This is a genomic window from Marinobacter sp. BW6 (genome assembly GCF_008107725.1).
Taxonomy (GTDB): Bacteria; Pseudomonadota; Gammaproteobacteria; order Pseudomonadales; family Oleiphilaceae; genus Marinobacter.
Map to the genome: position 1 here is coordinate 397,213 of NZ_VIRN01000037.1, position 56,515 is coordinate 453,727.

A 56,515-nucleotide genomic window follows, 5' to 3' on the forward strand; every position below is an offset into this window, starting at 1 on the left:
TTGAACAGGCTGTCGCGGTATGCAAACCGACACTCCGCATTCTCGAGAATAACCAGCTCACCAGTCTTGCGGTCCAGCGCCGTAACCGATTCCAGACAATCACAGAGTTCGACCCCGTAGGCACCGATATTCTGAACCGGAGCGGCACCAGCGGTTCCAGGAATCAGTGCCAGATTCTCGATGCCGCGATAACCGGCCCGGGCTGCATACAGAACCGCCTCATGCCAGTTCTCACCAGCTCCAAGCACCAGGGTGGCCCTGTGGTCTTCGATGTGCTCCCAGCGGCGTCCGCGAATGGCCAGGCGGACCACAAGGCCCATAAAGTCGCCGGCCAGCACCAGGTTACTGCCACCACCGAGAATCAGCACCTCCTGGTCTTCGGACGCAGCCCAGTCCAGAGACCGAACCAGATCGTCAGCACTGTGAGCCTCCGCATAATAGCGGGCTCTGGCCGGCACGTGCAGTGTGTTCAGTGCCTCCAGCTCAATGTTCTCACGGATCTCCAGCCGCTGACTCAAGCCAGGCGCCCCCGGATATCCGCCAGTAGCCCCTCGCCAGCGTCGTGAATCAGATCAAGCACCATCTCGAAACCTTCATCGCCACCGTAATAGGGATCTGGCACCTCCTGATGCGATGATTGACCGTACTCCAGAAACAAGGCCGGCCGGGTGCCGCCGTTCTGATGCCAGACATCCTTGATGTCGGCCAGGTTCTGGCGATCCATCACCAGCACGTAGTCGAAGGTATCAAGATCCTCTGGACTGAACTGGCGTGCGCGCAATCCGCTGATATCAATGCCCCGGCGCCGGGCAGCCTCCTGGGCGCGCGTGTCAGGGTTCTTGCCAATGTGCCAGTGACCGGTGCCACAGGAATCGATTTGGACCTGATCTGCCAGACCAGCCTGCTCCACCTGGGAACGAAACACACCTTCGGCACTGGGCGAGCGACAGATGTTACCCAGACAGACGAAAAGTACTTTTACTGGTTCAGCCATTGCCGATGTCCCTCCTTTCAAGCCAGTCTCGGACCCTTTGCAGATCAGCTTCGGTATCAATACCGCCTGGCGGATTCACGGCGGCGACATCCACGTGGATCCGGGCGCCATTGTAGAGCGCACGCAACTGCTCCAGGGATTCGGTGACCTCTGTGGGCGCGGGTGCCCAACTGACAAACTCACCCAGGACCGACGCGCGGTAACCGTAGATACCAATATGTCGGAAATACCCGATGTTGTCTGGCAGGGAGCTATCCACACCCGTTAGAGGCGTGCCCTCCTGCCAATGGTCCCGGGCCCATGGAATTGGCGCCCGGCTAAAATAATGCGCCATCCCCTGGTGATCAAAGACCACCTTGACCACGTTTGGGTTGAAGACCTGCTCCGGGTCATGAATGCGTTCGCACAGGGTGGCAATGGCGGCTTCCGGATACAGCTCGAGGTTGTCGGCAACCTGATTGATCAGTTCCGGCGGAATCAGAGGTTCGTCACCCTGCACGTTGACCACCCGGTGGTCGGCCTCAAAACCAAGCGCCCGGGCGACTTCTTCGAGTCGGTCAGTGCCACTGGCGTGGTTCTGAGATGTCATTACCACCTCGGCACCAAAGCTCTCGCAAGCGGCGCGTATTCGGTTGTCGTCGGTGGCCACAACCACCCGGTCTGCCCGGCTTTCCGCAGCACGTTCGCAGACATGCTGGATCATGGGCTTTCCGGCAATTTCCGCCAGCGGCTTGCCCGGAAGGCGACTGGAGGCATAGCGGGCCGGAATCACAACGGTAAAAGACATGACGTAACTACCCTGATGGACTTGGGTTTAGCGCTTGTGCAGACGCTCATCGGTGGACAGGGTCCGGGCCTCTGTGGCCAACATAACCGGAATTCCCTCGCGGATCGGGAAGGCCATGGCGTCCTGATAACAGACCAGCTCTGTTCTGTCCTCATTGAGCTTCAGATCACCTTTGCATACCGGACAGGCCAGCATCGCCAACAGTTTTTTATCCATGTTGCTTACTCACTTGATATCAAGAAGTTATAGGCTCGGAACACTGGCGAACGCGCGCCAGAAACGCATCCCGGAACTGGTCCGGCAATCTTGCCTCAACCACCAGGCTCCATGCATTCTCGGGCGCAAATTCGCGGCATTTCACTGCGTCCTTTGCCGTCATGACGATCAACTCATCAGTGTCGGTCTTCAGATCCTCCGGGCGGAACCGATGGTGATCCGGAAAAGCCGTCTCGGCAACCGAAGCACCCAGGGTCCTGAGCGTATCGAAAAATCGGGCCGGATTGCCGATTCCCGCCACTGCCTTTACCGCCCTGCCCTTGAGATCCTCGACAGTTCTGGACGCCCCCGTTTTCAGGTGAATCAGGGTTGCCGGCTGAAGCACCATGGAATAGATGGCCGGGTGGTCTATGCCGGCAAAACTCTCCAGAGCCTGCTGCGAGAGTTCCTTGTCATTTACGATAACAAAATCGACGGAAGCGAGGCGCGAAACCGGCTCTCGAAGGGGGCCAACCGGAATCAGGGCGCCGTTGCCAATGCCCCGTTGCCCATCAAATACTGAGAGCTCCAGGTCCCTGGGCAATTTATAGTGCTGGAGACCATCGTCGCAGATCAGCACATCCCCGAGATTCTTCTCAAGCGCATAGTCGGCGGCCCGACGGCGCTGGGGATCAACAACCACCGGACACCCGGTGCTGAGCGCGAGCATGACCGGCTCGTCACCGGCTTCGGCGGGGCTGGTGTCTGCCGCGACTTCCAGAGGGTATTGGCCGGCATCACCGCCATACCCCCTGCTGAGAATGACCGGCCGCCAGCCAGCAGATGCCAGTTCGGAGACTAGCCAGGCGGTCAGCGGTGACTTGCCGGTTCCACCGGCAGTGATATTGCCAACCACAATCACCGGCACGGGCAGCGAAGCATCCCGCGAATCCCAGGCAGCACGACGGCGAGCTTCTGAAATACTTCGGTACAACCAGGACAGCGGTGCCAGAAAGCCTAAGGGCCGTTTACTGCCATACCAGAGACGTTCAACCAGAGAACTCATGGCGGATTGCACCGCACTCATGGCTGGTCGCTGAACTGCATCTGGTGCAGCTGAGCGTAAGCGCCGCCAGCAGCAAGGAGTTCTTCATGGCCACCGGACTCTGCGATTCGCCCGTTTTCCATCACCAGAATCCTGTCGGCTTTCTCGATGGTGGACAGGCGGTGCGCGATGACCAGTGTGGTACGCCCCTGCATGACCGTCTCCAGCGCTTCCTGAATGTGGCGTTCCGATTCCGTATCCAGCGCCGATGTTGCTTCATCAAGAATCAGAATCGGCGCGTTCTTGAGCAGTGCCCGGGCGATGGCGAGCCTCTGCCGCTGCCCACCCGAGAGCATGACACCGTTATCGCCGATCATGGTATCCAGGCCTTCAGGCATGCGGTCGATAAACTCGAGAGCATGAGCCTTGGCGGCCGCCTCCCGGATTTCCTCAGGCGAGCAGTCTCTCAAGGCGCCGTAGGCAATATTGGCAGCGATGGTGTCGTTGAACAGGACAACATTCTGCGTTACCAACGCGATCTGTTTACGCAGGGCTTTCAGAGAAAAATCACGCAGGGAATGCCCGTCGATCCGGATATCGCCACCGGTGTACTCGTAGAACCTCGGCAACAGGCTCACCAGGGTAGATTTTCCGCTACCGGAGCGCCCGACCAATGCCACGCTTTGGCCTGCGGGAATGCTGAGTGAGATGCCTTCAAGAACATTATCCAACTGGTCACGGTACCGGAACGCCACCTCATCAAACTCGATGTCGCCCTCAACGCGATCCGGAGCAAAAGTACCGGGATCCTGCTCCGGGGATTCGTCAATGGTTTCGAAGACATCATAGGCCGCAGCGACGCCCTTCTGGATTTTGGCATGAACCGAAGTCACCTGGCGGATCGGTTTTGCCATGGTGGTGGCGGCAGTAATAAAAGCCACCAGCTGCCCCGTGGTCATTTCGCCACGGATTTCCGGCGCCAGCATCATCCAGACCAGTCCGGCAATGGCGATGGCCACCAGCACCTGAATCACCGGAACACTGATGGCCTGAGTGGACGCCATCTTCAGACTTTGCTTTAAGTTTTTATTATTAACTTCTTGAAACCGCTGGCGCTCGTAATCCTCACCACCGAAGGTGCGAACAACGCGGTAACCGGTAATCGATTCTGAGGCGACATGGGTTATGTCGCCCATCGAGCCCTGGATGCGCTTACTGATCTTGCGGAAGCGTTTGCTCGCGTAGCTGACGACCGCAGCAATCAGCGGCCCCACCGCCAGGAAAATCAATGTGAGCTTCCAGTTGGTGTAAAACATGTAGCCCAGCAGACCAACGATGGTCAGGCCTTCGCGCAGCGTAATGGTCACTGCGTTGGTAGTAGCCTCCGCCACCTGCTCCACGTTAAAGGTGAGCTTGGAGACCAGGCGTCCGGCCGCGTTGTCATCAAAGTAACGGGAGGGCAATGTCATCAGTCGATCGAACACATCATTGCGTAACGCATTGATGACCTGGCGACCCACATAACTGATGAAATACTGGCTCAGGAACGTGCCCAACCCCCGGAATGCGAACACCCCAACGATGACCAGGGTGAGCATCAGGCGGTTCTGCTCGGTGGGATTCTCGATGGCGGCGATAACGTATTCCATGGCGGCCGCCATACCCGTCGATGCGGCGGCATAGATGATGTTGCCAAGAACGGCCAGGGAGAAGGCCAGCATGAAGGGCTTCACATAAGCGAGCAGGCGTTTGTAGGTTTCCCAGCTGCCCGCCGGTAGCCCGGCCGGAGTATCAGGTAAAGGCTCGGTTACCTTCACGGGTTCTCAGCCTCCCGCTCAGTGGTAATGCTGAGCTTGGCGAATCCCAGGCGTCCGGCAACGTCCATGGCACGAACCACAAACTCGTGGGGGGTACGGGCATCGGCGGTAATGATAAACGGGAGCGAGTTATTGCCTTCAGCCAGCTCACGAACACCCCGCTCAAGCGTCTCACGCCGGTTATTGACCAAAGTCCGGTCGTTCAGAATGTACTGACCCTCGGCATTGATCACCACGTCAATCTGCTGCACTTCTGATGCCGGCGCGGGCTCGCCACTGGCTTCGGGAAGCTCAACCTGAAGATGGCTTTCTCGGGTAAAGGTTGTGGAAACCATAAAGAAAATCAGCAGCAGGAACACCACGTCGATCAGTGGTGTCAGGTCTACCCCGACTTCCTGGCTTCTCTGGCGCTTGAACTTCACGGCGTTCAGGCTCCTTCCACGTCGATTTCGCGGTCTCCGTGTACTACCTCAACCAGCTTGATGGCTTCCTGCTCCATACCAACGACCAGCTCATCCACCCGGCGGATGAAGTAGCGGTGGCAGATCAGCGCCGGGATGGCCACGCTCAGACCAGCTGCGGTGGTAATCAGTGCTTCGGAGATACCGCCAGCCAGGTTGCCCGCATTGCCAACCCCTGCCAACTGGATCTCCGCAAACACCTTGATCATGCCAATAACCGTGCCTAGCAGGCCCAGCAGAGGGGTGATGGTTGCAACGGTGCCCAGAGGATTCAGGAAGCGCTCCAGATCGTGAATGACCTGGCTTGCCTCGTGCTCAATGCTCTCTTTCATGATTTCGCGGCCATGCTTGGCGTTAAGCAGGCCACCGGCCAGAATTCGGCCCAGGGGCGAGGAACCCTGAAGAGCCTTCAGCTTCCGGCCATTGAGTTCTTTTTTCTTGATCCAGCGCCATAACTCGTTAATGGTCTGGGGAGGCGCTACCCTGGAGGCGCGAAGGGTCCAGAAACGCTCCAGAATGATGGCCAGCGCCAGAATGGAGCAGGCAACAATTGGCACCATCAGAATGCCACCGGCTTTCAACAGCTCGAACACGCTTGGTCTCCCTGATTGTTTGCAAGCCGCGCTACTTTAGCATAGCTGCCGGTGGAGGCCACACCTGCAATGTCACGGTATTTTACATTGATCACGGGCAAGCCCCGGGCCGCCAATCCAGAATGGCGACCGATGGCGCATTTCCTTTAACGCCAACCGGTTATCGACAATGGTCATCACGATGCTGCCGGAACAGGCTGTATTCAGCGAAACTGCTCCGATCCCGGCATAGCGGGCGGTTACCGTCGGGTGAGGATGGCCATACCGGTGTCGATAGCCGGCGGTATAGATAACCAGGTCCGGCCTCAACGCCCTGACCCAGGCTTCGGAGGATGACGTTTTGCTACCGTGGTGGGGTGCGACAAGCACTCTGGTCACCGGCGCCTGTAAATCCGCTCGAGCAGCGAGATAATCCAGATATTGGGCTTCCATTTGATCGGTAATATCCCCGGGCAGGATCCACTCGGTGCCTGACTCAGGGTGATAGATTCGAAGCACACAGGACGCGTCGTTGCCTTCTGTCGCACCCTCCCCTTGCCAATATTCCAAAATCAGACTCTCGAGTCTTTGGACAGACCGATTGCAGCCCGACACCGGCAGAACGGTAATCTGGCTTCTGAGCGGAATCGGCTCGCCAGCGATGACCCGCCCGATTTCAATCTCACGGGTCAATTCCGATACGCCCCCGGCGTGATCACTGTCTGCGTGACTGATCACCAGGGTATCAATCCGCCTGATGCCCTCGGTCTCCAGATTCGGCAGGAGGGTCGATTCAACAGCCGAGAATACACCCGGAACGGCAGGGCCTGTGTCGTAAACCAGTACCTCCCGCCCGTGACGAACCAGAACAGAAAGGCCTTGACCAACATCCCAGACCCGTATTTCCGGCGCTGTCAGATACGGGTTCTTTACCGGCGCTGGCTCCGGGTAAGTCAGCCACAACACTGCCAACAGGGCAGCGACAAGGCGGAACGTGGCAAAGGGCATGAATACGAGCGTGACGGTCAGTAACGCCCAGCCAACAAGCTCCGGAACACTGGCGGCAATGTCTGGCGCCTGCCACTCCGCAAACCATGTCAGCAAGAACCAGAGCATGCCCAGTATCAGATCAAATAACGGGACAAATAGCTGGGCGGCGCCGGGAACAATGGCCGTCATCAACCCACCGGTCACCAGAATTGGCATAACCACAAGAGATACCCAGGGAATCGCTAACAGATTGGCCAGCAGCCCCACCATGGGCTGACCCTGCCCCAGAATCTCCAGAATTGGCCATAAACCGCCAAATACCGCAACCTGGGCCAGGACGAGCCCCGTCAAGGATCCGGTTCCAGCAAGCCGCGCAGAGAACACCGCAATCAGGACGGCGACAGCGGTAAACGAAAGCCAGAACCCCTGATCCAGAGGCGCGAACGGATCCAGCAGAAGAACAGCCGTCAGTGCGGCCAGGAAGGCCTGCCATACGGGGGCCTGACGACTCATAAGAATCAGCCATCCGCCTGCAACCACCATGATCAGGGCGCGACGGGTCGGCACGGTAAAGCCGGCCGCCAGAGCATAAACCAGGCAACAGCTCAGTACCGACGTGAAGACAATCCAGCGGCTGGCCTCATCACTGACCCTTCGCGCCGGCAGCGCCAGCAACAGTCGCCTGCACAAAAAGCCGGCACCCAGCGCAACCAGCCCCAGATGCAGACCCGAGATCGCTACCAGGTGAATGGTGCCTGTCGCTTTGAGTACACCCCAGTGCTCCTGCTCCATGTGGCCGCGATGGCCGATTAGCAGCGAGGACACCAGCGGAAAATACTTGGCATCGCCAAACTGCTCGGAGGTCCAGTTATGAAGTGAAAGATGCAGGCGGCGGTACTGGCAGTGCAGGAAACACCCCACCGTCGGATCGCCCTGAACACTACGGACGCTTCCTGTGGCCCGATACCCCTTCCGAAAGAGCCAGTCCTCGTAGCGGAAGCCTGCAGGGTTGAGGGTGCCATGGGGGCGTTTGAGAACCACTTCCAGCCGCAGGCGGGCGCCGGGGAGTTGTTCATTCCCGTGACCATACCAGGACAATCTGAGCAGGCCCGGCATCCTTGCTTCCTGCCCGGTTTCGATGGGAAGGTTGTGCCACTGGGTGATACAGAAACTGAAACGTAAACTGTTGAAGCTTCCGGTTGAGGGAATGTCGCACAGGTATCCCGAGACCGAGAGGCGCTCCCGTTCAAGACTGCCCGGAAGGGTGGTCGAAAGCCGGTCACCGGCATGCCAGGAAGCCCAGAGCAGCCCTGAAGCAAGGCCAAGGGCGAATACAGTTAACCGGGAGGCAACGGGCGATAAAGAACAGGACAGAACAATAACAAGCAGCAATATCGCGGCGATCAACCACTCGGGAGGTGGCAGTATCGACAACCAATACAGTAAGATAACGCCACAAGAGAAGGCGATAACGCCCACTACTGCGGAACCGGACTTGCCATTAGAGCGTGCCGGGCGATTGATACTTCCGGACAATCCTTGTCCCCCTGTATGTCACAAACACCGGCAACATCCGATGAGCCGGTATATTAACTCCGTTTAAAGGCAGAACTTCCAATGCCAAAGAAGTTCATGAAACGCTATCTGCCCTCACCAGAGAAGGTGCAAGCGATGCAGTCGCTGAGCTTTCTGGGCGATATTCTTCATGAACCGAACCTTTGGCACATCAACCGTCACAGCGTCGCCCGGGCCTTTCTGGTCGGCATCTGGTTCTGCTTTATTCCCATGCCCTTCCAGATGCTCGCTGCCGCCTTTTTTGCTATCTGGTTCAATGCCAATCTGCCACTGTCAGTGGTTCTGGTCTGGATCAGCAACCCGGTGACCATGCCGCCGATGTTCTATTTCAACTACAAAATCGGGGCCTGGGCCCTGGACCGTCCGGTGCTCAGTTTTGAGTTTGAACTGTCCTGGTCCTGGATCAGCGAGCGGTTACTGGATATCGGTATTCCCCTCTACCTGGGATCCCTGGTGGTCGCAACGATTTCCGCCTGCGTTGCCTACCTGATCATCCAGTATCTCTGGCGCCGGAAAATTCGCTCTGACTGGCAGGTGCGGCGGACCAATCGCGTAAGACGCCGCCGGTCCGCTGATCAGACTTCCTGAATCAGGCGACCCTGCTCAAGCCGCATGACCCGACCCAGGCTTCGGGCCATTTTCATGTCATGGGTGACCATGACAAAGGCGATACCCAACTGATCCCTCAGGGACTCTATCAGCGCCTGCACGCCCTCGCCGGTGTGTTCATCCAGGTTGCCCGTCGGTTCATCCATCAGAACGCAGTCCGGTTCGTTCACGAGTGCGCGCGCAATCGCAACCCGCTGGCGTTCGCCACCGGACAGCTCGCCGGGCTTGTGGTCCAGCCGTTCGGCAAGGCCAACCCGCTCCAGCAAGCTGCTCGCCTTGTCCCGGGACTTCGAGACCGCCATACCACCCAATGCACAAGGCATCATGACGTTCTCCAGGGCGGTGAATTCCGGCAACAGGTGATGAAACTGATAGACAAAGCCCAGATGGGCATTGCGAAACCGGGCGCGCCGCGCCTCGGACAGCCGGTGAATATCCTCACCGCAGATGGAAATCTGGCCGGACGACGGTTTGTCGAGCCCACCCAGAAGATTCAGCAACGTTGTCTTCCCGGCACCGCTGCTTCCAACGATGGCAACGGTCTCGCCCTGGGCAACTTCCAGGGAGATGTCTGAAAAAATGGTGAGCTTTCCGGGGCCCTCATTGTAAGTCCGGGTTACCTGTCGACAGTCGATCACCAGGGCAGAATGCGCCATAGCGGAATGTTCCTTACTCATAGCGAAGCGCCTCCGCCGGATCCACCCTTGAGGCCCGCCAGGCCGGATAAATGGTTGCCAATAAACTCATGGCAAGGCCGGCGCCGCTGATTATGAAAACGTCCTGCCATTGCAACTGGGATGGCAGGTAGCTGATAAAGTAGACGTCCGCGCTCAGGAACTGGTGGCCAAGCGCTCCCTCCAGCCAGGAGATAAAGGCGCTGATGTTGAGTGCTCCGAAAACGCCCAGCCCGGTGCCAACGATGGTTCCGAAGATACCGATGACAGCCCCCTGGACAATGAAGATGCGCATGATCCGACCCGGCGTCGCTCCCATGGTCCGAAGGATCGCAATGTCACCGGTTTTATCAGTGACCACCATCACCAGGGTGGACACTATATTGAAGGCCGCTACAGCCACGATGAACATCAGAAGCAGGCCGATCATGGTTTTTTCCATACGGATGGCCTGAAACAGATTGCCGTGGGTGCGGGTCCAGTCGGATACGTAATACCGGCCGCCCAGCGCCTCAGCGGCCTGCTGCGACACTTTCGGTGCTGCGAACAGGTCATCCACCAGCAGGCGGACGCCCTCGGCCTTGCCCCCGGTGCGCATGAGCTTCGCTGCATCATCCATGTGAATCAGGGTGTAATTGCCATCCAGTTCGGCCCCGACACTGAAAACGCCCTTGACCGTAAAGCGTTTGAGTCTTGGGAGAACCCCTGCAGGCGTCACAGAGGCTTCCGGCAGCACCACGGTCACTTTATCACCTACCTGAAGCCGCAGACTGGCCGCCATCAAGCGACCAATGATGATGCCAAATTCGCCCGAGACCAGATCATCCAGTCCACCTTCGATCATATGATTCTCAATGATCGACACCGTCCGCTCTTCTCCTGGCAGAATGCCATTGAGCATAACGCCACGAACATTCCCGCCGCCGGTGACCATGCCCTGACCCTGGATGAACGGGGCCGCAGCCAGCACCCGGGGATGTTGCTGCACCCTGGCGTCCACCGACTGCCAGTCGTCAAGCGGACCGGCGCCCTGGATCGTGGCGTGAGGCACCATCCCGAGAATTCTCTGCTTGAGCTCCCGGTCGAAGCCGTTCATCACAGAGAGCACGATGATCAACACCGCAACCCCCAGCATCAGCCCGATCATCGAGGTCAGGGAAATAAAGGATATGAAGTGATTGCGGCGCTTGGCGGCCGTGTATCGCAAGCCAATGTAAAACGATAAGGGTCTGAACATGAAGAGGTGCCTGTTGCTACCTTCAGGTCTGTCGTGGTCTGGTTTTCCCGAGTACCTTCCAGCACGAAGGGAAACTGCTAAACTGTTCTGTATCAATAAAAATTAAGCCTTCCGGAGCCGCGATGCAGTCGTCCGATATCCCCAACGAACCGGCGGACTATTCACCCGAACGCCGGGACTTTTTCCGCATTGAAGACCGAATCGGCCTGGAGATCCGCAAACTGGCCCCCGGCGCCTCACTGGACGAGGCCTTCGACGGCAACCATCTTGAAAGCCTGAAAGCTGAATTCAGGCGGCTGGATCAGGATGTAAAATCCCAGCTCGCCAGCCTTGCCGAACGAGACCGGCTGCTTACCGGACTCATCAAATCCCTGAACGGCAAGCTGGATATGCTTGCGCGCATTATGGCCTTTGAGCAAAATCCCTTGCAACCGGAGGACTGGCAGGACGTAACCCTGAGCGAGGGAGGCCTGTCGTTCTCGAGCAGCACCCCTGCCTGGCAGCCGGGAGACCGGCTCGCTATCCGAATGACTCTACCACCCGAACTTTTCCAGCCCCAGGCGATTGCCCGGGTTATAGAGGTACACCCCGAGTCGTCAGGCGGGGCAAGGGTCCACACCGAATTTGCCCGGATTGATGACAGCGATCGCCAGCAAATCGCACGACATGTGATGCGGTGGCAGATTCGGCAGCGTCAAAAGGAGTAGACTGGGGAAAACGGGTGACTTTTGCTAGTCTTTTTCGGATATTACGCTTTATCCATGTCCTTCTGAGGACGCCAGTTTTCATGGAGACCCATCAATGAGAAAACAAACTACCCTGTTCGGTGCATTGGCAGTGACTGCCACACTGGCCTTTTTCCCGATGACGTCCGCGGTAGCTGAAGAAGTCCGCGTGCCGGTTGGCACGCAGGCCGATCGCGATCAGACCAGTTTCCCGGGCTCCGGCATGAGCCAGTCCTCAGTCCGTGCTTCCTGGGGTGCGCCCATGGAGATTCAGGGCCCGGTAGGCCAGCCACCTATCACCCAATGGCACTACCAGAATTTTGTCGTGTATTTCGAAGACGACCAGGTTATCCATACCGTTCTCAAGCATAATCGCTAAAGGCCCGAGGGGCCTTTCCAGGCCGGAAATTCACTTCTCATGTCCTGACGTTCTACCAATCGTTGGTTAGAATGGCGTCTTTTATGATTCAAGGTGACGTAGTGACAACCAAACGAGTGTTGCCCGCGGAATGGGCACCCCAGAGTGCCGTAATGCTGACCTGGCCCCATCCGGGAACCGACTGGGCAGACCTGATCGATGAGGTGGAACCGGTTTTCGAGAACATTGCGAAAGCCGTTCTCCGATACGAGCACCTGGTTATCAGTTGCGAACACGTTACCCGTCTGCAAGAGCTTGAACGGGACCTGAATCGCTACGCCGAGGAAAACAGTCTTCCAGGCCGCGCGAAGACGGTTCCCGCGCCCGCAAACGATACCTGGGCAAGGGACCACGGGCCGATCACCATCCTGACCGATGACAGGCCAACACTGCTGGACTTCCGATTCAACGCCTGGGGCAGGAAATTTCCCTGGGAAAAGGACGACGCGTTAAACAGCCACTTGCTCAATGCCGGCGTATTCGGCACTACTTCAATGCAGCAGGTCGACTTCGTGCTGGAGGGCGGTTCCTTTGAATCGGATGGCCAGGACACCTTGCTGACCACGTCTGAATGCTTGTTGGCGCCGACCCGAAATCCTGCCATGGATCGCACGGCGATTGAGCAGCTGCTTTCAGAGGTATTGGGCGTCCGCCGGATTCTCTGGCTCAACCACGGCTATCTTGCCGGTGACGACACCGACAGCCACATTGACACCCTGGCCCGATTCTGCGCACCCGATCACATCTGTTATGTGGCCTGTCCCGACGTGGCCGACGAGCACTACAGTGCGCTGGCCGCCATGGAGGAAGAGCTTCAGGAATTCCGTCAGGCGGACGATTCCCCCTACAAACTGACGCCCTTACCCTGGCCCGATGCCATTCACGACGAGGACGGTGAGCGCCTGCCCGCGACCTATGCAAACTTCCTGATCATCAACGATGCGGTGTTGCTGCCCGTTTACGGTGTGCCGCAGGATGAGGAAGCCATCACTGTCATGAAAGACATCTTCCCGTCCAGGGTGATAGTGCCGATTGATTGCCGGCCTCTGATTCGCCAGCATGGCAGCCTTCACTGTGTGACCATGCAAATCCCCGCGGGAGTAGTCAGTTGATAAGCAGCGAATCGCGCAAAAACCATATCAATATTGCCGCCATCCAGCAGGCCTGCAGCAGTGACAAGGCAGCCAGCCTCGCCGTTACCGAGAAACTGGTCCGCGAAGCGGCAGCCAGTGGCGCGGACCTGGTCATCCTTCAGGAACTCCACGCCACCCTGTATTTCTGTCAGACCGAGGAGACCTCGGTTTTCGAATTAGCCGAGCCGATTCCCGGCCCCACCAGTCAGCGTCTGTCCGATCTTGCCCGCGAGCTGGGCATCGTGTTGGTTGGCTCCATTTTCGAACGGCGCATGAACGGTGTTTATCACAACACCGCCGTCGTGTTTGAAACAGACGGCTCCATGGCTGGTCTGTACCGGAAAATGCACATCCCGGACGACCCGGGGTTTTACGAAAAATTTTACTTCACCCCCGGCGATGCCCAGTTCAACGACGGTCGCAGCGGCTTCACACCCATTGAAACATCGGTGGGCAGGCTCGGTGTTCTGGTGTGTTGGGACCAGTGGTACCCCGAGGCGGCCCGGCTAATGGCCCTGGCTGGCGCCGAAATCCTCATATACCCCACCGCCATCGGCTGGGATGTAACGGATGATCCGGATGAACAGGCACGTCAGCTGGACGCCTGGGTCACTGTCCAGAGGGGCCATGCAGTTGCCAACAATCTGCCGGTGGTCGCTCCGAACCGGGTAGGCACAGAACCGGACCCCTCCGGACACAGTGATGGCATTCGCTTTTGGGGTAACAGTTTCATTTGTGGCCCGCAGGGTGAGTTCCTGGCCCGGGGCGATGACAGCTCCGAATGCATCCTTGCCGTCACCCTGGATCGCAACCGCAGTGAATCGGTTCGCCGTATCTGGCCGTATTTGAGAGATCGCCGAATAGACGCCTACGGCGACATCCTCAAACGCGTAAGAGACTGAGCCCCGAATGAAAAAACTGGTCGATACCGTAGTCAGTGAACTGAACCAGATACTCCTGGGCAAAGACCAACAGGTACGCCTTGCCCTCTGCGGGCTACTGGCCCGCGGGCACCTGCTGATCGAAGACATTCCTGGCATGGGCAAAACCACCCTTTCTCATGCCCTGGCCAAGGTGATGGGGCTGACGTACCAGCGCATCCAGTTCACCAACGACCTGCTTCCGGCGGATGTACTGGGTTACTCCATGTACGACAAACAGGCCGGCAGCCTGGTATTCCACCCTGGGCCAATTTTCGCCCAGGTAGTACTGGCGGATGAAATAAACCGGGCATCACCGCGCACTCAGAGCGCCCTGCTGGAGGCCATGGAAGAACGGCAGGTGTCCATCGAGGGCGAGACCAGGCCACTGCCCCACCCGTTCTTTGTGATTGCCACACAAAACCCTATCGAACAGGGCGGCACTTACCCACTACCCGAATCCCAGCTAGACCGGTTCCTCATGCGCCTGCGCCTGGGCTACCCGGACCCAAGGGCCGAACGGGAACTACTGGAGGGTGAAGACCGTCGCGTCATGACCGAAAAACTACCCACCCTGCTCTCCCAGGCCGACCTGAAAACCCTGCAGGAAGGCGTAACCCGAATAACCGCCAGCCCGGCACTTCTGGATTACGTGCAGCGGTTGCTGGAACAGAGTCGGAGAATGCCCGGCCTCCTTTACGGGCTTTCGCCCCGCGCCGGTCTGGGGCTTGTCCGCGCTGCCAAGGCTTGGGCGCTGATGGAAGGACGCCATCACGTACTGCCGGACGATATTCAGGCGGTATTTCCCGCCGTGGCGGCCCACCGCCTCGAACAGGGCGAGTCCGGCAAAAGCGTTGAAAGGGTTCGTCAGCTGTTGGCAACCGTTTCTGTGCTTGAGTAAATAGCAAGGTTTTATAAGCGGAATTGGCCAAAACAAATGGCAGACCGCGCCTTTCATGTTAGCCTTTGCCCCTTTCCCCGAAGCGTCTGGCCCTGAAACCGGGCCCGGCAACGTACGGCTTTTTCAGTGAGAGAATTCCCAATGAGCGACACCAAACATTCCCGACTGATCATCCTCGGTTCCGGCCCCGCAGGTTACACAGCTGCTGTCTACGCAGCCCGCGCCAACCTGAACCCGACCCTGATTACCGGTATTGAAGTCGGCGGCCAGCTCACCACCACCACCGACGTCGATAACTGGCCTGGCGACAACGACGGCGTTCAGGGCCCGGAGCTCATGCAACGCATGCTCAAACACGCCGAACGCTTCGAAACCAGCATCGTCTACGACACCATCAACGAAGCTGACCTGCGGAACCGCCCCTTCCGCCTCAAGGGCGACGGCGGCGAGTACACCTGCGATGCCCTTATCATCGCCACCGGCGCCTCCGCCATGTACCTGGGCCTGGAATCGGAAGAGAAATTCAAAGGCCAGGGCGTCTCTGCCTGCGCCACCTGCGACGGCTTCTTCTACAAGAAACAGAAAGTCGCCGTGATCGGCGGCGGCAACACCGCGGTTGAAGAGGCCCTGTACCTCTCCAACATCGCCGACGAAGTCACCCTGGTACACCGTCGCGACAGCCTGCGCGCCGAAAAGATCCTCCAGGACAAACTATTTGAAAAAGCCGAAAACGGCAACGTCAACATCGTCTGGGACCACACCCTCGACGAAGTCCTGGGCGACGGCACCGGCGTCACCGGCATGCGTATCAAAAGCACCAAAGATGACTCCACCCAGGAAATGGACCTGGCCGGCGTATTCATCGCCATCGGCCACAAACCCAACACCGACCTGTTCCAGGGCCAGCTGGACATGGAAAACGGCTACATCCGCATCCGCTCCGGCCTCGAAGGCATGGCCACCCAGAGCAGCATTCCCGGCGTATTCGCCGCCGGCGACGTAGCCGACCACGTCTACCGCCAGGCCGTCACCTCTGCCGGCTTCGGTTGCATGGCCGCCCTGGATGCGGAAAAGTTTCTGGATCAGCAAGACTGATTGTGATTCAGTAACAAAAAGGAACGCGAACTCAAAAGTTTGCGAAGGCCGGTGGGAGCCGCCTTCTGAAACTGTGCGGAGCCATGGATGGCGGAGCCAAGCGTACAAGGACGTATTCACAGCGTGTTTCAGAAGGCGGCTCCCACCGGCCTGAACTCTATAGGCCCGAAACATCGCAGTAATTGCCGGAGAAGGATGACCTCACTACCCTGGCTAGACCCGGACCAACTCTGGTTCCCCCCCGCCAACGAAGCCCTGGACGACCCGGACGGCCTTCTTGCCCTCGGCGGCGACCTGTCCACCGACCGACTCATCCTGGCCTACCGGAACGGCATCTTCCCCTGGTACAGCGACGATCAGCCCATCCTGTGGTGGTCACCGAACCCACGCTGCGTCCTGTTCCCGAACGAAATCCACGTGTCACGCAGCCTGCGCCGTACCCTCAACCAGCAACGTTTCCAGGTAACCGCAGACAGACACTTCGGACGAATCATCCGCCTGTGCGCCTCGACTCGGGCCGAAGGCACCTGGATTACCGAAGAGATGATTGCCAGCTATTCAGAGCTGCATCGCATGGGCGTGGCTCACTCCATCGAAATCTGGAATCGGCGCGGTGAGCTGGCCGGCGGTATGTACGGACTGGCCATTGGTCGGTGCTTCTTCGGAGAATCGATGTTTTCACTGGAGACCAACGCCTCCAAGGTTCTGATGGTCCATCTGGCGCACCAGTTGCAGCTCTGGGGTTACCGGATCATGGATTGCCAGGTGGAGAGCAGGCACCTTTTGACCATGGGCGCACGGACTATTCCCAGGGAAGAGTTTTTATCTATACTCAGAATGAGCATCGATCAGAAACCGGATCAGACCGACTGGACCTTCCAATGGCGTTGGCCCGGGCCGGAGGAGTGAATGAGCAATCTCAGAACCCTGGTGTTCTTCGCGACACCGCCCCACGATTGCAGCTACCTGCCAGACCGCGAGGCGACCACCATGTTTGTGGATCCGCGGGCTCATATCGATAAAAAGCTCTACAGCCAACTCACTGCCCTTGGTTTTCGCCGCAGCGGGTCGCATTATTATCGGCCCCACTGCGAACAGTGCAATGCCTGTATACCGGTCAGACTGAAGGTCGATGACTTCAGCCCAGACAGAAGCCAACGTCGGGTGCTCAAGAAAAACAGCGACCTTCAGTGCACCATGGTGCCGGCAACCTTCGCAGAACGGTACTACCAACTCTACGCCAACTACATTGAGCAACGACACGAAGATGGCGATATGTATCCGCCCTCCCGCGAACAGTTCACGTCATTCCTGGTGGATGGGGCAACGGATTCCTGGTTTCTGGAAATCCACAAGGATGGGCAACTGGTAGGTTTGGCAGCCGTGGACCTGCTGGACGACGGGCTCTCGGCCATTTACACCGTTTTCGACCCCGATTTGGAGAACAGGAGCCTGGGCACCTACGCAATCCTCTGGCAAATTGAGGAAGCCCGCCGCAGAGGCCTTCCTCATCTGTATCTCGGGTACTGGATCAAGCAGTGCCGGAAAATGAACTACAAAACTCGCTTTCGTCCGATCGAGGCGCTTCGGGACGGGCACTGGCGCGAACTGGACCCACGCTAACTTTGCCAAACGCCGATAAATCAGGCAGAATTGCGCAATTTAAAATTACGAGAAGCATATTCAAACGAGGTTTCTACTGAATGCCGAAATCAGATGCCATTGAAATGGAAGGCGTTATTATCGACACCCTTCCAAACACCATGTTCCGCGTTGAGCTCAGCAACGGTCATGTTGTGACAGCTCACATCTCCGGCAAGATGCGAAAGAACTACATCCGCATCCTGACAGGTGACAAGGTCAAGGTTGAGCTGACTCCCTACGACCTGAGCAAGGGCCGCATCGTATATCGCGCCCGCTGATGCTCCCGTGACATCTGAAAGCCCCTTCGGGGGCTTTTTTCGTTAGGGCGTAAAAAAACCGCTGCCGGTTCCCCGGACAGCGGTTTTTCCTTGCTGAAGTACGTCAGACAGCCTCTGCAGGCTCGTCCTCGTACTCGAATACCAGCTCGTCCTCGCGGAGATGGATGAAGACATCCCCACCCTTCTCTGACAAACGCCCGAACAGGATCTGCTCAGCCAGGGGCCGCTTGATCTTGTCCTGAATCAGACGGGACATCGGACGAGCCCCCATAGTGACGTCATAGCCCTTCTCAGCCAGCCAGGACTTGGCTTCGTCGTCCACGTGCAGAACCACATGCTTCTCATCCAGCTGCGCCTGCAGTTCGGTGAGGAACTTGTCCACCACGTGGGTGATCGTGTCGATCTGCAGATCACCGAACTGAATGATACCGTCCAGACGGTTGCGGAATTCCGGCGTGAAGGTCTTGCTGATGATTTCCATGCCGTCTGTGCTGTGGTCCTGCTCGCTGAAGCCGATGGAACGACGGGCCATGCTTTCGGCGCCGGCGTTGGTGGTCATCACCAGAATCACATGGCGGAAATCCGCCTTGCGGCCGTTGTTATCGGTCAGCGTGCCATGGTCCATGACTTGCAACAGCAGGTTAAACACTTCCGGATGAGCCTTCTCGATCTCATCCAGCAGGAGCACACAGTGCGGATGCTTATTGACCGACTCGGTCAGCAGACCACCCTGGTCGTACCCAACGTAGCCCGGAGGCGCACCGATCAGCCTCGAGACGGTGTGACGTTCCATGTACTCGGACATGTCAAACCGCACAAGTTCGATGCCCAGAACCTTGGCCAACTGTTTGGTAACCTCGGTTTTACCGACACCGGTAGGCCCCGCAAACAGGAAAGCCCCCTCAGGCTTCTCGGGCGCCTTCAGCCCGGCACGGGCCAGCTTGATGGCGGTAGACAGCGATTCGATGGCCGGATCCTGGCCAAAGACGGTCATCTTGAGATCCCGCTCCAGGTTCCGCAGCAGATCCTTGTCGCTGGTGGACACGTTCTTCGGCGGGATGCGGGCAATATTCGCGACCACATCCTCAATCTCGGTGACATCAACGGTCTTCTTGCGCTTGCCCTCAGGTTGCAACCTTTGACGCGCGCCCGCCTCATCAATGACATCAATGGCCTTATCGGGCAGATGACGATCTGTGATGTAGCGGTCCGACAGTTCTGCGGCCACCCTCAGGGCCTTATCGGTGTATTTGAGATCGTGATGCTTCTCGAAATTCGGCTTGAGGCCCCTCAGGATCTGATAGGTGTCCTCAACGCTGGGTTCGTTAACATCGATTTTCTGGAAACGCCGAGCCAGCGCGCTGTCCTTCTCGAAAATACCCCGGAACTCCTGGAACGTGGTAGAACCAATGCACCGGATTTCCCCGGAACTGAGCATAGGCTTGAGCAGGTTCGAGGCGTCCATCACACCACCGGAAGCGGAGCCTGCTCCGATGATGGTGTGGATTTCGTCGATGAACAGAATAGCGTGGTTTTCTTTCTTGAGCTCGGCGAGCAGCCCCTTCAGGCGCTTCTCGAAATCGCCGCGATATTTGGTCCCGGCGAGCAAAGCCCCCAGATCCAGCGAGTAGACTACGGCATCGGAGATGATGTCGGGCACCTGACCATCAACAATTCGCTTGGCAAGGCCCTCAGCAATGGCGGTTTTGCCGACACCGGCCTCCCCCACCAGCAGCGGGTTGTTCTTGCGGCGGCGAACGAGGATCTGCACAACACGTTCAACTTCGTGCTCACGACCGATCAGCGGGTCAATCCGGCCTTGGCGAGCCTGCTCGTTCAGGTTGGTCGCGTAGCTCTCCAGCGGCTTGGACTGACCGCCTTCCTCGCCAGCCTCTTCATGGGAGGCCTGATCATGGCTCTCCTGATCCTCAGCACCCTGTACCCGGGAAATGCCGTGGGAAACAAAGTTCACCACATCGATGCGGGCAATGCTCTGCTTCTTGAGCACATATACCGCCTGGCTTTCCTGCTCGCTGAAGATGGCCACCAGCACATTGGCGCCGGTCACCTCTTTCTTACCCGAGGACTGCACATGGAAAACCGCCCTTTGGAGCACGCGCTGAAAACCCAGTGTGGGCTGCGTTTCACGCTCGCTATCGCTGCTGGGAATCAAAGGTGTGGTTGAATCCACGAATTCGACGAGCTCATCCTGAAGCCGCTTGAGATCTGCACCACAGGCTTTCAGGACACCCACTGCCGATTCATTATCCAGGAGGGCCAGCAACAAATGCTCCACAGTCATGAACTCATGACGCTTGTCCCGGGCATTCTTGAAGGCCGTATTCAGCGTATTTTCTAGATCTTTGCTCAGCATGGGCCACCCCAACGTCTATCAGTCCGCACGTTCAATCTCGCAAAGGAGCGGATGTTCGCATTCCGAGGAATACTGGTTCACCTGTGCCGCCTTTGTTTCCGCGATGTCCCGGGTATATATCCCGCATACAGCTTTTCCCTGTGTATGGACGAGCAGCATCACCTGCGTCGCCTTTTCCTCGTTCATTCCGAAGAACTTCATCAACACATCCACAACAAAGTCCATGGGCGTGTAGTCATCGTTCAGAAGCACCACCCTGTACCGCGCCGGGCGCTTGAGAGCAGGCTTCTCGGGAGCAACGCTGAGGTCATCCTGTCGCCCCGGTTGTTCGTCCTCCCCCTGATTGAATACTAGTAGAGAATTTTCGATAGTCCGCATCATTCCTTACCGGTTTATCGGTGCTCCTGTTAAATGTGGATGTCCGCCCCGGGGTTTTCAAGCGGGGCATGCGATATTTATCAGTACGAACATGATACCGCTTCCAGACTGCGTTCAACCACACATTCCCGGCATAGAAACTATTGACTCATCGCCATGATTGGTCGAAAGTTAAGTTGCAATGTAAAATAATGTAAATCCATGCAAGGTTTGTGTAACAGGATTCGGACCGGCTGTGCGACGGCACCGATAGGCACACAGAGAATTAACAAGAATAGAGACAGCAAAAGAACAGGGGAGTTCATCATGCCAAGAGGCAAGGTCAAGTGGTTCAACAATGCCAAAGGGTACGGATTCATCATCGAGGATGGCTGCAGTGACGACCTGTTTGCGCACTTCTCTTCGGTGCAAATGGACGGCTACAAGACCTTAAAAGCCGGCCAGGCCGTAACCTTCGACAAAAAGCCCAGCGACAAGGGCATCCACGCAGTCAACATCGTCCCTGACGAATTACCGGCCAGCAAGACGCAGGCCGAATCCGACAGCGACCATGCCGGAAAATCAGGGGAGCAGGAGTCAGGTCGGGACGGCTATCCGCCCCGTGCAGTAAACGCCTGATCGATCCTGGTACCGGAAAACCACACCCACCGGTATTCCGCTGGTGGGGCCCTCTTTGTTTATGCCTTTTGAAAGGCCGTAAACAAAGAGGGTTCCTGTAACCGGTTCGCCCGCCTCACTTTGCCAGCCAGGCTCTTTGCAGTACCCTGCTCCCAACACACATTGGAATTCCGGAAACGCAGCAGCGCATGGCCGAACTCGTGCTTTTTAACAAACCCTTTCAGGTTCTGAGCCAGTTTACCGACGATGGCGCCTCCGGAAGCGATTCACCGAGAGCTACCCTGGCAGACTACCTGCGGATCCCGAACATCTATCCCGCCGGTCGCCTGGACTACGATTCCGAGGGTCTGCTCCTGCTTACCGCCGAAGGCTCCCTGCAACACCGGATTGCATCACCATCCCTCAAGATGCCCAAGACTTACTGGGTGCAGGTAGAAGGGGACATCCCGGAAGAGGCGTTGACGCATCTGGCCAAGGGAATTCAACTGAAAGATGGCCTGACCCGACCCGCAAAAGCGGCCAGGATACCCGCCCCGGCAGTCTGGCCCAGGGTGCCACCGGTGCGCCATCGCGACACCATTCCGACCAGTTGGATTGAACTGACCATAACCGAGGGCAAGAACCGGCAGGTCCGACGAATGACCGCCGCCGTGGGCTTTCCAACGCTCAGGCTGATCCGGTACCGGATTGGCGACTGGACTCTGGAGGGCCTGGAGTCAGGTGCCTATCGGGCCGTTACCGTCAATCTTCCCGCTCCAGTAAAATCACCCCGCCGCCGCAGTGCCGCCGGCGCCCGACCCAGGAGAAACCGGAAATCATGACCTGGACACCCCACGCCACCGTGGCAGTCATTGTTGAAGATGAGGCCGGACGCTACCTGATGGTTGAGGAAATCAGCGGCGGCAAGGTTGTTTTCAACCAGCCCGCAGGCCACGTAGAGGAAGATGAAGCCATTCTGGACGCCGTTCACCGGGAAGCCCTCGAAGAGACTGGCTGGGACATAGAACCCTTGCACTTCCTGGGTATATACACCTACAAGGCGCCCGCCAACGGAGTCACCTACTATCGGTTCTGCTATGCCGCCCGCGCTCGCACCCGGCTCACCGAACAGTTGGACGACGGCATTATTGCCGCCCACTGGCTGACCCTCGATGAAATCCGGAGATTAGGCGACAAACTGCGCAGCCCGCTTGTACTCCAGTGCATAGAAGATTACCGAAATGGTCGGCAATACCCACTGGACGTGGTTGTCGATGCGCAGACGGCGCCTCCGCAAAGATGATAAACTTGCGGTTTTTTAGCCGGTAACGAAGCTGTCATGACCAACGCATCCGAAGCTCACTCTTCAAACAGCACAGCCAACACTCGCGTGATCGTCGGCATGTCCGGCGGCGTGGATTCATCCGTGGCCGCCTGGCTGCTCAAGGATCAGGGTTACCAGGTTGAAGGCCTGTTCATGAAGAACTGGGATGAGGACGACGGCACCGAATACTGTACCGCCATGACTGACCTTGCCGACGCCGAGGCCGTGGCCGAAGCCATCGGCATCAAGTTGCACACCGCCAGCTTCGCGGCCGAATACTGGGACCGGGTATTTGAGCACTTCCTCTCCGAATACCAGGCCGGTCGCACCCCGAATCCGGACATCCTGTGTAACAAGGAAGTGAAATTCCGGGCTTTCCTGGACTATGCCATTACGCTTGGCGCGGATTTTATCGCCACCGGCCACTATGCCCGCCAGCGTCCGATTGCCGACGCCCCGGGCAAGGCCCAGCTCCTCAAGGGCCTCGATCCCAATAAGGATCAGAGCTACTTCCTGCATGCGGTCTCAGGCGACCGCATCGCGCGGACGCTGTTCCCGGTAGGCGAGCTCGAGAAACCGGAGGTGCGCCGCATTGCCGAGCAGCAGGGTTTCGTCACCCACGACAAAAAAGACTCCACCGGTATCTGCTTTATTGGCGAGCGCAAGTTCAGAGATTTCCTGAAGCAATACCTTCCGGCCCAGCCCGGCGATATCGAAACACCTGATGGCCAGAAAATTGGCCGTCATCAGGGGCTGATGTATCACACCATTGGCCAGCGACAGGGCCTGGGCATTGGCGGCCTCAGTGAATTCGGGGACGATCCCTGGTACGTGGCAGAGAAAGATCTCAGTCGAAATGTCCTTATCGCGGTTCAGGGCAAGCACCACCCCTTGCTCTTTTCGCGGGGACTGGTATCAGGACCGATCGACTGGGTCGCCGACGCGCCACCTGCGGGGAAGTTCCGCTGCAAGGCCAAAACCCGTTATCGCCAGCCGGATCAGGATTGCGAGGTTGTCGTGATCGAAGGCGGCGTCCGCGTAGACTTTGACGACTCTCAGCGAGCTGTCACCCCTGGACAATCTGTCGTTTTCTACGATGGCGATGTGTGTCTCGGGGGCGGCGTCATTGAAGAAACCTGGCGTGACGGCGAACCCTTGCCAGCCCGTCTGACCGGAACCCGGCCCCAGGAAGCAACCGCATGAGCCGCTCCCTCAAGGATCAGACCCTGGCCCTGGCCGGAGTTTTTCAGGCCGCCAACCTGGTCCAGCAGATTGCCCACAACGGCCAGTGCAACGAGGCCAGCCTGGAAACGTCCATCCGCTCCCTGTTTGCCACCAACCCGGAAAACACCCTGGACGTCTACGGTGGTGAGCTTCGCGATATCCGCGAAGGCCTCGTCACCCTGTCCTCGGTGCTCAGCCAGCAGTCCCGGCAGCAGGACATCGAAGTATTGCGCTATGCCCTCAATCTGGTCCAGCTCGAATCCAAACTGAATCGCCGCTCTGACATGCTGGATGTGATTGGTAGCCGTATTGATCAGGCCAGGCATACCGCAAGCCACTTCGGATATACCCATCCCAACCTGATCAGCAATCTGGCATCGGTCTATGCCGACACCATCAGCACCTTTCGGCTGCGTATCCAGGTCAGCGGCAACCCCTCGGTACTGCAGCAGGAGGAGAATGCTGCAAAAGTGCGCGCCCTGCTGCTCGCGGGCATCCGCTCCGCCGTGCTCTGGCGCCAGACCGGCGGCCGCCGGTGGCAGCTGATCTTTGCCCGGAAAAAAGTTATCGGGCTTGCCGGTGAGCTGGCCGAGGAAGCCAATCGCTCCCTGTACCACTAACAGCGCTGATTCAGTGTCTCCGGTGGTGTATGATTAGCACCCCTTATTTTCTTTTGATCCGAATCTTTGATGACTTGAGAGGTTTTCGATGGAACTCACCGCCCTGACCGCCATTTCCCCGGTCGATGGACGCTATGGCAGCAAGGTCAGCGTCTTCCGTGAAATTTTCAGTGAATATGGCCTGATCAGGAACCGGGTAACCGTCGAGATCCGCTGGCTGCAGAAGCTGGCTGCTCATCCCGGAGTGACCGAGGTCCCCGCATTTTCCGCCGAAGCCAATCGGGTTCTGGACGACCTGGTCAGTCAATTCAGCCTGGAAGACGCCGAGCGCATCAAGGACATCGAGCGCACCACCAACCACGATGTGAAAGCGGTCGAGTATTTCATCAAGGAGAAAATTGCCGGCGTCCCGGAACTGCACGCCGTCACGGAATTTGTTCACTTTGCCTGCACGTCCGAAGACATCAACAACCTGTCTCACGGCCTGATGCTCCGGGAAGGTCTGGATCACGGCCTGCTGCCGGCCATGGACCGGGTTGTCGACAAGCTGGCCCAGCTGGCTCACGACCATGCCGAACAGCCGATGCTGTCTCGCACCCATGGCCAGACCGCCTCCCCGACCACGGTGGGCAAGGAGCTTGCGAACGTGGTTCACCGCCTTCGCCGCCAGGTGAAGCAGATCCGGGAAACCGAGCTGTTGGGCAAGATCAATGGCGCCGTGGGTAACTACAATGCCCACCTGTCCGCCTACCCGGAAATAGACTGGGCCCTGAATGCCCGCGAGTTCATCGAGAGCCTTGGCCTCGACTGGAACCCTTACACCACCCAGATCGAACCACACGATTACATTGCCGAGCTCTACGACGCCGTCGCCCGCTTCAACACGATCCTGATCGATCTGGACCGTGACATCTGGGGCTATATCTCTCTCGGCTACTTCAAGCAGAAAACGGTGGAAGGCGAAGTGGGTTCCTCAACCATGCCCCACAAGGTCAACCCCATTGATTTCGAGAACTCCGAAGGTAATCTGGGCATCGCCAATGCGCTGTTCAGCCACCTCTCCGCCAAACTGCCCATTTCGCGCTGGCAGCGGGATCTGACCGACTCCACCGTACTGCGAAACCTGGGTGTTGGTTTTGCCCACAGCCTGATTGCCTACGAAGCCTCCCTCAAAGGCCTGGGCAAACTGGAAATCAATCCGGCTCGGCTGGATGAAGACCTGGACCATGCCTGGGAAGTGCTTGCCGAGCCGATCCAGACCGTGATGCGCCGTTACAACATTGAAAAGCCCTATGAAAAGCTCAAGGCTTTGACCCGCGGCAAGGCAATGACCCCGGAAGTGATCAAGAATTTCGTGGAGAGCCTCGACATTCCGGAGCAGGCCAAGGCAGAACTAATGGCACTGACTCCGGGCCGTTACATCGGTAACGCCGTCGATCAGGCACAAAACATCTGAAACCGGGAGTACACCCATGGACATGCTTGGCGGACTGACACCCTCTGAATTTCTGCGGGATTACTGGCAGAAAAAGCCGCTGGTTATCCGCCAGGCGTTCCCGGACTTCGAGTGCCCGGTCAGCGCCGATGAACTGGCGGGCCTGGCCTGCGAGGAAGGTGTTGAGTCGCGCATTGTCATGGAAAATGACGATGGCAAGCCGTGGCAGCTGCACAATGGTCCCTTCTCTCCGGACCGGTTCAGCAGCCTGCCCGAGCAGGACTGGACGCTGCTGGTTCAGGGGCTCGACCACTGGGTGCCGGATATTGCCGATCTTCTGGAGCATTTCCGATTCATTCCCAACTGGCGCCTGGATGACATCATGGCCAGCTTCGCCCCGAAAGGCGGCAGTGTCGGTCCCCACTACGATCAGTACGACGTATTTCTGCTTCAGGCCCAGGGCCACCGCCGGTGGACATTTGGCGGTCATTGCGACCATAGCTCGCCCCGGGTTGAGGGCACCCCTTTGCGGATCCTGAGCAGCTGGGATGGCGAAGAAACCGTTACCCTGGCGCCCGGTGACATGCTTTACCTGCCGCCGGGCATCGGCCACCACGGAGTGGCCGAGGATGACTGTATCACGCTGTCGGTTGGGTTCCGGGCGCCCACCATGGACGACATTCTTACCGGTTTTACCGATTTCCTGTGCAGCCAGTCCGACGCGGCGGATCACCTGAACGATCCGGATCTCCAGGTTCAGGACAACCCCGGCACGATTCAGCCCGATGTGGTTGACCGCCTGGAGAATGTTATCCGGGAAAAGCTTGGAGACCGCCGGCAACTGGCCCTCTGGTTTGGCCAGTTCTCGACCGCCCCCAAGAGCATGGACATTGTTGTTCCGGCCGAGGAGCCTGCGTCCACCGAGGATGTTGCCGAAGCGATTCATGCGGGTGAGCAGTTACGCTGGAACGAAGGCTCCCGCTTCGCCTACTACGACTTTGCCAGTGAAACCGCCCTGTTTGTTGATGGTGAGCAGTTCCTGCTCAAGGGCGACGCCCGGCCTGTCGCTCCGTTACTCTGCTCTGCTGCCCGTGTAGACATGGCTGCCCTGGCCCGATTTGCTGAAGATGAGGCGTTGCTTGGGCTTCTGACCACGCTCTACAATCAGGGTTCTGTTTACTTCGAATAGGCATTATGAGAATTCGGTTTCGCAAATACAGCTGGCAACTGGCTCCGGCATCCATCCGGGATATTCGCCAGCAGGTGTTTATTGAGGAACAGAAAGTCCCGCCGGAGTTGGAGTGGGATGAAACCGACGAGATTGCCGACCACTACCTCGCAGTGCTACCAAACAACACTCCCGTCGGGGTAGCCCGGCTGTTTTCGACCCTGGAAGAAACCGGCCATATCGGTCGCATGGCGATTTTGCCTCAGTACCGTGGGCAGGGTATCGGGGAAGCATTGCTTAGACACCTGATTGCAGAATCCGCCGACCGGTTTTCCGAGCTCAGGCTATCTGCCCAGGAGCACGCCATCCCCTTTTACCAGCGTTCAGGCTTCCACATCTGTTCGGGCGTTTATGACGACGCTGGCATTCCCCACTTTGACATGCGCTGCCTGGCACCGGATCTTGCCGCCGAGAGCCCCGGGGCCAAGGACCAGCCGATGATTCTGGGCTGCGACACGGACTCCTGGCTGTTTGATACCGAAGCCAGACTTCTGGAGCTGATGGATTCGGTGGTTGGCCAGGCCGGCCAGCGCATCTGGCTGTATGACCGCCTGCTCGAACATGACCTCTATGACCGGCATCGTTTCCGGGAGCTGATCTCCGCCCTTGCCCGCCGGCACAGGCTCAGTGAGGTCAGACTGCTGATCCACGATGACAAGCCTCTGGTGAAACGTCGCCACACGCTGGTCGAGCTCATGCGCCGGCTGCCAAGCCGTATGGAGCTTCGGCTGGTCAATGACGACTATCCGGTTGAGGACCAGCCGTTCATCATCGCGGACCGAGAAGGCGTGGTGTACCGGCATGATTTCTACAAGCCCGAAGGTTTTGCCAAGTTCTCGGACGGTGGCCGGGTGAAGCTGCTCTCTGAAAATTTCCAGCGCATGTGGGATGCTGCACGCCCTTCCCTGGAGCTCCGGGAACTACCGCTCTGAGTGATGGGCCTGGGGCGCGTCCGGCGCTTCGAACCTGGCCCCGAACGGAGCAAACTCGGTGTCTACCTCGGTGGCCACCTCGGCAATCAGTTTGCGCAGCCATTGGTGATCCGCATTATGCTGCAACAGCGGGCTCCAGGCCATTTTCAACTCGAACGGCGGAATCTCGAACGGCGGCACTTTAACCACCAGGTTCGGATTGTCTTTCTGCAGCCAGGCTGCCCGGGATGGCAGAGTGGCAATCAGATCGTGCTGCTCGGCCAGCAGCATGGCCACCTGATAGTGCCGGGTGAAGACGGAAATCTGGCGCTTACGGCCCATTCTCGAGAGCGCCTCGTCCACCCAACCCAGACGCTGGACGTCCTTCGGGTTCACACCTACGCCAACGCCAAACCCGGTCTTGCTGACCCAGATGTGACTGGCGTCCAGGTAGGTATCCAGGGTGAAGGGCTCTTTCAGTACCGGATTCCGGGCGTTCATCAGGCAGGCAAAATATTCGGTCCAGAGGGTCTTCTGATGGAAAGACTGGGGGATCTTGTCGAACCGGTTGATGGCCATGTCGAGCCGCCCCTGCTCGACATCCAGAAAGCTGACATCGCTGGGGGTGAGCACGTCCAGAGTGACGTGGGGTGCTTCCTGGCGAATCCGCCTCAGAACCCGGGGCATAAGACAGGATTCGGCATAGTCACTGGCCATGATCCGGAACACGCGCTGGCTTTCCAGTGCCGAAAACGGTGTCTTATCCTGCACTGCCTGTTCAATGTCCGACAGGATTCCCCGTACCAGCGGTTGCAGTTCCCGGGCGCGCTCTGTGGCCGTCATACCCTCACTGGTTCGCACCAGCAGCGGATCACTGAACAGGTCGCGCAATCGCTTCAGGCCATTGCTCATGGCTGGCTGGGTGATACCCAGGTGGTTGGCGGCCTTGGTAACATTCCGCTCGCGCAACAAGACATCCAGGTAGACGAGCAGGTTGAGATCAACACGGGAAATATCCACAAAAACTCCGGAACGACAGAAAAGCGGGAAAAGCCAGGCTCATTCACAAAAACAATATACATGATACCAAAGATTCACGTAATCAATCCGCAATACGAACTTTCACATTTGAAAACGGATCTGGGGCGGTATTTCTGCTAGTCTTTCGGATACTTGCTGAATAATATCGGTAATTTGAGGCTGGCTTATAAACCCGCCATCATTTGATCCTGAAGCCGGAGTCGTTACTGACAAAATGGATACCACTACGATCGTCCTTCTGCTGGCGGCCATCGTTACCGTCTCGATTGTCATTATTGTGCTCAGCCAGATGCGCGAGCGCGCCCGTATTGAACGGGCACGCAAGATTACGGCCCAGGAAGACGCCTATAACAGAGCCAATCGTCTGCTGACCGAAATTCCCGGCCAATATCTGACGGCCGATCTGAAACTGCTCTTGATCAAACGCATGGAAGAAGCCTGTGCGGAGCTTGCCGGCCTGAAGTCCAACCTGCCGGTCAAAGAGTGGCAGAACTCCGCCGCCGAACTGAAAACACAGATCATCGAAAAGCGGGACACCACCACGCCGGTCAAGATTGATTCCGCCGAAAAATCCAATTACGTCAAAGAATTGCTTCAGAATCTGTTCAAGATGATCGAAGCCATGCACAAGAGCGGCCGGATTGACGGGGCCACTGCCAAGAAAAACCTCAAGTATGTGCTATTCCTGGTCCACAAGACCCACGCTGACCTGCACGTATTCCAGGCCCGGGACTACGTGCGTCAGAACCAGATCCGAAAGGCCATCCACGCCTATCATCTGGCCAGTACCGAGATGGGTAAATCCCGCGACAATCCCCTTGCCATGAAAGCAGTTAAGAGCTTCCGAACCCGCATCAAGGAACTGGAGGCGTTGAGCGTAGAGGGCCAGGAAACCCCGCCGGGAGAATCCAAACTGGATCGGGAGTGGGATACTTTCCTCCACGACGACGAGTGGAAGAAAAAGGCCGATTACGACGACTGAAGGCACAAAACGGGTCGCCATTGCAGGCCCGCCAACAGGGACAGTGCAAACCCGTGAGCAAGGGCTTCAAACAACGACTTTCCTATCGACTGACCCGAGACACGGTACTGGTTGCCATGGCCCTCGGGCTGGTGCTGAATGTTGTCCAGATCACCCTGGACTATTTCAGCGCGAAGGAGTCCATGGAGAAAGAAATCCACGCGCTGATCGATATCAGCAACAGCCCCGCTTCCCAGATTGCCTACAACATTGATGTCCGGCTGGCAGAGGAATTACTCGATGGCCTGCTCCGCCATCCTGCCACCATCGATGCTCGGATCACCGACAACGACGACGAGACCATGGCGGCCGCAAGCAAGAGCAGCCCGGTGTCTCCCTACCGATGGGTCAGTGATCTGCTGTTCGGCTCCGACCGGGTATTCCGGCAGGAACTGCGGGTTCCGCAGCTTGAGGATCTGCCACTAGGGCATCTGACCGTCACCATCGACACCTATCACTACGGCGCGCTGTTTCTCCAGAGGGCCGGCTATACGCTGATCAGCGGGCTTCTAAAGAGCCTGATCCTCTCTGGGGCATTGCTGACCATCTTCTATTTTGTGCTTACCCGCCCCATGCTCAACGTGATCAGCGCCTTGAGCCAGGTGCGAGCCAGCTCTCCCGAGAAAGTCAGGCTTCCGATCCCGGCAAACCATCGGGAAGACGAGATCGGGACCATGGTTGGCATTATCAATCAGCACCTTGAGACCATTGACTCGAGCCTGGCACAACTCCGGCATGCCGAGAGTACCATGAAGAACTACTCCACCCAGCTTGAACAGGAAGTGGCAGACCGCACCCGGGAAATCTCCGAAAAGAACGACGCTCTCCAGCGCGGTAACCGCGCCCTGGTGAAAGCCAAGGAAGATGCGGTTCGCCGGGCACGCGCAAGGGCCAACTTCCTGGCAAGCATGAGCCATGAAATCCGCACTCCGCTCAATGGCGTTCTCGGGATGCTTGGTCTGGCCCTGGAGGGCGAACTGGACCCGGCCCAACGCAACCGGATGGAAATCGCCCTCAACGCCGGCGAGAGCCTGCTCGGGCTGCTCAACGACATACTGGACATCTCAAAAGTAGAGGCCGGCAAACTCAGCCTGGAGAACATCCCGTTCAGCGTCCGGTACCTGATTGAGGAATGCGCGACACTCCACGCCCAGCAGGCACGCCGGAAACATATCCATCTAGTGACCGAAATCGATCCCGAGCTGCCCGAAAACTTTCTTGGTGACCCGACACGGGTGCGTCAGGTGCTCAACAACCTTCTGAGTAATGCCATAAAGTTCACCGACGAGGGTAGCGTGAAGATTCGGGCAGCCTATTCCGGGGGGAGTTTGAGAATCGACGTAGTCGACACCGGGATCGGCATGTCCAACGAAGGCCTGCACCGGATTTTCTCGCCTTTTTCACAGGCTGACGTAGACACCACGCGGCGATACGGTGGTACCGGTCTGGGCCTGACACTCTGCCGTCAACTGGTGGAACGAATGCACGGCAATATCCTGGTGGACTCCCGGGAGGGCAGCGGCACCCATTTTACCGTTACCCTGCCGTTGCCGGTTCATGAAGCCAACGGGGACCACGATCTGCCCCGGGTGGATTCCCGACTCAAGGAGGTCGGAGTTGCCATGGCCATGCCATCGGACAACCCGCACCGTTCTACCATCGAGGCTCAACTTCGAAAATGGGGCATTCCGATCCGCGGTGCCAGCAGACACCCGGACGGTATCCTGCTTGCGCTGGCCAGCGCCGAGGATGAAGAAACCCTTGCATTTGCCGCCGATTGGCCTGGCGCCGGCGTTATTCTTGCCGACTGCACCGGGACCCTGCCGCCTGCAAAGGGGCAACATCAGGTCCTGTCGCTGCCATTGCGAAGGGATGAATTGCTCCGCTGCCTTGGCCTGGCCGCAGGCCTGGTCACTATCGACAATCAGCGCGCTCCGGCCTTTGAACAGGCGGAACAAACCGATAGTGAATCGTCCCTGATGATCCTTCTGGTTGAGGACAATCAGGTGAACCAGCTGGTGGCTAGCAGCCTGCTGAAAAAACTGGGGCACCGGACGGAGCACGCTGAAAACGGCCTTAAGGCCATAAAGGCTCTGGAACACAACCACTACGATCTGGTGCTGATGGATTGCCAGATGCCGGTCATGGATGGCTATGAGGCGACACAGAGAATTCGCCAGAACCCGCAATGGAAAGACCTGCCAATCATTGCTGTTACCGCCAATGTGATGCAGGGCGATCGCGAAGACTGCCTCGCCTCGGGCATGAATGACTACATAACCAAGCCATACAAACGGGATGAGCTCCGGGCAGTGATTGAGCGCTGGCGTCCCTCTGCCTCAACGGAGGGTTCAGGCCGGTAGCAGTTTCTCGATATCGGCCCGGATATCTTCCGGTTTTGTGGTTGGCGGGTAGCGACGAACAACCTTGCCATCGGGCCCGACCAGAAATTTGGTGAAATTCCACTTCACCTTTTCAGATCCCATAAGGCCCTTAGCTTCGTGCTTGAGAAAGCGGAACAGGGGGTGAGCGCCATCGCCATTGACGTCAATCTTGGAGAACATGGGGAAGTCGACACCATAGTTCAGGCTGCAGAACTGGCTGATCGCATCCTCGTCGCCCGGATCCTGATTCAGGAACTGATTACAGGGAAAGCCCAGAACCTCAAAGCCCTTGTCGCCCAGTTCGTTGTGAAGGGACTGTAAGCCCTCGAACTGTGGCGTGAAACCGCATTTGCTGGCGGTGTTCACGATCAGCAGCACTTTGCCCTGATACTCTCCCATGCTTTTCTCGTTACCTTTGATATCCCGTACCGTGAAATCGTAGACCGTCTCGCCAGCCATAAGGTTCTCCGTTTGATGTTTTGCGTTCTTCGCATCCCCCCATTGTTCACAACACAGACCAAAAAACCATGGCAACACAGGCTCGCCGGGGATCATTTTTAAAAACCGGTTCAGGTTTGTGAGCTAAATCTGCCTTAACACGACACAATTCATCATAATTCCCCTGTTGCCGCCGGCCCTCGCTCCGCTAGAATAAAGGCCTGTCGTGTTGGCAGGTGCCATTTTTCGATCTCAAAAGAAGGACGTCCGGGTCTTATGCAGAACTACTACAAATCCGCCAAGCTGGATAACGTGTGTTATGAAATCCGTGGCGTAGTTCTGCGGGAAGCACGTCGACTCGAAGAAGAGGGTCATCGGGTGCTCAAGCTCAACATCGGCAACCCGGCCGCCTTCGAGCTGGATGTCCCGGAAGAAATCCAGCAGGACGTGATCTACAACATGCACCAGGCCCAGGGCTATGTAGAATCAAAGGGGCTGTTCTCCGCCCGCAAGGCGGTCATGCATTATTGCCAGCAACGGGGCATCGACAAAGTCGATATTGACGACATCTTCCTGGGTAATGGCGTCAGCGAGCTGATTGTCATGACCATGCAGGCGATGTTGAACACCGGTGACGAAGTTCTAATACCGGCCCCGGACTACCCCCTGTGGACCGCTGCCGTTACTTTGTCCAGCGGCAAGCCAGTGCACTATCGCTGCGACGAGCAGCAGGACTGGTTTCCGGATATCGACGACATCCGGAAAAAAATTACCCGGCGGACCCGCGCCATTGTTCTGATCAACCCCAATAACCCGACCGGCGCTGTCTATTCTAAAGAGCTTCTTGAACAGGTCATCGAACTGGCCCGGAAGCACAACCTGATCATCCTGTCCGACGAGATCTACGACAAGATCCTCTATGACGGTACCCAGCACATTTCCACCGCCTCACTGGCCGACGATGTGCTTTTCTTCACCTATAACGGCCTGTCCAAGAACTATCGGGCGGCGGGTTACCGTTCGGGCTGGATGATTGTCAGTGGTGCCAAGCATCGAGCCAAGGATCTGATTGAGGGCATTGATATGCTCTCCAACATGCGGTTGTGTGCAAATGTTCCGGCCCAGCTGGCCATTCAGACAGCGTTGGGGGGCTACCAGTCCATCAATGATCTCGTGGCGCCGGGCGGGCGGCTATATGAGCAGCGGGAAACCGCCTGGCGAATGCTCAACGACATTCCGGGAGTAAGCTGCGTTAAACCTCAGGGCGCGCTGTATCTGTTCCCGAAGCTGGATCCGAAGCACTTCCCCATCGTGAATGATGAAAAGCTGGTTCTTGACCTCCTGCTGCAGGAAAAAATCCTGCTGGTACAGGGATCGGCGTTTAACATTGATGACAAGCAGCACCTGAGAGTGGTGTTCCTGCCACGGGAAGACACCCTGGAGGACGCCATGGGCCGACTCGGAAATTTCCTTGGCAAATACCAGCAATAACGGGGAAAACCATGGCGGATATTCATGTTGAGGAATTCTACAAGGATGCAGCCATTGCACTGGTGCAGCTATATGGCGCTTTCCCGCGTCGGATAAACCTGTTTGTCGAGGACATTGCCGGTCCGGATGAGCCGGACGAGTTCGGTCTCCACAGCAAGCGACATATGGCCTGCTTTGGTGCCCTGCTCTGGCTTTCGGAGGAAGGCCTGCTCAGGTACGTCGACACTATTCGCCAGGAAGCACTGGACCAGGCTGTACTGACCAGAGACGCATTTATCCGTCTGAGCGCGCCGGCGCCACAGGCGTTGACCAGCGAATTCGGAATCCCCGAGCAAAGTGCCGCCAGTAACTTGCCCCCCTCGGTTCAGGAAGACCTCTCCACCCATATCCACCTGATCCGCAAGACCCTGCGCAGCGGCAACTCCGCCAGAATCAGCCAGATCATGCAAGCAACCTTTTTTACTGACCCCGGCAATGATTAAATCAATGTAAACTCGTTGATTGATTGAACCGCGGCCACATATAAGGGTCTGAATGACGTCTTTATCTTCTGTGACGAACTAATCAAGGAACCAACATGCGTATTCTGCTGTTTCTGGCAACCAACCTTGCTGTAATCCTTGTCGCCAGCTTTACACTCCGACTGCTAGGCGTGGACAGCTACCTCGCCCAGAATGGTATTCAGTATGGCTCTTTGCTGGCTTTCGCTGCGGTCTTCGGATTCGCCGGCGCCATCGTGTCACTGCTGATATCCAAGCGAATGGCCAAGTGGAGCACCAAGGCCAGGATCATTGATTCCCCGCGAACACCTGCCGAACGCTGGCTGGTGGATACTGTGGCGGAGTTGGCCAACAACGCCGGTATCGGCATGCCGGAAGTTGCCATTTTCCCCGCGTCTCAATCCAATGCCTTCGCAACGGGCTGGAACAAAAACGACGCACTGGTAGCCGTCAGCGAAGGCCTTTTGCATCGGTTTAACAAGGATGAGATCCGGGCGGTCCTGGGCCATGAGATCGGCCATGTTGCCAATGGTGACATGGTGACACTGGCGTTGATTCAGGGCGTAGTGAACACCTTCGTTATCTTCGCGTCCCGGGTGATCGGCTCCTTTGTCGACCGGGTGATATTCAAGAATGAAAGCGGGCATGGGCTCGGCTTTTTCGCCGTCAGCATTGTTGCCGAAATTGTCCTGGGTATACTCGCCAGCACTATTGTGTTCTGGTTCTCACGCCGCCGGGAATTTCGGGCGGATATCGCCGGTGCTCAACTGGCGGGTCGGTCAGCCATGATCAGTGCGTTGGCAAGGCTGAAGCAGGAAAGCGAGGTGCCGGATCAGATGCCCGATAGCCTTCAGGCCTTTGGCATTAACCGCGGGGCCCGAGGCGGCCTGAGCGCATTGTTCATGACCCATCCGCCGCTGGAAGACCGGATACAGGCGTTGCAGAGTGCCAAGCTTTAAACAAAAAAGCCGGGATCCTATGACCCCGGCTTTTTCTTTCCTGCGGAGAGCTACGATCAGATTTTCAGCTTGAACCCAATGGCCCGGAAACTGTCCTGCAGGGATTTGCTGGTTCCCTTGAGTTGAATCTTGAGGCTTGAGCACTCCCGACGAACCGGATAGTCCCGGCGCAGTCTGTCAAACGCAGCGCCCCGTTCTTCAAGAGACCCTGTCATGGCATTGCGAAGCCTTGCATCATCTCGGCGAGGGTCGTAACAGGCTCTTAGCGCAATTCGAATCGCATCCTCTTCGTCGGCAGAGCTGGTAAAGGAAATCTTGCTGAGGGCTGGCTCCGGGAGAAACTGGCCCGCTTTTTTGCGAACCGGCAGCCCCAGGAACTGGCTCAGAGCCTGATAGATCACCTCCGTTCCCTGAACCTTGCCTTCCAGGCTGTAACCGGCAATATGCGGTGTCGCTAGCCAGACCCGGTCAACCAGCTCGGGATGAATTCTCGGTTCCTGCTCCCAGACATCCAGGGCCATGGTGGGCGCATTGCCCTGTTCAAGGCGGGCCAGCAACGCAGATGAGTCGATCACTTCTCCCCGACCGGCATTGATAAGAAGCTGGCTCGCACCGAGGGCCTCAAGTTCCGCGCCGCCGATCATATGCAGAGTGGGATGATCCCCCTCACGGGTCAACGGGGTATGCAGGGACACCACATCACACTTCATTACCTCTTCAAGTGCCACAAACTCCTGATCGTCCTCTTCCCGATCCGCTCTGGGCGGATCGCAAAGACGCACATCGAATCCGAGACGCTCCAGTTTGCGGGCCAGCTCACCACCAACATTACCGACACCCACGATACCAACGCTTAGTTGGGCCCAGTCCTGCAAGCCACACCGTTCAGCATGCAGCGACAACACGGACAGGACATATTCGGCGACACTGTTGGCGTTGCAGCCCGGTGCCGCAGAGAAACGAATCCCCGCCTGTTCAAGCCAGTCGAGATCGACATGGTCGGTACCGATGGTGGTTGTGCCCACAAACCGGACCCGACTGCCCTCCAGAAGCTCACGATTTACCCTGGTGACGGAACGAACCAGCAGTATATCGGCGTCCCGGACATCCTCGCTCGTCATAGAACGACCGGAGACTCGCCGAATCTCACCGATATCGCCAAAGAAGGAGTCCAGTAGGGGAATGTTTTCGTCTGCTACGATCAACATGATGATGTCCGGCCCTGTCAGTTCCTGCGCTGACGCTGATTACGGCCACCCTGGCCACGACCACCTGAACCCTGCGGGCGCCGACCGCGCTTTCGGGTAATCGGCGGGTTGTCCATCGGCGCCATGAGCGCCTCGTCGGGCACCGCGGTCTTCAGTTTCTGGCTGATGTAGGTTTCGATGGCCGGGAGCGCGAACGAGTCGTCCTCGCCGGCAAAACTGATCGAAACCCCATGCTTGCCGGCCCGGCCTGTGCGGCCGATCCGGTGCACATAATCCTCGGCATTATCTGGCAGATTGTAGTTGAAAACGTGGGTTACGCCGTTCACGTGAATACCTCGTCCGGCCACATCGGTGGCGACCAGCACCTGGATACTGCCCTTCTTGAACTGGTCCAGGGTTTTGAGGCGTTTGTTCTGTGCGATCTCGCCTGACATCAGGGCCACCTTGACCCCCTGGTTCCTCAGATCTTCTTCCAGGTCGCGGCATTGATCCCGGCGGTTGGCAAATACCAATGCTTTTTCCACTTCCGGCCGTTTCAGGAAATTAACGAGCACCGGAAGCTTTTCATCGTCGCCTACAAGGTAGACCGTCTGCTCAACCCGTTCCGCCGTTTTCTGTTCCGGCTCTATCTCCACGAATTCTGCGTTGCTCGTCCACATGGAAGCGAGGTTAAGCACATCCTGGTTGAATGTGGCACTGAACAGCAGGGTCTGACGCTCGTCTTTGGGCGTGCATTTGCGGATGATCCGTTTAACATCCGGGATGAATCCCATGTCGAGCATGCGGTCAGCTTCATCCAGAATCAGGATATCCAGCTGATCCAGGAAGACGTCCTGGGATCCGAGAAAGTCGATCAGGCGTCCCGGGGTCGCAACAAGAATGTCGACGATCTCATTCTGCAGCTGGTCGCGCTGCTTGTCGTAGTTCATGCCACCCACAACGGTCACCACGTTATGCCCGGTGTGCTGGCATAATTGCTCTGCGTCCTTCGCGATCTGCATGGCCAGCTCCCGGGTGGGAGCCAGTGCAAGCACCCGGGGCTCAGACGCAAAACGGTCTTTCTCGGGAATCGGAGTCTCCAGCAAACTTTGGATCGCCGTAATCAGAAACGCTGCAGTTTTACCGGTGCCGGTCTGCGCCTGGCCAATCAGGTCTTCGCATGCCAGTGTCCAGGGCAGTGTTTCTGCCTGAATGGGTGTGCAGTATTCAAAACCAATGGCCGTAATGGCATCCAGCAAACGCTTGTCGAGGTTCAGATCGCTGAATCTCAAATCGCCGGTGTGTTTTGGGTCAGATGTCATAAAGTCTCAGTTTTCCTGGGAATGTCCTGATTCAGAATGTAACGGAGCGACACGCCGGGCGTCTTCATACCAGCGTTCTTCAAGAGTTTCTCCGGTACCATAAAATGTTGCCAGCGAATCAAAAAACGTCTGGGCCCTGGGCGGCAAACCCCGCGACAAATACTCGCCTGCCTGGCTCATTACGTTCTGTCGGAAACGCTCTTCATTGGCGGCGCCAACTCCGGAGAGGTTGTCCACGCTGATGTGAAAACGGGAACCTGCGGCCACCGAAAATAACCACTCAATGGCCTGAGGCTTGACCTCAACCTGCTCGAATGCCTGTTGCTGCTGCAGTGTACGGCCATCCGGACAGTACCAGTAACCATAGTCGTGAAGTGTGCGCCGATGCTCACCAGCAATACACCAGTGGCTTATTTCATGCAAAGCACTGGCATAATAGTCGTGAGCAAAAATAACCTGGGCAAGGCCTTCAGGCTCGCTTGCAGGCAGGTATTCAGGTTCATCACTGCCTTTGACCAGAACTGTCCGGTATGCTTCCCGGAAAAGGTCATTAAACAGCATGATAAGATCATTTGGACTGTGATTCATTGGGTGGCTATTGTGCGACTTTAGCGCCTCCAATACCAGAGGGAACTTTGACAGCCCCCTCGTGTCCATTGCTGGCGTGGGCCGGCGCCAATTACGCTGTAACAGTTCGACTTTAAAAGACTCTACTTGAAGAGACACTAACCGGGAAATCGTACAATCAATGATGGCTTTCGCTGCAGTATCGAAGATGAAACGCCAATGGGCGAGTTCGCTGAGCCTGTTACTTGCACTCACCCTCATGCTTTGGGCCTCCTCGTCTGCCGGGGCCCTCGGCGGCAATGGGGACTCCTTGTTTGGCGGCCAGGGTAACGATTTCCTGCCTGTCGACGAAGCACTGCCCTTCAGTTTCAGCACCGACGCAGACACCGTGGTTCTCTCCTGGGATATCACACCCGGGCACTATCTTTATCGCGAACGTGTAAGCATTACCGCCACCAATCCCGATGTCGAACTTGGGGAACCGGCGTTTTCGGCACCCGGAACGGTGACCGAGGACGAATTCTTCGGCAAAACCACGGTGTTTTTCGACCCCATTGAAGCCCGGGTTCCGGTCTCGCTTCCAGCCGGCGTCCGTGAGGCACAACTTGAGGTAACCTATCAGGGCTGCGCCAAGGCAGGGCTGTGTTACCCGCCTCAGACCCGGGATGTCCTTTTCTATCAGGGCAGTGGCGGCCCTGGTTCCCAGACAACCTCGGCAGCAGGTTTCTCGGGAGGCGTCGACGTACCCGTTAACACTGAAACCGCCACCGGACTTGCAGGCTTTCTCGCCCAGCAATCCATATTTGTGATCGCAGGCGTGTTTCTGCTGCTGGGGCTGGGGTTAACCTTCACCCCCTGCGTACTGCCGATGGTACCGATTATTTCATCACTGGTTTCCAGCAGAAACACACGAACCACCGGCCATGCATTGCTCTTGTCGGGCAGCTATGTTCTCGGCATGGCACTGACCTACGCTGCGGCTGGTGTGCTGACCGGTCTGCTCGGGGCCAGCTTCAACCTCCAGGCTCAATTGCAATCACCCTGGGTGTTGAGCGTCTTTGCCTTGCTGTTCGTGGTCTTTGCAATGTCCATGTTCGATCTGTTCGAAATCCAGCTACCCCGCTTCATTCGCGAACCACTCAATGACGCCAGCCACCGGCTCACCGGAAGCCGCGTGTTCAGCATTTTCGGCATTGGCGCTCTATCGGCCCTGATTGTATCGCCCTGTGTATCGGCTCCGCTGGCTGGCAGCCTGCTGTATATCTCAACAACCCAGGACGCCGTAATTGGCGGTGTCGCCTTGTTTGCACTTGGGCTGGGCATGGGCATTCCGCTGATTCTGGTGGCGGTGGGTGGTCGAAAACTGCTGCCAACGACCGGCCACTGGATGACCGCAGTGAAACACTTCTATGGTGTGATGTTGCTGGCCGTGGCGATCTGGCTGGTCGAGCGTCTGGTCCCGGGCTGGCTTGCACTGACTCTCTGGGGTCTTCTTGTCGCCATCACCGGCGTCCAGTTGGGCGCCTTCGATGCTGCCAAGGCAGGATGGGAACGAACCCGCAAAGGCCTTGGCCTGGTTCTTTTCGCCTATGGCCTCGCTCTGCTCGCAGGCGCTGTGGGCGGGGCCAATGACCCGCTGAAACCTCTGGCTCCCTTTACGGTGGCTTCCGCCTCATCCGGTGTTGCTGGCAATGGCGGTATGCAGCACGCGGATTTCGCGCGGGTCGAACAGCCCTCTGAAATCCAGGCAATGTTGCAGCAGGCCCAGGAACAGGGCCGCCCCGTCCTGTTGGACTTCTATGCCGACTGGTGCATCTCCTGCAAGGTCATGGAGCGAAATGTATTCAGCAAGCCCGATGTAATCCAGGCGCTTGTCCCTTATACCTTGCTGCAGATCGACATGACTGATAACACGCCCGAACAGCAGGCCATGCTGGACGAACTTGGCCTCTTTGGACCGCCTGCCATCCTGTTCTATGGCAGCAATGGAAAAGAGCTGCCTCAGCGGAGGGTGCTGGGCGAAATGGATCGGGAGGAATTCCTTGGCCACCTCCGCACGCTGCGCCCGGAGGTGTGACAGCATAAGTCACTACTGCCCTCGGCGTATCAGGTAGATAAACAGGTCGTTGTCTTCGGCCTGATTGATCAACTCATGGCCGAGGAACTGACAGAACCTCGGTATGTCCCGGGTCGTTGAAGGATCGGTGGCCACAACCCGCAACACGCCACCAGGTTGAACATCGTTGATCCGGTTATGAAGCATCATGACCGGTTCCGGGCAGAAAAGGCCGCGGGCGTCCAGCTCCAGGTCGTATTCGGTTGCGCTCACACTACGTCTCCTGTCAATGAACCTGATTTTTCGTAAAAATCTGCTAAATTATTGTTTATAACAGTTAAAACACTTGGAGGTTTGCCATGATCCGGGTTCTGATTGAACGCCATATCGCTGAAACCCTGGAAACAGCTTACGAAGAACGTTCGCGCAAGGTTCTCCAGCAGGCTGTAAGTGCGCCCGGTTTTATATCCGGCGAAACCCTGGTCGACAGCCACGACCCCAATCACAGGATCACCCTGGCGAACTGGCGATCAGAAGCAGACTGGGACCGCTGGTTTCACTCCGAGGAACGCCGAGCCCTCATGCTGGAGTTAATCCCCATGATGGATGCTGAGGAGCACATCACGGTCCTGGAACAAAGCGCGTTCTAACCCGTCCGCTCGACAAAGCAGGTAATCTCTTCGCGGTCATGATACAGATGGCGGGCTTTCAGGCGAAAACCGATGCCCGCCTCTTTCAGACCATCAACAAGAATATCACGGCAAATCAGCCACTCGTCATAGCGCTTCTTCATGGGCAACTTGAGATTGAATACCGTATAACGACAAAGGCCTTCACCGAGCCAGGTAACAGCCAGTTTTGCAGTTTTACGGGGCTGATCCACGATATCGCAGACCATCCAGTCGATACCCCGTTTGGGGCGCCAGCCATACCCATCCGCTTCCACATGCTCCACCTGACCCGTGGCCATCAGCTCGGCGTTCATGGGGCCATTGTCAACGGCGGTTACCATCATGCCCTGGCGAACAAGCTGCCAGGTCCAACCACCGGGGGCCGCTCCCAGATCCGCGGCCTTCTTGCCGCCACCGAGGTAGTCCAGCTCCTGCTCAGGTGGCAGAAACACCTTCCATGCCTCCTCCAGCTTGAGCGCGGACCGACTGGGCGCTGATGCCGGAAGACGCAGTCGCGGGATGCCACCGACATACCGGGCCCGGTTATCAGCAAGACTGAAACCAACAACTGCCGAAGAGAAGTCTGGCAGGAAAACCTCCAGGCGGGCGGGGGCCGAAGCATTCTGATCGGCCTTCAGCAGGCCAGCTCCACGTAAGCCACGGGAGAGCGGCGATACCCATTTTCGGGCAAAGTTGCCCAGGTCGCCATCTGCGTTATTTTCCGGCAACCGGACTTCCAGGCGCGCACAGCCGGGAAAGCCGCGCCCGAGTCCCCGGATCCCTTCTATTACCGCACCAACCCTGTCGGCCTCTGGCAGGCGGAATTCGCCAAGCACGACGATCCAGTCACGAACGAATACCAGCTCATCAAGCGTGAGACGGGCCATGACATCATCTGCGGTTTCAGGGGCCGCCGGATAGAACCGAACCAGGCCCTGATCTTTGACAGGCTCGAAATAGCCGAAAATCCCCCTTTCCGCGGCGGAGTCGGTCACTTCACGGCCGGCTTCCGTCTCAAAGCCGGGCCGGCAAAATACAAGAATCTGTTCCATGCAGTACCTGATTTAGGGCTGGCGACCAACCCTCGAAAGTTGAATCTGTTTAACAGCGCAGATTGTCTTCTCTGGCTACACTTCCCGCTCTGATAACCGCAGGAAGCCATGAATGTCGTCCGTTTTGCGCTTGATTGCCATTCTCAGCCTTTTGCTGATCCCTGCCCTGGCGCTGCCAGACACCGGATCCGTCCCGCTGGGTTGCCCTACACTTGAGGCAACCGAAACTGCTGACCGCGCTTCCCTGATGCAATATGTTTGCTATTACGGCGCCTCGCCGGGTGCGCCCGGCCACACGGCAACGGCTCCGGACCAGCTTCCGGAGGATCTACAATGGACGCCGGCGAACGGACGGGACCTGGTATTCAGCCACACCAAGTCCGTTTACTGGGTCCATCTGCATGTCAGGAACTCCGGGAGCGAACGTGCCGTCTGGTACCTTAAACTCAACTATCCCCTATTGGACGAAGTTACGTTCTGGCAAACGGGGAATGATACTACAGAGACAGTTGTCACCGGAGATCAGCGGCCTTTCGCGTCCCGGGCGGTAGACTACCGGTATTTCCTGTTCCCCGTCACTCTTGATGGCGGTGAGACCCGATCTTTAACGCTCCGGATCCATAGTAATGGCGCACTGAACGTACCTCTCAGTTTTGAAACTGCGGGAGAAGCTATTGCCCAAAGCAATCACCTGACACTGACCCATGGGCTGTTCTATGGGGCCCTCCTGGTATTTGCAGTCTTCAACCTGCTGCTCTTCTTCAGCTCCGGGACTGGCTATTATTTCTACAACGCGTTCTACCTGGCAGCGCTGGGACTCTTTCTGTTTGCAATGGGCGGATTCGCCAACCAGTATTTCTGGCCAGACAATGCCAGCTTCGCCAATACGTCCATTCCGCTGTCGTTGTCACTTTGCGCCTTGGCCATGATACTTTTTGGCCGCTCGTTCCTGGAAGTGGGCAGGGGAACCATCTCAGAAACCGTCCTCAAGGGGCAGGCCTGGTTCTGCATCGGTTTCCTGACATTGACTCTAGTTCTACCCTACAACAAGACCATTCTGCTCAATACCGTTCTGGCCCTGACGGTTATTTCAAGCCTGTTCATCATTGCAGCCGTCCGGTGGAAGCAGGGCTATCAGCCGGCCGTGTGGTACCTGCTGGCGTGGCTGATCATGCTGGTCGGCGGCCTGATATACGCCCTTGCGGCCTTTGGCTATCTCCATGACTTCCTTGCAAGGGAAGCTCTCATGCAATCTGCGGTGGGCGGACAGGTGATCCTGCTCAACTACGCCATGGTGCAGCGGTGGCGCCTACTCAACCAGAAGCTCCTCGATGTGGAACACAATGCAAGGACAGATCTGGAATTCAAGGTGCACGAGCGCACTGCCCAGCTGAGAAACACTATGCGCGAACTCGAGAAGGCCAACCGCAAATTGTCGACGATGAGTCTGAACGACGCGCTCACGGGCCTGCATAACCGAAGGCACCTGAATAACATATTCCCCGAGCTTTGCGCCGAAGCTCGTCGAACCTCCCAACCGCTGACACTGGCCCTGGTAGACGCCGACCATTTCAAGAACATTAACGACACCTGGGGCCACAGTTTCGGAGATACCTGCCTTCAGTTTATTGCCGAAATGCTTACCCGGCATGTGAAGCGCCCGCGGGATGTAGCCATCCGGTTCGGCGGTGAAGAGTTTGCACTGCTGCTGCCGGGAACCGATGCGGCAGGCGCCCTGAACGTCTGTGCGTCACTGCTGAAAGACATCGCTAACACCCCTCTTCTGTCGCCGGACGACACCGAGGTAAGAATGACCCTGAGTGCTGGCATAGCGTCACTCAACCCCGACGAGACGCAGAACCAGCTGTTCGAGCGAGCAGATGAAGCGCTATACCGGGCAAAAAGCGAAGGCCGCAACCGGGCCCTGCTGTCCGAAGCCATTGAGGTGGAGTAAGGATCAGGGCATCAGCCTTTCACCCAAAAAAGTCCGGGTTTCCAGGGAGGCCGCTGCGATCAGTTCATTTTGGGTCTGCGACTGGCTTTTCAGCGGCTGAAAATCATGATTACCACCCTCCAGCCAGTGCAACCGGATGGCATCCAGCTCCTTTTCATGGCCGGCCATCTCGGCGGGCTTGCCGAACGGATCCCTTGTCCCCTGAAGCACCAGCATGGGGCAGTTCAGATCGTGGAAGTGCGCGGTTCGCCAACGGTCCGGCTTTCCCGGCGGGTGGAACGGATAGCCGAAACAGACAACGCCATCGATGCCATCCCGACGGCTGGCAAGGATGCTCGCCATGCGCCCGCCCATGGACTTGCCGCCAACCAGAACCTTGCTGCTGTCTCCCACTTCTGTTCGAACCTCGTCAACCACCCGGGAAAAATACTCCAGCAGTACCGGCTCCCTGTCAGGCGGTCGCTTTTTTCCATCGGCACGTCGCTTCTGCATATAGGGAAACTCAAACCGAATCGTACCGATGCCTTCCCGCTCGAGCGCCTCAGAAAGCGCCTCCATGAACGGCGAATCGGCCGGAGCGCCCGCTCCATGAGCCAGAATCAGTACGACTTCTGGATGACTTTCATAGCCTTTGGTCTTAATCAACTCCACAGAATTCACCTCATCCAATTAAGCGACTATCATTGCTACCTAGGCAACACACATTCCCTGCGCTGAAACAACTCCAATAACGGCACTGAAAAGGAAGCCATGTTGCTGATTTCGGCGCATTTGACGGATGTCAGGAGTTGACCTGAGTCATTGCAAACAGCTAATCGTTTCTCCATACTTGCGCCCGCATATTTCCCCACTTTAAACCCATTGGTAAGGCTATGAGCACAGTAAATGCAAACCTGACATACAACTACAAGGTGGTGAGACAATTCGCCATCATGACAGTGGTATGGGGTATTGTAGGTATGGCGCTGGGTGTGCTGATTGCAGCACAGCTGGTCTGGCCGTCCCTCAACCTCGACCTGCCCTTTACCCACTTCGGCCGTCTGCGGCCGCTGCATACCAACGCCGTCATTTTCGGCTTTGGTGGAAGTGCCTTGTTCGCTACCTCCTACTACGTGGTGCAGCGCACCTGTCAGGCCCGTCTGATTTCCGATGGTCTGGCGTCGTTCACCTTCTGGGGCTGGCAAGCGATCATTGTCTCGGCAGCCATTACACTGCCGCTCGGCCTTACCTCTTCCAAGGAATATGCCGAACTGGAATGGCCCATCGATATTGCCATCGCCATAGTCTGGGTGACCTACGCACTGGTGTTCTTCGGAACCGTGACGAAGCGCAGTACTCCGCACATCTACGTGGCCAACTGGTTCTACGGCGCCTTCATCATTACGGTTGCGTGTCTGCATATCGGCAACAACATGGCGCTGCCCGCCAGTGCTTTCAAGTCCTACTCTGCTTACGCGGGCGTTACCGATGCCATGATGCAGTGGTGGTACGGCCATAACGCGGTAGGTTTCTTCCTGACCGCCGGCTTCCTGGGCATGATGTACTACTTCGTTCCCAAGCAGGCCAACCGTCCGGTTTACTCCTATCGTCTGTCGATCGTCCACTTCTGGGCCCTGATCGCGACCTACGTATGGGCCGGTGGCCACCACCTGCACTACTCTGCCCTGCCAGACTGGGCACAGACAGCAGGTATGGTTATGTCCCTGATTCTGCTCGCACCTTCCTGGGGCGGCATGATCAACGGCATGATGACCCTGTCGGGCGCATGGCACAAACTGCGCACTGACCCGATTCTGCGCTTCCTGGTGGTTTCCCTGTCGTTCTACGGCATGTCCACCTTCGAAGGTCCCATGATGTCCATCAAGACCGTAAACGCGCTGTCTCACAACACAGACTGGACCATCGGCCACGTTCACTCCGGTGCCCTTGGCTGGGTTGCAATGATCAGTATCGGCGCGGTTTACCACCTGATTCCCAAACTTTGGGGTGTTCAGGCCATGTTCAGCACGTCCCTGATCAACGCGCACTTCTGGCTCGCAACCGTCGGCACCGTCCTGTACATCGTTGCCATGTGGGTTAACGGCATCATGCAAGGTCTTATGTGGCGCGCAGTCAACCAGGACGGCACCCTGACCTACAGCTTTGTAGAAGCACTGGAGGCCTCTTACCCGGGTTACTTCGTTCGCTTCCTTGGCGGCGTCATCTTCCTGTCCGGCATGCTGATCATGGCTTACAACGTGTACATGACTGTTCGCCAGAAAGATGCGGTTGCGCAGGACAACGCGGCAACACAGCCGGCGTAACGGGAGAGAGATCAGATGAAACACGAAATAGTTGAAAAGAACCTTGGTCTGATGATCGTACTGATCGTCCTGACCATCAGCGGTGGTTTTCTCGCCGAAGTAGTGCCCCTGTTCTTCCTGAAGGAAACCAATGAGCCGGTTGAGGGCCTCGAGCCCCTGTCGGCCCTGGAACTGGAAGGCCGGGACATCTACATCCGCGAAGGCTGCCACGTGTGTCATACCCAGCAGATCCGCCCGTTCCGTGCGGAGACTGAGCGGTATGGTCACTACTCCGTTGCGGGCGAGTTCGTATATGACCGTCCGTTCCTGTGGGGTTCCAAGCGCACCGGTCCGGATCTGGCCCGCGTAGGCGGCCGGTACTCGGACGCCTGGCAGCGCCAGCACCTTTATAATCCGCGCAGCGTGGTGCCAGAGTCGAACATGCCGGCCTTCCCATGGCTGTTCGAAGATCAGGTAGATCACTCCAAGACCGCCGCAAAGATGGAGACTCTCCAGACACTGGGCGTGCCCTACACCGATGAGCAGATTGCAGAAGCATCTGCCCAGGTAGAAGGCAAATTCGAAATCGAGGCTCTGGTCGCGTACCTGCAACAGCTGGGTACCGTGATTTCAGACAAACGGTGAACCCATGGATATTAATGAGTTACGCGGCATTCACACACTTCTGGTAATGGCGGTTTTCCTTGGAATCGTCTGGTGGGCCTACAGCGCCCACCGCAAGAAGGCCAACGACGAGGCAGCACACCTGCCCTTCGAGGATGACGACGTGGAAAAGCGTACGCTCGAACAGGAAAAAACGGAGAATAAAGAATGAGTACCTTTTGGAGCATCTGGATCAGTGTGATCGTGCTCGGTACCGTTTTCGGCTGCTGGTGGCTGCTTTGGGCAACCCGCAAGAGCCAGACGACCGATACCGAAACCGACCGCACCATGGGCCATTCCTTTGATGGCATTGAGGAATACGATAACCCGCTGCCGAAGTGGTGGTTCTATCTATTCCTGGCGACCTGTATTTTTGCGCTTGGCTATCTGGCGCTGTATCCGGGTCTGGGCAACTGGAAGGGTCTGCTGGGCTGGACTGCCGTTAATCAGTGGGAAGCCGAGGTTGCCGAAGCTGAGGAGAAATACGGCCCGATCTACGCCCAGTATGGCCAGACTCCCGTTCCCGAGCTGGCCGAAAACAGCGATGCCATGAAAATTGGCCAGCGTCTGTTTGCCAACAACTGTTCGGTCTGCCACGGTTCCGCGGCTCGCGGCCAGGTTGGCTTCCCCAACCTGACTGACGACGACTGGCTCTGGGGCGGAACACCTGAAGCAATCCTGGAAACCCTGCACAACGGTCGGATGGGTAACATGCCCGCCAAAGGCACTATGCCCAGCATGACCAACGAGCAGGTAGACCAGGTTGTGAACTATGTCCTGAGCTTCAGTGGTCGGGAAAAAGACGCCGAAGCTGCCAAGGCAGGGGAACAGGTCTTCGCACAGGCTTGTGTGGCCTGTCATGGCCCTGAGGGCAAGGGTATGCAGGCTTTGGGCGCGCCCAATCTGACCGACAACACCTGGCTCTATGGTTCAACCTATGAATGGATCAAGGAGACCGTTATTAACGGTCGCCAGAACCAGATGCCTGCCCAGGATCGTCTGCTTTCAGAAGATCAGATTCAGATTCTAGCGGCTTACGTCTACAGCCTCTCGAACTGAGTCAGCCGGCCGGGGGATTAACCCCGGCCTGGTCTTTTCAACCCTGTGTCTGCGATGCGGGCACAGGCTTGAAAAGATCAACAGCCTAGAAGCCTGTTGCCCCGCATTACCATTTTCCAGGAGGTAACGATGAGCAGTGAGATTCCGGTCAAACAGGTTGACCCATCCTCTGACCCCTCCGACAACAACAATAAATCCGGAACCGTCGAGTTATACGCCAGCCGCAAAAAAATTTACGTCAAGGAAGTTAAAGGCTTCTTTCAGCGCATCCGGAACGTCAGCCTGACGTTGCTGATGGGCATGTACTTTGCCTTTGTCTGGTTCACCCTGGACGGACAACCACTGATTCATTTTGACCTTCCTGCCCGTGAGTTCCATTTGTACGGAGCGACCTTCTACCCGAAAGATTTCATTCTGCTCTCGGGAATGCTGATTATTTGCGCCTTCGGCCTGTTTTTCATTACCACGCTATTTGGTCGGGTCTGGTGTGGCTACACCTGCCCCCAGACTGTCTGGACCTTCATTTTCATGTGGGTTGAGGAACGTATCGAAGGCAGCCGAAACAAGCGGATGAAGCTGGACAAAGCTCCCAGCTCGGCAACCAAGATCGCCAAGAAATCCGCCAAGCATGGAGTCTGGCTCCTGATCGCCCTGGCTACCGGCCTCACCTTTGTCGGCTACTTCTATCCGATCCGGGAACTGATCGCAGACCTGTTCACCTTGCAGGCCAATGGCTGGGCCTATTTCTGGGTTGCCTTCTTCACGGTCGCCACCTACCTCAATGCAGGCTGGATGCGTGAGCAGGTTTGTCTGTATATGTGCCCCTATGCCCGCTTCCAATCCGTGATGTTTGACCCCAATACCCGTGTGGTCTCCTACGATCCCAACCGCGGCGAGCCCCGGGGCGGCCGGAAGAAAGGTGTGGATCCGGCGGAGGCCGGGCTGGGCGACTGCATCGACTGTGGCCAGTGCGTTCAGGTATGCCCAACGGGCATTGATATCAGGGACGGCCTCCAGTACGAATGTATCGGCTGCGCCCTGTGCATTGATGCCTGTGACGAAATCATGGACAAGATGAATTACCCGAGAGGGCTGATCCGCTACACCACAGAAAATGAACTGGAAGGCAAGACCTCGAAGCTCCTGCGACCAAGAACCTTTGGCTATGGGGCAGTCCTGTCCTTGATGATTGCGGCGATTATTTTCACGATCGCCACGCGTGTGCCGGCCCAGATGGACGCCCTTCGCGATCGGGGGGCCTTGTACAGCTTCAATGGCGAGGGGCGCATTGAGAACTCCTACACGCTGAAAATTGCCAATATGACAGAGGTCCCCCAGACCTTCACTCTGGCAGTGACTGGCCTGGACGGTATCCGGATCCTCACTGACACCTCGGTAACCGTTGAAAGTGGTGAAAACCGCTCATTGCCAACCGTTGTCGACGTGCCGCCGGAATCCATTACCGAATCCAACAACGATATCCTGTTCAGGGCACAATCCGAGATTGATTCTTCGTTGAGTCTTGAAACTGAAAGCCGATTTGTCGGTCCAACGCGCTGATTTCCGATCACGCGGATCTGACCGTTTATGCGAGACACTGATTTATGACAGCTGAAACACCTGTAGCACCCTGGTACCGCCAGCCCTGGTTCTGGTTCCTGCTGATTTTCCCGGGCGCATCGATCATTTATTGCGCTATCGCAATCACTATCGCAATCAACACAGAAAATGCGATGGTAACCGACGACTGGTCCAAGGAAGGCCGAGGGATCAACATGTCCATCGCGCGGGACCAGAAAGCCGTCGATCTTGGCATGGAGGCGCAGATTGATTTTCAGAGCCGGAACGTCACCGTCAACCTGAACACCGTTGAAGGCCCGGCGGATTTCCCGTATCTGATTCTTAACCTGTTCCATCCAACGCTTTCGGACAAGGACCGTACCGTCCAGTTCCAGCAGGTCGCCCCCGGTCGCTTCGCCGGCAAGCTCCACAATGACATCGACGGCCGCTGGTACTATGACCTCCGCGGCCCGGCCAACGAGTGGCGACTCAAGGGCGAAGCCTGGTTACCCTCTGAAAGCGGCATTACGGTCAAGGCCGGGGAGTCTGCCCAAGGTTGACCAGCCTGGATTGTTTCCACTGCGGTGAACCGGCAGACGGTGAGCCGCCCATTACCCTTGAGCTCGATGGCACAACCCGCCATTTCTGCTGTCAGGGCTGCAAGGCGGTTTGTCAGACCATCCACAGCGAGGGACTGACCGGTTTTTATGATTTCCGGACGAAACCGGCCGTCACACCGAAGCAGCTGACTAGCGCGGAAGTGAACCGCTTGAGGGAGCTTGATCATCCCCTGGTTCAGGAATCCTTTGTTGCACCGGTAAAAGGCGCGCAGGAAGCCCAGTTGCTGATCGGTGGTATTACCTGCGCGGCCTGTATCTGGCTGCTTGAAAACCATATGAAGCAACAGCCCGGTGTCGTCTCATTTTCAGTAAACCACACCACACAGCGGGCGCGGCTGGTCTGGGCCCAGGATCAGGCGCCGCTGAGCGACCTTCTGATTGCCATCCATGAGCTTGGCTACACCGCCCGCCCCTATCAGGCAGACGAGGCGGAACAGGCCCTCAAGGCCGAGCACCGGTCCATGCTTATCAGGGTCGCCATCGCAGGCATAGGCTCCTTCCAGAGCATGATGCTGGCATTTCCCCTGTACTTCGAACTGGTCAATGACCTGTCACCGGAATTCGTCAGCTTTTTCCGCTGGTTCAGCCTGCTTGTAGCCACCCCAGTCGTTATTTACAGCGCAGCCCCCTTTTTCCGCAATGCCCGCCGGGATATCCAGAGCCGGCACCTGACCATGGATGTGCCGGTTGCCATTGCAATCGGGCTGGCCTACCTCGCCAGTGCCTGGGTAACCGTATTTGGCGGCGAGGAAGTCTATTTCGAGTCCGTATGCATGTTTACGTTCTTCCTGCTCCTGGGTCGGTATATCGAAGTTCAGGCCCGCTATCGTGCGGGCCTGACCGGTAACGCCCTTGCAGGGTTCCAGCCGACCGTTGCCACATTAGTGAACGGTGATGATACGGACATTGTTCCGGCCCACCAGGTTCGGCCCGGCGATATCGTTCGGGTTCGGCCCGGTGAGACTCTGCCGGTGGATGGGGAGATCGTGCGGGGAGAGTCCACCCTGAACGAGGCTGCGTTGACGGGCGAGTATCTGCCCGAAACCCGCCATCCCGGAGACACGGTTCATGCCGGCAGTGTGAACGGCGAGAATCCTCTCGATGTCCGGGTGGTCAAGGCGGGCGCGCAAACGCGGCTTTCAGGCATTCTCCGGGTCCTGGACCGGGTGCAATCCGAAAAGCCCCAGGTCGCGATGATGGCCGACCGGATGGCGGGAAAATTTGTCGGACGGGTACTGATACTGGCGCCCGTAGTCTGGATAGGCTGGTGGCTGGCCGGCGCCGACAATGCCTTCGACATCACCCTGTCGGTACTCGTGGTAACCTGCCCCTGTGCTTTGTCGCTGGCAACGCCAACCGCCATCACCTCTGCCACCGTCCGGCTGCGCCGCCTCGGGTTTCTCCCCACTCGGGGCCATACCCTGGAATCGATGAACACTATTGATACCGTGGTGTTCGACAAAACCGGAACATTGACCCGCGGAGAACTCAGTCTCACTGGCACAAATGTTGTCGGCAGTATGGATCAAGAGACCTGCCTGAAGCTCGCAGCCGGCCTCGAGAAGTATTCCGAGCATCCGATTGCCAAAGTATTCCACCGGAGAACCACTTCTGCAGTTGAACATGTGGCTAATCATGTCGGCGGGGGACTCTCCGGGCAGCTTGGAGACATGCGACTCTTTATCGGTCACCGGGGTTTCGTGGAAAAGCATACCGCTGCGCCAGCCCCACAGGCAGAACATCATCAGGGCATGGAGATCTGGCTCGCGTCAGACCGTGAATGGCTGGCCTGCTTCAGGCTCGACGACCAACCCCGGGATGACGCCCGCGCGGCCATCAAGGCTCTTCAGGAAGCCGGCATTCGCACTTTGTTGCTCAGTGGCGACCGGTCCGGTCATGTTCAGCAGGTGGCGGACATACTGGGAATAGACGAGGCCATCGGACAGGCATCTCCGGAAGAGAAGCTGGCCGTACTGCAGAAACTGGAATCTGAAGGCAGGCATATCATGATGGTCGGCGATGGGCTGAACGACCTGCCCTCCATGGCCGGCGCGGGAATCTCGGTTGCCATGGGCACAGCCGCAGACCTGACCCAACTGAAGGCCGATGCGGTTCTGCTGAACGGCCAGTTACTGCAATTGGTCGAGGCCCTGAAAACAAGCCGTCAGACCCGACGCATCATCCGGCAGAATCTCTGGTGGGCCCTTGCCTACAATGTCTGCGCGCTGCCCCTCGCGGCGGCCGGCATGGTACCTCCCTGGCTGGCAGCGATCGGCATGTCCCTCAGTTCCCTGGTGGTTGTGTTAAATGCGCTGAGACTTGGCAAAGCACCAAAGCAACCGGGTCAGCACAATCCGGCGGTTGGCGCCCAGGCCCTGTCCTGATACCGTAACCCTATACTCTTTTTTGCGAGGTTTCGCCGTGCAAATCGTAATGTTCCTGGTACCGGTGATGCTCATCCTGGTGGCCCTGGGCATCGTGCTGTTTTCTTGGGCGGTCAAGAATGGTCAGTACGATGATCTCGAAGGCCCGGCCCATCGGATACTCTACGATGACGACAAGGACATGATCCCGGACGACGCTCGCACCGATAAACCGGCCGCACAGGAACAAACCTCGGAGCAAGCAGCTGAAGTCAACGAGGCCGCCCATCCGGATGAGGATAACCCTCGAAAAGGATGACCCCTGAACTATACCTCAGCTACCCGAGTGCCTTCCTGATAGGACTGCTCGGCAGTACTCACTGCCTCGGCATGTGCGGCGGCATCAGCGCTTCCCTCTCTATGGCGCTGCCTGTGGGTCGGGGCTTCCGCTTCCGGCAAACGGTAATGCTTCTGGCCTTCAACTTCGGGCGCATCGGCAGTTATGTGCTGATTGCCACACTGGTCGCTCTGGCCAGTACCTCGGCCGCCAGCCAGTGGACCATAGCGGGGCTCGTGCTTCGCACCCTGGCAGGGATACTGCTGATCTTCATGGGGCTATCCATGGGGCAATGGTGGCAGGGGATTCGCTACGTTGAACGTATCGGTGCTCCAATCTGGGCACGCCTTTCACCCCTGACCCGTCGCTTCCTGCCAGTGAATCACGGCGGACAGGCACTTGCCCTGGGGGCGCTCTGGGGCTGGCTGCCCTGCGGGTTGGTATACAGCACACTCGGGTGGGCGGCGTTGCAACCGACGGTTGGCTCGGCGGCGCTGACCATGCTGTTTTTTGGGCTCGGCACCCTGCCCTCCATGCTGGCCACGGGTTTCGCGGCCAACTGGATCCGCGGCTTACAGGGCCACCAAGTGTTCCGTAAAGTGACCGGCGGCCTGCTTATCCTGTTCGGCCTCTGGACGCTGCCTTTCCTGCATCTGGCCGGGCACTAGATATTCAGAACGTCCAGGCGCCCAAAGTCGGGCGCCGCCTCTGGTTCTGCAGTCTGTGCAGACTGGCGTTTGCCACCCAGGCGCTTGCCCTCGCGGAAATCATAAAGGTCAGTATCTGCCAGATGTGAGGGCTCCACATTGCACATGGCGCGGAACATGGTCTCCAGGCGACCGGGGTGTTGCTTGTCCCAGCTTTGAAACATGTCCTTGATAACCTGACGCTGAAGGTTCTCCTGGGAACCACACAGGTTGCAGGGGATGATGGGGAACTCTCGAAGACCCGCATAGCGGGCGATATCTTTTTCCCGGCTGTACGCCAAGGGTCGGATAACCGTGTTGCGGCCATCGTCACTGTGCAGAACCGGCGGCATGGACTTCAGCTTGCCGCCGTAGAACATGTTCAGAAACAGGGTTTCCAGAAGATCGTCCCGGTGATGGCCGAGGGCAATCTTGGTAACTCCGTGCTCCTCTGCGAAATTATAGAGAATTCCACGGCGTAGCCGGCTACACAGACCGCAGGTAGTCTTCCCTTCCGGAACTTTTTCCTTAACAATACTGTAAGTGTCCTTCTCGATAATGTGATACTCGATACCCATGGAGGATAGATATTCGGGCAACACCTCTTCCGGAAAGCCGGGCTGCTTCTGGTCAAGGTTGACGGCAATCAGCTCGAACGAAACCGGGGCGCTCTTCTGCAGGTTGAGCAGAATATCGAGCATGGCGTAGGAGTCCTTGCCGCCGCTGAGGCAGCACATGACTTTGTCGCCGGCTTCAATCATCGAGAAATCGGCAATCGCCTGCCCGACTTCGCGGCGCAGACGTTTTTGCAGCTTGTTCAACTCCAGTTTCTGGCGGCGCTCCCGCTCTGGATTGAGGAACTGTTCGGAACTGGCGATCATTGCTTCGGACATACCAACTACGTTCATAAGGCAAGTGGACGTGGGATTATACGCGTCACATGGATTCAGGGACAGGATACCGACATGGATATGTTGCAATCGAGTGAAGAGGTCGCGGGCAAACGGGAACAGAACCGGATCCGGAACCGCAGGGCGATCCTGCATGCCGCCCGGGAGTGCTTTCGAGAGCGGGGTTACGAAAACTCGACCATCCGCGACATCGTGCGCCGCACGGGTCTCGCCGCCGGTACTTTCTACAACTATTTCTCCAGCAAGCAGGACATCTTTGCCGCCCTGCTCACCGACTTCCTGACCAACCTGAACAACAATCTCACGCGTCACCGGCGCGAGGCAGACACCACCGAGGATTTCATCCATTACGCCTACTTGGCGCTTTTCACCGCGACTGCCCGGGATCCACTGGTTTATGAGCTGGCGCACCGCAACGATCGCGCGCTTCGAGAACTGTTCGGTTCGGATATTCTCGGTCTGACTATGCTAACGCTGGAAGAAGACGTCCGCGAAGCGATGGAGCGAAGGCTGCTTCCCAAAATCGATCACGAATACCTCTGCGCCGCTTTTTTCGGTGTCGCCTATGAAACCAGCCTGACGCTTGCAAGGCGCGCCCACAGGCACCCGGATTCAGCGGATGCCGAAGCGTTGACCGCAACCCGGTTCTCGACCGCCCTGTTCATGGGTGGCCTTCCCCGGCTGGCTGCACTTCCCTGATGACCGGGAGTGCCCTAACATGGTGTCTATGACTGACAGCCATTCCCCAATAAATGCCTCGCACCCCAGATCAGTGGATGAAGATGACTGTCTGGAGCAGCAGATTCAGCACCTGCTGGTGGCCGTTGAGCACGAACTCCGGTCAGCACCGGCAGGCATGAATGAATTATCGCTGATTAAAGCACTCCAGAAAGCGCCCTGGGAGCTGCTTGGGGTCGTTGTTTTCAGCGAACCGGAAAGACTTTACCCGGTTCATTTTCTCTTGTTCCACGTACTCTACCGTCTCCGTGATCAGTTAGCCGAAGCCGGCGAGAGCCTGAAGATTTCCCCCCTTAGCATCCGTATCGAGGCGCAGACGGTAGTCAGTGGCGAGGGGGTGCCGGACAGTGTCGACACACTTCGTCATTTCTATCTGGATCTCTCCCAGTACCGTCTGCCGGAGGAAACAATTCAACGGATGATGAACGATTTCTGGGCAGGCGCTCCCGGCCAGGCACCTGCGCAATCCGAGGCGCGGGAAGCAGCGGGGGT

General features: G+C 57.5%; 59 protein-coding genes (2 of these 59 running past the window's edge). 37 read left to right on the forward strand and 22 right to left on the reverse strand.

All coding sequences use genetic code 11. The annotated features are described in order from the left end of the window. The 9 genes from murB to FMN52_RS03385 all read right to left on the reverse strand — a co-directional run. On the reverse strand, window positions 1-518 hold the 5' portion of the coding sequence (gene murB / locus FMN52_RS03345; RefSeq protein ID WP_148607292.1) for a UDP-N-acetylmuramate dehydrogenase. It extends 517 nt beyond the left edge of the window; only the first 518 of its 1,035 coding nucleotides appear in the window; it begins with the start codon at window positions 516-518; its stop codon lies beyond the left edge, outside the window. Then, window positions 515-994: a low molecular weight protein-tyrosine-phosphatase gene (locus tag FMN52_RS03350; RefSeq protein ID WP_148607293.1), complete on the reverse strand. Its 480-nt coding sequence runs from the start codon at window positions 992-994 to the stop codon at window positions 515-517. Before FMN52_RS03350 ends, murB begins: the two co-directional genes overlap by 4 nt. Then, a complete protein-coding gene (gene kdsB, locus FMN52_RS03355) occupies window positions 987-1,781 on the reverse strand; it encodes a 3-deoxy-manno-octulosonate cytidylyltransferase (RefSeq protein ID WP_148607294.1) in 795 nt (264 codons plus the stop codon). The genes FMN52_RS03350 and kdsB overlap by 8 nt, the downstream gene beginning before the upstream one ends. Before the next feature lie 27 nt (window positions 1,782-1,808). Next, window positions 1,809-1,997: a Trm112 family protein gene (locus tag FMN52_RS03360; protein WP_064230163.1), complete on the reverse strand. Its 189-nt coding sequence runs from the start codon at window positions 1,995-1,997 to the stop codon at window positions 1,809-1,811. A gap of 19 nt (window positions 1,998-2,016) precedes the next feature. Then, entirely contained in the window at window positions 2,017-3,042 is a 1,026-nt protein-coding gene (gene lpxK, locus FMN52_RS03365) for a tetraacyldisaccharide 4'-kinase (RefSeq protein ID WP_240339380.1), read from the reverse strand. A 17-nt stretch (window positions 3,043-3,059) separates the two neighbouring features. Then, window positions 3,060-4,838, reverse strand: a complete 1,779-nt coding sequence (gene msbA, locus FMN52_RS03370; protein ID WP_148607296.1) for a lipid A export permease/ATP-binding protein MsbA — start codon at window positions 4,836-4,838, stop codon at window positions 3,060-3,062. After that, window positions 4,835-5,260 carry a biopolymer transporter ExbD gene (locus FMN52_RS03375; protein ID WP_148607297.1) on the reverse strand — a complete coding sequence of 142 codons (426 nt, stop codon included), beginning with the start codon at window positions 5,258-5,260 and terminating at the stop codon, window positions 4,835-4,837. Before FMN52_RS03375 ends, msbA begins: the two co-directional genes overlap by 4 nt. A gap of 5 nt (window positions 5,261-5,265) precedes the next feature. Beyond that, window positions 5,266-5,892: a MotA/TolQ/ExbB proton channel family protein gene (locus FMN52_RS03380; protein ID WP_008169179.1), complete on the reverse strand. Its 627-nt coding sequence runs from the start codon at window positions 5,890-5,892 to the stop codon at window positions 5,266-5,268. Between the two features lie 72 nt (window positions 5,893-5,964). After that, the gene (locus FMN52_RS03385) at window positions 5,965-8,397 is read right to left on the reverse strand and encodes a DNA internalization-related competence protein ComEC/Rec2 (protein ID WP_240339381.1); all 2,433 of its coding nucleotides are present in this window, start codon (window positions 8,395-8,397) and stop codon (window positions 5,965-5,967) included. 81 nt (window positions 8,398-8,478) lie between these two features. On the opposite strand from FMN52_RS03385, the gene FMN52_RS03390 reads away from it, so the two are divergent. After that, window positions 8,479-9,024: a DUF2062 domain-containing protein gene (locus FMN52_RS03390; protein WP_148607298.1), complete on the forward strand. Its 546-nt coding sequence runs from the start codon at window positions 8,479-8,481 to the stop codon at window positions 9,022-9,024. Here FMN52_RS03390 and lolD read toward each other — a convergent pair. Together lolD and FMN52_RS03400 are read right to left on the reverse strand one after the other, a co-directional pair. Continuing rightward, window positions 9,012-9,701 (reverse strand): lipoprotein-releasing ABC transporter ATP-binding protein LolD, encoded by a 690-nt coding sequence (gene lolD, locus FMN52_RS03395; protein WP_148607460.1) that lies wholly within the window; start codon window positions 9,699-9,701, stop codon window positions 9,012-9,014. The two genes, FMN52_RS03390 and lolD, sit on opposite strands and share 13 nt — an antisense overlap. Before the next feature lie 13 nt (window positions 9,702-9,714). After that, window positions 9,715-10,956 (reverse strand): lipoprotein-releasing ABC transporter permease subunit, encoded by a 1,242-nt coding sequence (locus FMN52_RS03400; RefSeq protein ID WP_148607299.1) that lies wholly within the window; start codon window positions 10,954-10,956, stop codon window positions 9,715-9,717. A 122-nt stretch (window positions 10,957-11,078) separates the two neighbouring features. Between FMN52_RS03400 and FMN52_RS03405 the strand changes: the two genes are divergently transcribed. From FMN52_RS03405 to infA, 9 genes are all read left to right on the forward strand, one after another. Continuing rightward, complete coding sequence (locus tag FMN52_RS03405; RefSeq protein ID WP_148607300.1) at window positions 11,079-11,663, forward strand: PilZ domain-containing protein; 585 nt, start codon at window positions 11,079-11,081, stop codon at window positions 11,661-11,663. A gap of 94 nt (window positions 11,664-11,757) precedes the next feature. Further along, a complete protein-coding gene (locus FMN52_RS03410) occupies window positions 11,758-12,060 on the forward strand; it encodes a hypothetical protein (RefSeq protein ID WP_148607301.1) in 303 nt (100 codons plus the stop codon). A 101-nt stretch (window positions 12,061-12,161) separates the two neighbouring features. Next, on the forward strand, window positions 12,162-13,211 hold the full coding sequence (locus FMN52_RS03415) for an agmatine deiminase family protein (protein ID WP_275898165.1): 1,050 nt from the start codon (window positions 12,162-12,164) through the stop codon (window positions 13,209-13,211). Beyond that, window positions 13,211-14,134, forward strand: a complete 924-nt coding sequence (locus tag FMN52_RS03420; protein WP_148607461.1) for a carbon-nitrogen hydrolase — start codon at window positions 13,211-13,213, stop codon at window positions 14,132-14,134. Before FMN52_RS03415 ends, FMN52_RS03420 begins: the two co-directional genes overlap by 1 nt. 7 nt (window positions 14,135-14,141) lie before the next feature. After that, window positions 14,142-15,053 (forward strand): AAA family ATPase, encoded by a 912-nt coding sequence (locus FMN52_RS03425; protein ID WP_148607303.1) that lies wholly within the window; start codon window positions 14,142-14,144, stop codon window positions 15,051-15,053. A gap of 141 nt (window positions 15,054-15,194) precedes the next feature. Further along, window positions 15,195-16,148: a thioredoxin-disulfide reductase gene (gene trxB / locus FMN52_RS03430; RefSeq protein WP_148607304.1), complete on the forward strand. Its 954-nt coding sequence runs from the start codon at window positions 15,195-15,197 to the stop codon at window positions 16,146-16,148. 195 nt (window positions 16,149-16,343) lie between these two features. Next, window positions 16,344-17,057: a leucyl/phenylalanyl-tRNA--protein transferase gene (aat, locus tag FMN52_RS03435; protein ID WP_148607305.1), complete on the forward strand. Its 714-nt coding sequence runs from the start codon at window positions 16,344-16,346 to the stop codon at window positions 17,055-17,057. After that, complete coding sequence (locus FMN52_RS03440; protein ID WP_148607306.1) at window positions 17,058-17,771, forward strand: arginyltransferase; 714 nt, start codon at window positions 17,058-17,060, stop codon at window positions 17,769-17,771. An 80-nt stretch (window positions 17,772-17,851) separates the two neighbouring features. After that, entirely contained in the window at window positions 17,852-18,070 is a 219-nt protein-coding gene (infA, locus tag FMN52_RS03445; RefSeq protein WP_008169200.1) for a translation initiation factor IF-1, read from the forward strand. 103 nt (window positions 18,071-18,173) lie between these two features. On the opposite strand, the gene clpA is transcribed toward infA, so the two are convergent. Then, window positions 18,174-20,444 (reverse strand): ATP-dependent Clp protease ATP-binding subunit ClpA, encoded by a 2,271-nt coding sequence (gene clpA / locus FMN52_RS03450; RefSeq protein ID WP_148607307.1) that lies wholly within the window; start codon window positions 20,442-20,444, stop codon window positions 18,174-18,176. Between the two features lie 18 nt (window positions 20,445-20,462). After that, entirely contained in the window at window positions 20,463-20,822 is a 360-nt protein-coding gene (clpS, locus tag FMN52_RS03455) for an ATP-dependent Clp protease adapter ClpS (protein ID WP_148607308.1), read from the reverse strand. A 306-nt stretch (window positions 20,823-21,128) separates the two neighbouring features. Here clpS and FMN52_RS20075 point away from each other — a divergent pair, with 306 nt between their 5' ends. The 8 genes from FMN52_RS20075 (at window position 21,129) to FMN52_RS03495 (ending at window position 28,182) form a co-directional block, all read left to right on the forward strand. Continuing rightward, window positions 21,129-21,440, forward strand: a complete 312-nt coding sequence (locus FMN52_RS20075) for a cold shock domain-containing protein (RefSeq protein ID WP_148607309.1) — start codon at window positions 21,129-21,131, stop codon at window positions 21,438-21,440. A gap of 188 nt (window positions 21,441-21,628) precedes the next feature. After that, entirely contained in the window at window positions 21,629-22,261 is a 633-nt protein-coding gene (locus tag FMN52_RS03465) for a pseudouridine synthase (protein ID WP_148607310.1), read from the forward strand. Then, a complete protein-coding gene (locus FMN52_RS03470) occupies window positions 22,258-22,722 on the forward strand; it encodes an NUDIX hydrolase (protein ID WP_148607311.1) in 465 nt (154 codons plus the stop codon). Before FMN52_RS03465 ends, FMN52_RS03470 begins: the two co-directional genes overlap by 4 nt. A 36-nt stretch (window positions 22,723-22,758) precedes the next feature. Beyond that, window positions 22,759-23,946: a tRNA 2-thiouridine(34) synthase MnmA gene (mnmA, locus tag FMN52_RS03475; protein WP_148607312.1), complete on the forward strand. Its 1,188-nt coding sequence runs from the start codon at window positions 22,759-22,761 to the stop codon at window positions 23,944-23,946. Then, the gene (gene hflD / locus FMN52_RS03480; RefSeq protein WP_148607313.1) at window positions 23,943-24,587 is read left to right on the forward strand and encodes a high frequency lysogenization protein HflD; all 645 of its coding nucleotides are present in this window, start codon (window positions 23,943-23,945) and stop codon (window positions 24,585-24,587) included. Before mnmA ends, hflD begins: the two co-directional genes overlap by 4 nt. A gap of 88 nt (window positions 24,588-24,675) precedes the next feature. Continuing rightward, entirely contained in the window at window positions 24,676-26,043 is a 1,368-nt protein-coding gene (purB, locus tag FMN52_RS03485; protein ID WP_148607314.1) for an adenylosuccinate lyase, read from the forward strand. 16 nt (window positions 26,044-26,059) lie between these two features. Beyond that, a complete protein-coding gene (locus tag FMN52_RS03490; protein WP_148607315.1) occupies window positions 26,060-27,211 on the forward strand; it encodes a cupin domain-containing protein in 1,152 nt (383 codons plus the stop codon). A 5-nt stretch (window positions 27,212-27,216) separates the two neighbouring features. Further along, the gene (locus FMN52_RS03495) at window positions 27,217-28,182 is read left to right on the forward strand and encodes a GNAT family N-acetyltransferase (protein ID WP_148607316.1); all 966 of its coding nucleotides are present in this window, start codon (window positions 27,217-27,219) and stop codon (window positions 28,180-28,182) included. On the opposite strand, the gene FMN52_RS03500 is transcribed toward FMN52_RS03495, so the two are convergent. After that, window positions 28,171-29,181: a LysR family transcriptional regulator gene (locus tag FMN52_RS03500; RefSeq protein WP_039882066.1), complete on the reverse strand. Its 1,011-nt coding sequence runs from the start codon at window positions 29,179-29,181 to the stop codon at window positions 28,171-28,173. The two genes, FMN52_RS03495 and FMN52_RS03500, sit on opposite strands and share 12 nt — an antisense overlap. A gap of 235 nt (window positions 29,182-29,416) precedes the next feature. Here FMN52_RS03500 and FMN52_RS03505 point away from each other — a divergent pair, with 235 nt between their 5' ends. Together FMN52_RS03505 and FMN52_RS03510 are read left to right on the forward strand one after the other, a co-directional pair. Next, the gene (locus tag FMN52_RS03505; protein WP_148607317.1) at window positions 29,417-30,184 is read left to right on the forward strand and encodes a hypothetical protein; all 768 of its coding nucleotides are present in this window, start codon (window positions 29,417-29,419) and stop codon (window positions 30,182-30,184) included. A gap of 53 nt (window positions 30,185-30,237) precedes the next feature. Then, the gene (locus tag FMN52_RS03510) at window positions 30,238-32,586 is read left to right on the forward strand and encodes an ATP-binding protein (RefSeq protein ID WP_148607318.1); all 2,349 of its coding nucleotides are present in this window, start codon (window positions 30,238-30,240) and stop codon (window positions 32,584-32,586) included. On the opposite strand, the gene FMN52_RS03515 is transcribed toward FMN52_RS03510, so the two are convergent. Then, window positions 32,575-33,066 carry a glutathione peroxidase gene (locus FMN52_RS03515; protein ID WP_148607319.1) on the reverse strand — a complete coding sequence of 164 codons (492 nt, stop codon included), beginning with the start codon at window positions 33,064-33,066 and terminating at the stop codon, window positions 32,575-32,577. The two genes, FMN52_RS03510 and FMN52_RS03515, sit on opposite strands and share 12 nt — an antisense overlap. A gap of 255 nt (window positions 33,067-33,321) precedes the next feature. Here FMN52_RS03515 and FMN52_RS03520 point away from each other — a divergent pair, with 255 nt between their 5' ends. The 3 genes from FMN52_RS03520 (at window position 33,322) to htpX (ending at window position 35,995) form a co-directional block, all read left to right on the forward strand. Next, complete coding sequence (locus FMN52_RS03520) at window positions 33,322-34,536, forward strand: pyridoxal phosphate-dependent aminotransferase (RefSeq protein ID WP_148607320.1); 1,215 nt, start codon at window positions 33,322-33,324, stop codon at window positions 34,534-34,536. 11 nt (window positions 34,537-34,547) lie between these two features. Then, on the forward strand, window positions 34,548-35,018 hold the full coding sequence (locus FMN52_RS03525) for a hypothetical protein (RefSeq protein ID WP_148607321.1): 471 nt from the start codon (window positions 34,548-34,550) through the stop codon (window positions 35,016-35,018). A 95-nt stretch (window positions 35,019-35,113) separates the two neighbouring features. Beyond that, a complete protein-coding gene (htpX, locus tag FMN52_RS03530) occupies window positions 35,114-35,995 on the forward strand; it encodes a protease HtpX (RefSeq protein WP_148607322.1) in 882 nt (293 codons plus the stop codon). A 56-nt stretch (window positions 35,996-36,051) separates the two neighbouring features. Here htpX and pdxB read toward each other — a convergent pair whose 3' ends face one another. From pdxB to FMN52_RS03545, 3 genes are read right to left on the reverse strand one after another with little or no spacing between them, the layout of a single operon-like run. Then, entirely contained in the window at window positions 36,052-37,203 is a 1,152-nt protein-coding gene (gene pdxB, locus FMN52_RS03535) for a 4-phosphoerythronate dehydrogenase PdxB (protein ID WP_148607323.1), read from the reverse strand. Window positions 37,204-37,220: 17 nt separating this feature from the next. Then, the gene (locus FMN52_RS03540; protein ID WP_148607324.1) at window positions 37,221-38,504 is read right to left on the reverse strand and encodes a DEAD/DEAH box helicase; all 1,284 of its coding nucleotides are present in this window, start codon (window positions 38,502-38,504) and stop codon (window positions 37,221-37,223) included. Between the two features lie 6 nt (window positions 38,505-38,510). Continuing rightward, window positions 38,511-39,065 (reverse strand): elongation factor P hydroxylase, encoded by a 555-nt coding sequence (locus FMN52_RS03545; RefSeq protein WP_148607325.1) that lies wholly within the window; start codon window positions 39,063-39,065, stop codon window positions 38,511-38,513. 187 nt (window positions 39,066-39,252) lie between these two features. Between FMN52_RS03545 and dsbD the strand changes: the two genes are divergently transcribed. Then, entirely contained in the window at window positions 39,253-41,148 is a 1,896-nt protein-coding gene (dsbD, locus tag FMN52_RS03550) for a protein-disulfide reductase DsbD (RefSeq protein WP_148607326.1), read from the forward strand. A gap of 12 nt (window positions 41,149-41,160) precedes the next feature. On the opposite strand, the gene tusA is transcribed toward dsbD, so the two are convergent. Next, a complete protein-coding gene (gene tusA / locus FMN52_RS03555; protein ID WP_148607327.1) occupies window positions 41,161-41,400 on the reverse strand; it encodes a sulfurtransferase TusA in 240 nt (79 codons plus the stop codon). Window positions 41,401-41,486: 86 nt separating this feature from the next. Here tusA and FMN52_RS03560 point away from each other — a divergent pair, with 86 nt between their 5' ends. Beyond that, on the forward strand, window positions 41,487-41,777 hold the full coding sequence (locus FMN52_RS03560; protein WP_148607328.1) for an antibiotic biosynthesis monooxygenase family protein: 291 nt from the start codon (window positions 41,487-41,489) through the stop codon (window positions 41,775-41,777). Here FMN52_RS03560 and rlmM read toward each other — a convergent pair. After that, window positions 41,774-42,850 (reverse strand): 23S rRNA (cytidine(2498)-2'-O)-methyltransferase RlmM, encoded by a 1,077-nt coding sequence (gene rlmM / locus FMN52_RS03565; RefSeq protein ID WP_148607329.1) that lies wholly within the window; start codon window positions 42,848-42,850, stop codon window positions 41,774-41,776. The two genes, FMN52_RS03560 and rlmM, sit on opposite strands and share 4 nt — an antisense overlap. 112 nt (window positions 42,851-42,962) lie before the next feature. On the opposite strand from rlmM, the gene FMN52_RS03570 reads away from it, so the two are divergent. Continuing rightward, window positions 42,963-44,804, forward strand: coding sequence for a diguanylate cyclase (locus tag FMN52_RS03570; RefSeq protein WP_148607330.1), 1,842 nt, complete (start codon window positions 42,963-42,965; stop codon window positions 44,802-44,804). Between the two features lie 3 nt (window positions 44,805-44,807). On the opposite strand, the gene FMN52_RS03575 is transcribed toward FMN52_RS03570, so the two are convergent. Then, the gene (locus tag FMN52_RS03575; protein WP_148607331.1) at window positions 44,808-45,455 is read right to left on the reverse strand and encodes an alpha/beta family hydrolase; all 648 of its coding nucleotides are present in this window, start codon (window positions 45,453-45,455) and stop codon (window positions 44,808-44,810) included. A 221-nt stretch (window positions 45,456-45,676) separates the two neighbouring features. Here FMN52_RS03575 and ccoN point away from each other — a divergent pair, with 221 nt between their 5' ends. From ccoN to FMN52_RS03620, 9 genes are all read left to right on the forward strand, one after another. Beyond that, window positions 45,677-47,107 carry a cytochrome-c oxidase, cbb3-type subunit I gene (ccoN, locus tag FMN52_RS03580; protein WP_148607332.1) on the forward strand — a complete coding sequence of 477 codons (1,431 nt, stop codon included), beginning with the start codon at window positions 45,677-45,679 and terminating at the stop codon, window positions 47,105-47,107. Between the two features lie 15 nt (window positions 47,108-47,122). Further along, window positions 47,123-47,731: a cytochrome-c oxidase, cbb3-type subunit II gene (gene ccoO / locus FMN52_RS03585; protein WP_148607333.1), complete on the forward strand. Its 609-nt coding sequence runs from the start codon at window positions 47,123-47,125 to the stop codon at window positions 47,729-47,731. A 4-nt stretch (window positions 47,732-47,735) separates the two neighbouring features. Next, window positions 47,736-47,921, forward strand: a complete 186-nt coding sequence (locus FMN52_RS03590; protein WP_148607334.1) for a cbb3-type cytochrome c oxidase subunit 3 — start codon at window positions 47,736-47,738, stop codon at window positions 47,919-47,921. Further along, window positions 47,918-48,808, forward strand: coding sequence for a cytochrome-c oxidase, cbb3-type subunit III (gene ccoP, locus FMN52_RS03595; RefSeq protein ID WP_148607335.1), 891 nt, complete (start codon window positions 47,918-47,920; stop codon window positions 48,806-48,808). The genes FMN52_RS03590 and ccoP overlap by 4 nt, the downstream gene beginning before the upstream one ends. A 129-nt stretch (window positions 48,809-48,937) precedes the next feature. Further along, window positions 48,938-50,368, forward strand: a complete 1,431-nt coding sequence (gene ccoG, locus FMN52_RS03600; RefSeq protein WP_148607336.1) for a cytochrome c oxidase accessory protein CcoG — start codon at window positions 48,938-48,940, stop codon at window positions 50,366-50,368. A 44-nt stretch (window positions 50,369-50,412) separates the two neighbouring features. Next, window positions 50,413-50,928: a FixH family protein gene (locus FMN52_RS03605; protein WP_148607337.1), complete on the forward strand. Its 516-nt coding sequence runs from the start codon at window positions 50,413-50,415 to the stop codon at window positions 50,926-50,928. Continuing rightward, window positions 50,925-53,372 carry a heavy metal translocating P-type ATPase gene (locus FMN52_RS03610; RefSeq protein ID WP_148607338.1) on the forward strand — a complete coding sequence of 816 codons (2,448 nt, stop codon included), beginning with the start codon at window positions 50,925-50,927 and terminating at the stop codon, window positions 53,370-53,372. Before FMN52_RS03605 ends, FMN52_RS03610 begins: the two co-directional genes overlap by 4 nt. Window positions 53,373-53,409: 37 nt before the next feature. Further along, window positions 53,410-53,670: a cbb3-type cytochrome oxidase assembly protein CcoS gene (gene ccoS, locus FMN52_RS03615; RefSeq protein WP_148607339.1), complete on the forward strand. Its 261-nt coding sequence runs from the start codon at window positions 53,410-53,412 to the stop codon at window positions 53,668-53,670. After that, complete coding sequence (locus FMN52_RS03620) at window positions 53,667-54,356, forward strand: sulfite exporter TauE/SafE family protein (RefSeq protein ID WP_148607340.1); 690 nt, start codon at window positions 53,667-53,669, stop codon at window positions 54,354-54,356. The genes ccoS and FMN52_RS03620 overlap by 4 nt, the downstream gene beginning before the upstream one ends. Here FMN52_RS03620 and ttcA read toward each other — a convergent pair. Next, the gene (gene ttcA / locus FMN52_RS03625; RefSeq protein ID WP_148607341.1) at window positions 54,353-55,267 is read right to left on the reverse strand and encodes a tRNA 2-thiocytidine(32) synthetase TtcA; all 915 of its coding nucleotides are present in this window, start codon (window positions 55,265-55,267) and stop codon (window positions 54,353-54,355) included. The two genes, FMN52_RS03620 and ttcA, sit on opposite strands and share 4 nt — an antisense overlap. Before the next feature lie 72 nt (window positions 55,268-55,339). Here ttcA and FMN52_RS03630 point away from each other — a divergent pair, with 72 nt between their 5' ends. Beyond that, window positions 55,340-55,984: a TetR/AcrR family transcriptional regulator gene (locus FMN52_RS03630; RefSeq protein WP_148607342.1), complete on the forward strand. Its 645-nt coding sequence runs from the start codon at window positions 55,340-55,342 to the stop codon at window positions 55,982-55,984. Between the two features lie 19 nt (window positions 55,985-56,003). Beyond that, window positions 56,004-56,515, forward strand: partial view of a DNA-J related domain-containing protein gene (locus tag FMN52_RS03635; RefSeq protein ID WP_148607343.1) — the 5' portion only. It continues 163 nt past the right edge of the window; 512 of the gene's 675 nt are visible here — the first part of the coding sequence; it begins with the start codon at window positions 56,004-56,006; the stop codon falls past the right edge of the window.

What these genes read in the sequence shown, in the direction of transcription:
- FMN52_RS03350 (WP_148607293.1), bottom strand. Translation starts at nt 994, where the DNA reads ATGGCTGAACCAGTAAAAGTACTTTTCGTCTGTCTGGGTAACATCTGT.
- kdsB (WP_148607294.1), bottom strand. Translation starts at nt 1,781, where the DNA reads ATGTCTTTTACCGTTGTGATTCCGGCCCGCTATGCCTCCAGTCGCCTT.
- FMN52_RS03360 (WP_064230163.1), bottom strand. Translation starts at nt 1,997, where the DNA reads ATGGATAAAAAACTGTTGGCGATGCTGGCCTGTCCGGTATGCAAAGGT.
- lpxK (WP_240339380.1), bottom strand. Translation starts at nt 3,042, where the DNA reads ATGAGTTCTCTGGTTGAACGTCTCTGGTATGGCAGTAAACGGCCCTTA.
- FMN52_RS03390 (WP_148607298.1), top strand. Translation starts at nt 8,479, where the DNA reads ATGCCAAAGAAGTTCATGAAACGCTATCTGCCCTCACCAGAGAAGGTG.
- lolD (WP_148607460.1), bottom strand. Translation starts at nt 9,701, where the DNA reads ATGGCGCATTCTGCCCTGGTGATCGACTGTCGACAGGTAACCCGGACT.
- FMN52_RS03400 (WP_148607299.1), bottom strand. Translation starts at nt 10,956, where the DNA reads ATGTTCAGACCCTTATCGTTTTACATTGGCTTGCGATACACGGCCGCC.
- FMN52_RS03405 (WP_148607300.1), top strand. Translation starts at nt 11,079, where the DNA reads ATGCAGTCGTCCGATATCCCCAACGAACCGGCGGACTATTCACCCGAA.
- FMN52_RS03410 (WP_148607301.1), top strand. Translation starts at nt 11,758, where the DNA reads ATGAGAAAACAAACTACCCTGTTCGGTGCATTGGCAGTGACTGCCACA.
- FMN52_RS03425 (WP_148607303.1), top strand. Translation starts at nt 14,142, where the DNA reads ATGAAAAAACTGGTCGATACCGTAGTCAGTGAACTGAACCAGATACTC.
- trxB (WP_148607304.1), top strand. Translation starts at nt 15,195, where the DNA reads ATGAGCGACACCAAACATTCCCGACTGATCATCCTCGGTTCCGGCCCC.
- aat (WP_148607305.1), top strand. Translation starts at nt 16,344, where the DNA reads ATGACCTCACTACCCTGGCTAGACCCGGACCAACTCTGGTTCCCCCCC.
- FMN52_RS03440 (WP_148607306.1), top strand. Translation starts at nt 17,058, where the DNA reads ATGAGCAATCTCAGAACCCTGGTGTTCTTCGCGACACCGCCCCACGAT.
- infA (WP_008169200.1), top strand. Translation starts at nt 17,852, where the DNA reads ATGCCGAAATCAGATGCCATTGAAATGGAAGGCGTTATTATCGACACC.
- clpA (WP_148607307.1), bottom strand. Translation starts at nt 20,444, where the DNA reads ATGCTGAGCAAAGATCTAGAAAATACGCTGAATACGGCCTTCAAGAAT.
- clpS (WP_148607308.1), bottom strand. Translation starts at nt 20,822, where the DNA reads ATGCGGACTATCGAAAATTCTCTACTAGTATTCAATCAGGGGGAGGAC.
- FMN52_RS20075 (WP_148607309.1), top strand. Translation starts at nt 21,129, where the DNA reads ATGCCAAGAGGCAAGGTCAAGTGGTTCAACAATGCCAAAGGGTACGGA.
- FMN52_RS03465 (WP_148607310.1), top strand. Translation starts at nt 21,629, where the DNA reads ATGGCCGAACTCGTGCTTTTTAACAAACCCTTTCAGGTTCTGAGCCAG.
- FMN52_RS03470 (WP_148607311.1), top strand. Translation starts at nt 22,258, where the DNA reads ATGACCTGGACACCCCACGCCACCGTGGCAGTCATTGTTGAAGATGAG.
- mnmA (WP_148607312.1), top strand. Translation starts at nt 22,759, where the DNA reads ATGACCAACGCATCCGAAGCTCACTCTTCAAACAGCACAGCCAACACT.
- hflD (WP_148607313.1), top strand. Translation starts at nt 23,943, where the DNA reads ATGAGCCGCTCCCTCAAGGATCAGACCCTGGCCCTGGCCGGAGTTTTT.
- purB (WP_148607314.1), top strand. Translation starts at nt 24,676, where the DNA reads ATGGAACTCACCGCCCTGACCGCCATTTCCCCGGTCGATGGACGCTAT.
- FMN52_RS03490 (WP_148607315.1), top strand. Translation starts at nt 26,060, where the DNA reads ATGGACATGCTTGGCGGACTGACACCCTCTGAATTTCTGCGGGATTAC.
- FMN52_RS03495 (WP_148607316.1), top strand. Translation starts at nt 27,217, where the DNA reads ATGAGAATTCGGTTTCGCAAATACAGCTGGCAACTGGCTCCGGCATCC.
- FMN52_RS03505 (WP_148607317.1), top strand. Translation starts at nt 29,417, where the DNA reads ATGGATACCACTACGATCGTCCTTCTGCTGGCGGCCATCGTTACCGTC.
- FMN52_RS03515 (WP_148607319.1), bottom strand. Translation starts at nt 33,066, where the DNA reads ATGGCTGGCGAGACGGTCTACGATTTCACGGTACGGGATATCAAAGGT.
- FMN52_RS03520 (WP_148607320.1), top strand. Translation starts at nt 33,322, where the DNA reads ATGCAGAACTACTACAAATCCGCCAAGCTGGATAACGTGTGTTATGAA.
- FMN52_RS03525 (WP_148607321.1), top strand. Translation starts at nt 34,548, where the DNA reads ATGGCGGATATTCATGTTGAGGAATTCTACAAGGATGCAGCCATTGCA.
- htpX (WP_148607322.1), top strand. Translation starts at nt 35,114, where the DNA reads ATGCGTATTCTGCTGTTTCTGGCAACCAACCTTGCTGTAATCCTTGTC.
- pdxB (WP_148607323.1), bottom strand. Translation starts at nt 37,203, where the DNA reads ATGTTGATCGTAGCAGACGAAAACATTCCCCTACTGGACTCCTTCTTT.
- FMN52_RS03540 (WP_148607324.1), bottom strand. Translation starts at nt 38,504, where the DNA reads ATGACATCTGACCCAAAACACACCGGCGATTTGAGATTCAGCGATCTG.
- FMN52_RS03545 (WP_148607325.1), bottom strand. Translation starts at nt 39,065, where the DNA reads ATGCTGTTTAATGACCTTTTCCGGGAAGCATACCGGACAGTTCTGGTC.
- dsbD (WP_148607326.1), top strand. Translation starts at nt 39,253, where the DNA reads ATGATGGCTTTCGCTGCAGTATCGAAGATGAAACGCCAATGGGCGAGT.
- FMN52_RS03560 (WP_148607328.1), top strand. Translation starts at nt 41,487, where the DNA reads ATGATCCGGGTTCTGATTGAACGCCATATCGCTGAAACCCTGGAAACA.
- rlmM (WP_148607329.1), bottom strand. Translation starts at nt 42,850, where the DNA reads ATGGAACAGATTCTTGTATTTTGCCGGCCCGGCTTTGAGACGGAAGCC.
- FMN52_RS03570 (WP_148607330.1), top strand. Translation starts at nt 42,963, where the DNA reads ATGTCGTCCGTTTTGCGCTTGATTGCCATTCTCAGCCTTTTGCTGATC.
- ccoN (WP_148607332.1), top strand. Translation starts at nt 45,677, where the DNA reads ATGAGCACAGTAAATGCAAACCTGACATACAACTACAAGGTGGTGAGA.
- ccoO (WP_148607333.1), top strand. Translation starts at nt 47,123, where the DNA reads ATGAAACACGAAATAGTTGAAAAGAACCTTGGTCTGATGATCGTACTG.
- FMN52_RS03590 (WP_148607334.1), top strand. Translation starts at nt 47,736, where the DNA reads ATGGATATTAATGAGTTACGCGGCATTCACACACTTCTGGTAATGGCG.
- ccoP (WP_148607335.1), top strand. Translation starts at nt 47,918, where the DNA reads ATGAGTACCTTTTGGAGCATCTGGATCAGTGTGATCGTGCTCGGTACC.
- ccoG (WP_148607336.1), top strand. Translation starts at nt 48,938, where the DNA reads ATGAGCAGTGAGATTCCGGTCAAACAGGTTGACCCATCCTCTGACCCC.
- FMN52_RS03605 (WP_148607337.1), top strand. Translation starts at nt 50,413, where the DNA reads ATGACAGCTGAAACACCTGTAGCACCCTGGTACCGCCAGCCCTGGTTC.
- FMN52_RS03620 (WP_148607340.1), top strand. Translation starts at nt 53,667, where the DNA reads ATGACCCCTGAACTATACCTCAGCTACCCGAGTGCCTTCCTGATAGGA.
- ttcA (WP_148607341.1), bottom strand. Translation starts at nt 55,267, where the DNA reads ATGTCCGAAGCAATGATCGCCAGTTCCGAACAGTTCCTCAATCCAGAG.
- FMN52_RS03630 (WP_148607342.1), top strand. Translation starts at nt 55,340, where the DNA reads ATGGATATGTTGCAATCGAGTGAAGAGGTCGCGGGCAAACGGGAACAG.